The 56,880-nt window shown below is 69.1% G+C and carries 54 protein-coding genes and 1 tRNA gene (1 of these 55 only partly in view); 31 read left to right on the top strand and 24 right to left on the bottom strand.

Translation table 11 applies throughout. The features are described 5' to 3' along the window. On the top strand, window positions 1–485 hold the 3' portion of the coding sequence (locus AB0B91_RS61090; RefSeq protein ID WP_358341853.1) for a TetR family transcriptional regulator. The gene continues 184 nt to the left of window position 1, outside the view; the window shows 485 of its 669 coding nt (coding positions 185–669); the start codon falls outside the window, past its left edge; the stop codon is at window positions 483–485. Continuing rightward, window positions 485–1,324, top strand: a complete 840-nt coding sequence (locus AB0B91_RS61085) for an NAD(P)H-binding protein (RefSeq protein WP_358341851.1) — start codon at window positions 485–487, stop codon at window positions 1,322–1,324. The genes AB0B91_RS61090 and AB0B91_RS61085 overlap by 1 nt, the downstream gene beginning before the upstream one ends. A gap of 3 nt (window positions 1,325–1,327) precedes the next feature. Here AB0B91_RS61085 and AB0B91_RS61080 read toward each other — a convergent pair whose 3' ends face one another. The 3 genes from AB0B91_RS61080 to AB0B91_RS61070 are packed head-to-tail and all read right to left on the bottom strand — an operon-like array spanning window position 1,328 to window position 3,197. Further along, window positions 1,328–1,987 (bottom strand): class I SAM-dependent methyltransferase, encoded by a 660-nt coding sequence (locus AB0B91_RS61080; protein ID WP_358341849.1) that lies wholly within the window; start codon window positions 1,985–1,987, stop codon window positions 1,328–1,330. Window positions 1,988–2,013: 26 nt separating this feature from the next. Beyond that, the gene (locus AB0B91_RS61075) at window positions 2,014–2,208 is read right to left on the bottom strand and encodes a hypothetical protein (protein WP_358341846.1); all 195 of its coding nucleotides are present in this window, start codon (window positions 2,206–2,208) and stop codon (window positions 2,014–2,016) included. A 44-nt stretch (window positions 2,209–2,252) separates the two neighbouring features. Then, on the bottom strand, window positions 2,253–3,197 hold the full coding sequence (locus tag AB0B91_RS61070) for an LLM class flavin-dependent oxidoreductase (protein ID WP_358341843.1): 945 nt from the start codon (window positions 3,195–3,197) through the stop codon (window positions 2,253–2,255). A 195-nt stretch (window positions 3,198–3,392) separates the two neighbouring features. Between AB0B91_RS61070 and AB0B91_RS61065 the strand changes: the two genes are divergently transcribed. The 11 genes from AB0B91_RS61065 to AB0B91_RS61015 all read left to right on the top strand — a co-directional run bounded on the left by AB0B91_RS61065 (window position 3,393) and on the right by AB0B91_RS61015 (window position 12,970). Further along, entirely contained in the window at window positions 3,393–3,968 is a 576-nt protein-coding gene (locus AB0B91_RS61065) for a cupin domain-containing protein (RefSeq protein WP_358341841.1), read from the top strand. A 32-nt stretch (window positions 3,969–4,000) separates the two neighbouring features. Then, window positions 4,001–5,119, top strand: coding sequence for an ABC transporter substrate-binding protein (locus AB0B91_RS61060; protein ID WP_358341838.1), 1,119 nt, complete (start codon window positions 4,001–4,003; stop codon window positions 5,117–5,119). 27 nt (window positions 5,120–5,146) lie between these two features. Next, on the top strand, window positions 5,147–5,998 hold the full coding sequence (locus AB0B91_RS61055; protein ID WP_358341835.1) for an ABC transporter permease: 852 nt from the start codon (window positions 5,147–5,149) through the stop codon (window positions 5,996–5,998). Next, window positions 5,995–6,792 carry an ABC transporter permease gene (locus AB0B91_RS61050; RefSeq protein WP_358341832.1) on the top strand — a complete coding sequence of 266 codons (798 nt, stop codon included), beginning with the start codon at window positions 5,995–5,997 and terminating at the stop codon, window positions 6,790–6,792. The genes AB0B91_RS61055 and AB0B91_RS61050 overlap by 4 nt, the downstream gene beginning before the upstream one ends. Further along, window positions 6,776–7,888: an ABC transporter ATP-binding protein gene (locus tag AB0B91_RS61045; protein ID WP_358341829.1), complete on the top strand. Its 1,113-nt coding sequence runs from the start codon at window positions 6,776–6,778 to the stop codon at window positions 7,886–7,888. The genes AB0B91_RS61050 and AB0B91_RS61045 overlap by 17 nt, the downstream gene beginning before the upstream one ends. After that, window positions 7,885–9,303, top strand: a complete 1,419-nt coding sequence (locus AB0B91_RS61040) for an FAD-dependent oxidoreductase (RefSeq protein WP_358341826.1) — start codon at window positions 7,885–7,887, stop codon at window positions 9,301–9,303. The genes AB0B91_RS61045 and AB0B91_RS61040 overlap by 4 nt, the downstream gene beginning before the upstream one ends. A gap of 30 nt (window positions 9,304–9,333) precedes the next feature. Continuing rightward, entirely contained in the window at window positions 9,334–9,684 is a 351-nt protein-coding gene (locus AB0B91_RS61035) for a cupin domain-containing protein (RefSeq protein WP_358341823.1), read from the top strand. A gap of 79 nt (window positions 9,685–9,763) precedes the next feature. After that, window positions 9,764–10,606, top strand: a complete 843-nt coding sequence (locus AB0B91_RS61030) for a hypothetical protein (RefSeq protein ID WP_358341820.1) — start codon at window positions 9,764–9,766, stop codon at window positions 10,604–10,606. Window positions 10,607–10,685: 79 nt separating this feature from the next. Next, window positions 10,686–11,201, top strand: coding sequence for a SigE family RNA polymerase sigma factor (locus AB0B91_RS61025; RefSeq protein WP_358341817.1), 516 nt, complete (start codon window positions 10,686–10,688; stop codon window positions 11,199–11,201). Beyond that, window positions 11,198–12,400 carry a hypothetical protein gene (locus AB0B91_RS61020; RefSeq protein WP_358341814.1) on the top strand — a complete coding sequence of 401 codons (1,203 nt, stop codon included), beginning with the start codon at window positions 11,198–11,200 and terminating at the stop codon, window positions 12,398–12,400. Before AB0B91_RS61025 ends, AB0B91_RS61020 begins: the two co-directional genes overlap by 4 nt. Window positions 12,401–12,748: 348 nt before the next feature. Next, the gene (locus AB0B91_RS61015; RefSeq protein ID WP_358341811.1) at window positions 12,749–12,970 is read left to right on the top strand and encodes a DUF397 domain-containing protein; all 222 of its coding nucleotides are present in this window, start codon (window positions 12,749–12,751) and stop codon (window positions 12,968–12,970) included. Window positions 12,971–13,470: 500 nt separating this feature from the next. On the opposite strand, the gene AB0B91_RS61010 is transcribed toward AB0B91_RS61015, so the two are convergent. From AB0B91_RS61010 to AB0B91_RS60990, 5 genes are all read right to left on the bottom strand, one after another. After that, a tRNA-Met gene (locus tag AB0B91_RS61010) sits at window positions 13,471–13,547 on the bottom strand. Window positions 13,548–13,601: 54 nt separating this feature from the next. Further along, entirely contained in the window at window positions 13,602–16,562 is a 2,961-nt protein-coding gene (locus AB0B91_RS61005) for a UPF0182 family protein (protein ID WP_358341808.1), read from the bottom strand. A 132-nt stretch (window positions 16,563–16,694) separates the two neighbouring features. Then, window positions 16,695–17,741, bottom strand: a complete 1,047-nt coding sequence (locus AB0B91_RS61000; protein WP_358341805.1) for a PDZ domain-containing protein — start codon at window positions 17,739–17,741, stop codon at window positions 16,695–16,697. A gap of 10 nt (window positions 17,742–17,751) precedes the next feature. Then, a complete protein-coding gene (locus AB0B91_RS60995) occupies window positions 17,752–18,177 on the bottom strand; it encodes a molybdenum cofactor biosynthesis protein MoaE (RefSeq protein ID WP_358341803.1) in 426 nt (141 codons plus the stop codon). 17 nt (window positions 18,178–18,194) lie between these two features. Further along, window positions 18,195–19,268: an NAD-dependent epimerase/dehydratase family protein gene (locus AB0B91_RS60990; RefSeq protein ID WP_358341880.1), complete on the bottom strand. Its 1,074-nt coding sequence runs from the start codon at window positions 19,266–19,268 to the stop codon at window positions 18,195–18,197. 79 nt (window positions 19,269–19,347) lie between these two features. Here AB0B91_RS60990 and AB0B91_RS60985 point away from each other — a divergent pair, with 79 nt between their 5' ends. Genes AB0B91_RS60985 through AB0B91_RS60975 form a run of 3 tightly spaced genes read left to right on the top strand, consistent with a single transcriptional unit; the run spans window position 19,348 to window position 22,190 of the window. Then, on the top strand, window positions 19,348–20,601 hold the full coding sequence (locus AB0B91_RS60985; RefSeq protein WP_358341800.1) for a zinc-dependent metalloprotease: 1,254 nt from the start codon (window positions 19,348–19,350) through the stop codon (window positions 20,599–20,601). Then, a complete protein-coding gene (locus tag AB0B91_RS60980) occupies window positions 20,598–21,158 on the top strand; it encodes an NUDIX domain-containing protein (RefSeq protein WP_358341797.1) in 561 nt (186 codons plus the stop codon). The genes AB0B91_RS60985 and AB0B91_RS60980 overlap by 4 nt, the downstream gene beginning before the upstream one ends. A gap of 36 nt (window positions 21,159–21,194) precedes the next feature. Further along, window positions 21,195–22,190, top strand: a complete 996-nt coding sequence (locus AB0B91_RS60975) for an endonuclease/exonuclease/phosphatase family protein (RefSeq protein ID WP_358341794.1) — start codon at window positions 21,195–21,197, stop codon at window positions 22,188–22,190. Here AB0B91_RS60975 and AB0B91_RS60970 read toward each other — a convergent pair. From AB0B91_RS60970 to AB0B91_RS60960, 3 genes are all read right to left on the bottom strand, one after another. Next, window positions 22,177–22,761, bottom strand: coding sequence for a DUF2064 domain-containing protein (locus AB0B91_RS60970; RefSeq protein WP_358341791.1), 585 nt, complete (start codon window positions 22,759–22,761; stop codon window positions 22,177–22,179). The genes AB0B91_RS60975 and AB0B91_RS60970 overlap by 14 nt on opposite strands. Further along, entirely contained in the window at window positions 22,758–23,273 is a 516-nt protein-coding gene (locus AB0B91_RS60965; RefSeq protein ID WP_219539286.1) for a M48 family metallopeptidase, read from the bottom strand. The genes AB0B91_RS60970 and AB0B91_RS60965 overlap by 4 nt, the downstream gene beginning before the upstream one ends. A gap of 68 nt (window positions 23,274–23,341) precedes the next feature. Further along, window positions 23,342–24,121, bottom strand: a complete 780-nt coding sequence (locus AB0B91_RS60960; protein WP_358341788.1) for an enoyl-CoA hydratase-related protein — start codon at window positions 24,119–24,121, stop codon at window positions 23,342–23,344. A gap of 85 nt (window positions 24,122–24,206) precedes the next feature. Between AB0B91_RS60960 and AB0B91_RS60955 the strand changes: the two genes are divergently transcribed. Beyond that, complete coding sequence (locus tag AB0B91_RS60955) at window positions 24,207–25,409, top strand: thiamine biosynthesis protein ThiF (protein ID WP_358341785.1); 1,203 nt, start codon at window positions 24,207–24,209, stop codon at window positions 25,407–25,409. Next, window positions 25,406–26,740 carry an AarF/UbiB family protein gene (locus AB0B91_RS60950; protein WP_358341782.1) on the top strand — a complete coding sequence of 445 codons (1,335 nt, stop codon included), beginning with the start codon at window positions 25,406–25,408 and terminating at the stop codon, window positions 26,738–26,740. The genes AB0B91_RS60955 and AB0B91_RS60950 overlap by 4 nt, the downstream gene beginning before the upstream one ends. A gap of 46 nt (window positions 26,741–26,786) precedes the next feature. Here AB0B91_RS60950 and AB0B91_RS60945 read toward each other — a convergent pair whose 3' ends face one another. Genes AB0B91_RS60945 through AB0B91_RS60935 form a run of 3 tightly spaced genes read right to left on the bottom strand, consistent with a single transcriptional unit; the run spans window position 26,787 to window position 30,169 of the window. Next, window positions 26,787–27,923: a mandelate racemase/muconate lactonizing enzyme family protein gene (locus AB0B91_RS60945; protein WP_358341779.1), complete on the bottom strand. Its 1,137-nt coding sequence runs from the start codon at window positions 27,921–27,923 to the stop codon at window positions 26,787–26,789. Beyond that, on the bottom strand, window positions 27,920–28,822 hold the full coding sequence (locus AB0B91_RS60940; protein WP_358341776.1) for a dihydrodipicolinate synthase family protein: 903 nt from the start codon (window positions 28,820–28,822) through the stop codon (window positions 27,920–27,922). Before AB0B91_RS60940 ends, AB0B91_RS60945 begins: the two co-directional genes overlap by 4 nt. 3 nt (window positions 28,823–28,825) lie before the next feature. Beyond that, window positions 28,826–30,169, bottom strand: a complete 1,344-nt coding sequence (locus AB0B91_RS60935; RefSeq protein WP_358341773.1) for an MFS transporter — start codon at window positions 30,167–30,169, stop codon at window positions 28,826–28,828. Window positions 30,170–30,452: 283 nt separating this feature from the next. On the opposite strand from AB0B91_RS60935, the gene AB0B91_RS60930 reads away from it, so the two are divergent. Beyond that, the gene (locus AB0B91_RS60930) at window positions 30,453–31,118 is read left to right on the top strand and encodes a GntR family transcriptional regulator (RefSeq protein ID WP_358341770.1); all 666 of its coding nucleotides are present in this window, start codon (window positions 30,453–30,455) and stop codon (window positions 31,116–31,118) included. 184 nt (window positions 31,119–31,302) lie between these two features. Here the strand turns inward: AB0B91_RS60930 and AB0B91_RS60925 are convergent, their stop codons facing one another. Continuing rightward, window positions 31,303–31,974 carry a TetR/AcrR family transcriptional regulator gene (locus tag AB0B91_RS60925; RefSeq protein ID WP_358341767.1) on the bottom strand — a complete coding sequence of 224 codons (672 nt, stop codon included), beginning with the start codon at window positions 31,972–31,974 and terminating at the stop codon, window positions 31,303–31,305. A 69-nt stretch (window positions 31,975–32,043) separates the two neighbouring features. Here AB0B91_RS60925 and AB0B91_RS60920 point away from each other — a divergent pair, with 69 nt between their 5' ends. Next, the gene (locus tag AB0B91_RS60920; RefSeq protein ID WP_358341765.1) at window positions 32,044–32,643 is read left to right on the top strand and encodes a hypothetical protein; all 600 of its coding nucleotides are present in this window, start codon (window positions 32,044–32,046) and stop codon (window positions 32,641–32,643) included. Between the two features lie 280 nt (window positions 32,644–32,923). Continuing rightward, window positions 32,924–33,931, top strand: a complete 1,008-nt coding sequence (locus AB0B91_RS60915) for an ATP-binding cassette domain-containing protein (RefSeq protein ID WP_358341762.1) — start codon at window positions 32,924–32,926, stop codon at window positions 33,929–33,931. Between the two features lie 222 nt (window positions 33,932–34,153). On the opposite strand, the gene AB0B91_RS60910 is transcribed toward AB0B91_RS60915, so the two are convergent. The 4 genes from AB0B91_RS60910 to AB0B91_RS60895 all read right to left on the bottom strand — a co-directional run bounded on the left by AB0B91_RS60910 (window position 34,154) and on the right by AB0B91_RS60895 (window position 38,343). Then, complete coding sequence (locus AB0B91_RS60910; protein WP_358341759.1) at window positions 34,154–34,423, bottom strand: WhiB family transcriptional regulator; 270 nt, start codon at window positions 34,421–34,423, stop codon at window positions 34,154–34,156. Between the two features lie 127 nt (window positions 34,424–34,550). After that, the gene (locus tag AB0B91_RS60905; protein ID WP_358341756.1) at window positions 34,551–34,814 is read right to left on the bottom strand and encodes a hypothetical protein; all 264 of its coding nucleotides are present in this window, start codon (window positions 34,812–34,814) and stop codon (window positions 34,551–34,553) included. Window positions 34,815–34,927: 113 nt separating this feature from the next. After that, on the bottom strand, window positions 34,928–35,797 hold the full coding sequence (locus AB0B91_RS60900) for an acyl-CoA thioesterase II (protein WP_358341753.1): 870 nt from the start codon (window positions 35,795–35,797) through the stop codon (window positions 34,928–34,930). A gap of 497 nt (window positions 35,798–36,294) precedes the next feature. Then, a complete protein-coding gene (locus tag AB0B91_RS60895) occupies window positions 36,295–38,343 on the bottom strand; it encodes an ATP-dependent DNA helicase UvrD2 (RefSeq protein WP_358341877.1) in 2,049 nt (682 codons plus the stop codon). A gap of 153 nt (window positions 38,344–38,496) precedes the next feature. Here AB0B91_RS60895 and AB0B91_RS60890 point away from each other — a divergent pair, with 153 nt between their 5' ends. Further along, window positions 38,497–39,399: an alpha/beta hydrolase gene (locus tag AB0B91_RS60890; RefSeq protein ID WP_358341750.1), complete on the top strand. Its 903-nt coding sequence runs from the start codon at window positions 38,497–38,499 to the stop codon at window positions 39,397–39,399. Window positions 39,400–39,463: 64 nt separating this feature from the next. Continuing rightward, window positions 39,464–39,712 (top strand): mycoredoxin, encoded by a 249-nt coding sequence (locus tag AB0B91_RS60885; protein ID WP_219539322.1) that lies wholly within the window; start codon window positions 39,464–39,466, stop codon window positions 39,710–39,712. Between the two features lie 97 nt (window positions 39,713–39,809). Here the strand turns inward: AB0B91_RS60885 and AB0B91_RS60880 are convergent, their stop codons facing one another. Together AB0B91_RS60880 and nudC are read right to left on the bottom strand one after the other, a co-directional pair. Beyond that, on the bottom strand, window positions 39,810–40,163 hold the full coding sequence (locus AB0B91_RS60880; protein ID WP_358341747.1) for a hypothetical protein: 354 nt from the start codon (window positions 40,161–40,163) through the stop codon (window positions 39,810–39,812). 62 nt (window positions 40,164–40,225) lie between these two features. Then, entirely contained in the window at window positions 40,226–41,200 is a 975-nt protein-coding gene (gene nudC / locus AB0B91_RS60875) for an NAD(+) diphosphatase (protein WP_358341745.1), read from the bottom strand. A gap of 136 nt (window positions 41,201–41,336) precedes the next feature. Between nudC and AB0B91_RS60870 the strand changes: the two genes are divergently transcribed. The 4 genes from AB0B91_RS60870 to AB0B91_RS60855 are packed head-to-tail and all read left to right on the top strand — an operon-like array spanning window position 41,337 to window position 46,599. Beyond that, window positions 41,337–42,473 carry a siderophore biosynthesis protein gene (locus tag AB0B91_RS60870; RefSeq protein ID WP_358341742.1) on the top strand — a complete coding sequence of 379 codons (1,137 nt, stop codon included), beginning with the start codon at window positions 41,337–41,339 and terminating at the stop codon, window positions 42,471–42,473. Beyond that, entirely contained in the window at window positions 42,470–43,948 is a 1,479-nt protein-coding gene (locus AB0B91_RS60865) for an IucA/IucC family protein (protein ID WP_358341739.1), read from the top strand. Before AB0B91_RS60870 ends, AB0B91_RS60865 begins: the two co-directional genes overlap by 4 nt. Continuing rightward, on the top strand, window positions 43,949–45,496 hold the full coding sequence (locus AB0B91_RS60860; RefSeq protein WP_358341736.1) for an IucA/IucC family protein: 1,548 nt from the start codon (window positions 43,949–43,951) through the stop codon (window positions 45,494–45,496). Then, on the top strand, window positions 45,493–46,599 hold the full coding sequence (locus AB0B91_RS60855; RefSeq protein ID WP_358341733.1) for a type III PLP-dependent enzyme: 1,107 nt from the start codon (window positions 45,493–45,495) through the stop codon (window positions 46,597–46,599). Before AB0B91_RS60860 ends, AB0B91_RS60855 begins: the two co-directional genes overlap by 4 nt. Here the strand turns inward: AB0B91_RS60855 and AB0B91_RS60850 are convergent. Further along, the gene (locus AB0B91_RS60850) at window positions 46,596–49,850 is read right to left on the bottom strand and encodes an ATP-dependent DNA helicase (protein WP_358341730.1); all 3,255 of its coding nucleotides are present in this window, start codon (window positions 49,848–49,850) and stop codon (window positions 46,596–46,598) included. The two genes, AB0B91_RS60855 and AB0B91_RS60850, sit on opposite strands and share 4 nt — an antisense overlap. Beyond that, window positions 49,844–53,173 carry an ATP-dependent DNA helicase gene (locus AB0B91_RS60845; protein WP_358341874.1) on the bottom strand — a complete coding sequence of 1,110 codons (3,330 nt, stop codon included), beginning with the start codon at window positions 53,171–53,173 and terminating at the stop codon, window positions 49,844–49,846. Before AB0B91_RS60845 ends, AB0B91_RS60850 begins: the two co-directional genes overlap by 7 nt. Before the next feature lie 194 nt (window positions 53,174–53,367). Here AB0B91_RS60845 and AB0B91_RS60840 point away from each other — a divergent pair, with 194 nt between their 5' ends. Beyond that, window positions 53,368–53,589, top strand: coding sequence for a hypothetical protein (locus AB0B91_RS60840; RefSeq protein ID WP_358341727.1), 222 nt, complete (start codon window positions 53,368–53,370; stop codon window positions 53,587–53,589). Then, on the top strand, window positions 53,586–54,560 hold the full coding sequence (locus AB0B91_RS60835) for a tyrosine-type recombinase/integrase (protein ID WP_358341726.1): 975 nt from the start codon (window positions 53,586–53,588) through the stop codon (window positions 54,558–54,560). The genes AB0B91_RS60840 and AB0B91_RS60835 overlap by 4 nt, the downstream gene beginning before the upstream one ends. A 448-nt stretch (window positions 54,561–55,008) precedes the next feature. Here AB0B91_RS60835 and AB0B91_RS60830 read toward each other — a convergent pair whose 3' ends face one another. After that, window positions 55,009–55,152 carry a hypothetical protein gene (locus AB0B91_RS60830; protein WP_358341724.1) on the bottom strand — a complete coding sequence of 48 codons (144 nt, stop codon included), beginning with the start codon at window positions 55,150–55,152 and terminating at the stop codon, window positions 55,009–55,011. Between the two features lie 205 nt (window positions 55,153–55,357). On the opposite strand from AB0B91_RS60830, the gene AB0B91_RS60825 reads away from it, so the two are divergent. Together AB0B91_RS60825 and AB0B91_RS60820 are read left to right on the top strand one after the other, a co-directional pair. Beyond that, a complete protein-coding gene (locus AB0B91_RS60825) occupies window positions 55,358–56,146 on the top strand; it encodes a DNA adenine methylase (RefSeq protein ID WP_358341721.1) in 789 nt (262 codons plus the stop codon). Between the two features lie 176 nt (window positions 56,147–56,322). After that, window positions 56,323–56,610, top strand: a complete 288-nt coding sequence (locus AB0B91_RS60820; protein WP_358341718.1) for a hypothetical protein — start codon at window positions 56,323–56,325, stop codon at window positions 56,608–56,610. Window positions 56,611–56,880: the final 270 nt, after the last annotated feature.

Raw genomic sequence — 56,880 nt, 5'->3', positions numbered from 1 at the left:
GCGCCGGCGTCAACCAGCAGCTGATCTCGTACTACTTCGGTGGCAAACAGGGGCTGCTGGACGAGCTGCGCCGGCGCTGGCAGGAGCTCGAGGCCGGCCTGGTCACGCCGGACACCTCGTTCGCGGACTCGATCGGCGCGCACCTGGACGCGACGCTCGACAATCCCGACTGGGCCCGGCTGACCGTCTGGCAGGCCCTTGGAGACTGCCCGTTCACCGATGAGGCGGACGGGCGACAGTATCTGGATCGCCAACGGGCCAAGATGGCGGACTCAGTGGAGAAGATCCGCCAACGGCAGGAGAACGGCGAGGTCACCGATGAGGTGGACGCCAGGTTCGCGCTCCTGACCGCCTACGCGGTGGTCTTCGCCCCGATCACGATGCCGCACTTCGTACGGGCCCTCTTCGGCGACGATCCTTTGTCGACTGAAACCCGTACCGAACTCCGCAACCAGCTGATCAAACTTCTCGGGAGGTCCTCCTAATGGTCACTGTCGTCTTCGGTGCCCGGGGCAATGTAGGCCGCCATGTCGCCGCCGGACTGCGTGCGGCGGGCATACCGATCCGCGCGACGGGCCGGGATCCGCACGCGCCGGGGTTCCCGCCGGACACACCGGTCGTAGCAGCCGATCTCGACTCTCCCGAGACGCTGCCCGCCGCTCTGGAGGGTGCCGAGAAGGTGTTCCTGTACACCAAACCGGATGGCATCGATGGGTTTGTGAAGGCGGCGCGATCCGCCGGCGTACGACACGTGGTGCTGCTGTCATCGGCGTCCGTCGTTCTCTCCAGCGCCGAACTCAACCCGATCGCCAAGTTGCATCGCGTCGTCGAGGCGGCCCTGGAGGGCTCCGGCATCGACTGGACGTTCATCCGGCCGGGGATGTTCGCCACGAACACCCTGTGGTGGTGGGCGCAGTCGATCAGAAACGACAACACCGTCCGTACGGGGTACCCAGACGCGCAGATCTCCCCCATCCATGAGAAGGACATGGCCGCGCTCGCCGTCACCGCCCTGACCGAGCCCGGCCACGCTCAGCGGGCCTACACGCTCTACGGCCCCGAGTCGCTCACCATCAGGCAGCAGGTCGAGCAGATCGGCGAGGCCATCGGCCGCAAGATCACGCTTGATGTGACCTCCGTCGAGGAGGCCCGGTCGGATCTGGCCAAGACCATGCCCCCGATCGGGGTGGAGGGCATCATGCGCATGCTGGCAGCCAGTACCGAGCACCCCGCCCCTACCTCGACGGTCGTCGAGGAGGTCACCGGCCGTCCCGCGCACACCTTCGCCCAGTGGGCCCAGGACCACGCCGACGACTTCCGGTAAGGGTCAGCGCGCGTATGCCCTGACGGCCAGGACGTTGGGAATGGGCTGATTGCCCGGTTCGTACATCCGCTCGATGTCGAGCCGCGCGTCGATGAACGCGTTGATCAGGTCCGGGAGCGGCAGCTGGCTCATCCCCACCCGGTCCCGGACCCCGCCCTTGCGCCACCATGGTCCGCGCCGGTGCCAGCCCTTGATGCGGTACGTGGGATGGATGATCAGCGCGCCGTCCTCGCGGTTCTCGATGTGCGGGCCGTTGAAGCACGGGTGCGCCCCGTAGAACAGCAGCAGGCCGCCCGGGCGCAGCACCCGGGCGGCCTCCTTCAGCAGTCCGGGAAAGTCGCCGATGTCGGTCGACACCCAGAACGCGGCGACGGTGCCGAACACCCCTGCGGCGAACGGCAGCGTCGTAGCGTCACCCTGGAGCAGCGGCGCGTCGTCCCTGCGGCGGGCGAGGCGTAACTGGTCACCGGACCGGTCGAGCCCCACCACGGTCCTGCCGGTGGCGCGGATCGCGTCGAGGTAGAGGCCGGTGCCGCAGCCCAGGTCCAGGCACGGTCCGTCGCCCGGTCCCAGCAGCTCGGCCACGTCCGGCTGGTTCGCGGCGGCGGCGGGGGTGTTGAACTCGTCGTACCACTCGGCTTGGCCGTCATAGCGTGCGGTCATGATCCATCAATACCGCCTTTTACCAGCTACTGACCTCGTCGCTGACGTATTCCGAGGAATGCGAGCGCAACGCCGATGATGAGGACGACGGGGCCGATGATGGCCCACATGGTGACGCCGCTCATCACGCTACCGCCGACGATGCCCAGCCCCTGAAGCGTCCACAGGCCGCCGACCAGGATCAGGAGAACACCGAGTACGAGGAAGATCCATGCTTTCACTGCTTTTCTCGTTTCTTGTCCTGGAAGGGGTGGAGAAAGCGCCTTCAGGATGACATGACCGCCCGGCCGAGGGCGATCAGCTCCAACTGGTCAAGCTGCGTGTCGATGGTGGGGGCGGCGATACGGCAGACGACGTGTCGCGCGCCCGCCTCCGCGTAGCGGGCGAGCGTCTCGGCCACCTGTCCGGCCGGTCCCACGGCCATCGCCTGGATCGTCCGTACGGTCTCGGACGGCAGCCCGTACGTGGCCCGGCAGTAGGCATCGAGCTCCTGCTCTCCCCGTTCCGCGTCGTCGCTGACCAGCACGGTGACGAACAGCGCCGGCGTGATCGCGTCCGCGAGACGGCCCGCGGCCGCCGCGGCCTGGCATACGGACTTGAGGCCCGCCCGGTAGTCGGCGACGTCCGGCGGATAAGGCAGCCACCCGTCGTAGAGGCGGCCGGTGCGCTCGAGCGCCGACGGGCTGCCTCCCGCGAGCCAGACCGGCGGGCCACCTGGCCGGTAAGACGGTGTGGACTCCGGCAGGTCGTCGTGGCGCAACACCTCGCCGCGAAACGCGCGTTCCCCCGCCCATAGCGCCCGCCACAGCGAGACCGTCTCGTCCAGCCGCCGGAACCGTCGCTCCCACGGCACCTCCGAGACCGCGTACTCGATCTCGGACCGGCCGGGGAAGCCCGCGCCCACAGCCACGACGAGCCGTCCGGCTGACAGGTGGTCGATGGAGGCCAGCTCCTGCGCGGCGGTGACCGGGCGGCGGAAGGCGGGCAGCAGAGCCGCGGTGCCGAGCGTGACGCGTTCGGTGGCGGGGGCGAGGGCGGCGAGCATGGCCAGCGGCTCGATCCGCGCGCCGAGAAGGGTGTCATTGGCCCAGACGGAGTCGTACCCGAGCCGCTCGGCCCGGACGGCGAAGTCGACCAGGTGCCGGGCGTCGTTCCACTGGGTGCGGTTGGTGGGGAGCAGGACTCCCAGCCGTGCACGAGTATCGGTCACTGCTTCTCCTTGGTACGCGTTCGACCTTGAGAAGCCTGGGAGACGGGCCGCGGTCCGGCAATTCCTCGGAAGGTATGCCGCCACACTCGGTAACCCATTTGTTACATACTGCCCCTTGCTGGGATTTCTTGTGATATGTACGGTCCTTTCATTGCCACTTAACAACCTGTTCAGTGCAACCGATCAAGGGGTTCGATGACGGAGGCGGAGACCGAACACCTGGGCGTACGCATCCGGGCCTACCGGAACATGCGCCAGATGACCGTGCGCGGCCTGGCCGGCCAGGCCAAGGCGAGCGCCAGCTTCATCAGCCAGTTGGAGCGAGGGCAGACCAGCGCGAGCATCGGGATGTTGCGGCGGATCGCCGGAGCTCTCGGGATCACGGTGGCCGACCTGTTCAACGAACAGGACGAGGTCGGACACCGGGTGGTACGCCGCGCCGACCGTCCGGAATTACCCACGAAATCCGGCACCCGCAAGTACCTGATCTCCCAGCGCCCCCTGCAGAACCTGGAGATGTACGCCGGGGAATTAGACCCGGGCGCGTCCACCGGGGACGAGCCGTACACCCACGGCGACTCCCAGGAGATCTTCCTCATCCTGCGCGGCCAGGTCACGCTCTGGCTCGGGCCCGCCGATTCGGCCGCCCCGCACGTCCTCGGGCCGGGCGACAGCGTGGAATACCGCACATCGATGCCCCATCGCGTCGTCAACGACGGCGACGAGACGGCCGAGGTGCTCTGGACGATCAGCCCGCCCACGCCCGCCTGACTTACACCCACCCTTATCAAGGGGGTTCAACCATGCCGAACTATCCCAAACGACTGCCCGGTATGGCCGCTATCGCGGCTTCGCTACTGCTCTCCGCCGCATGCGGCGCCGGTTCCGCGGCGCCCGCGAGCATCGACCTCGGCTCCGGCCCCGCCAAGTCCGGCACCATCAAGAAGGACGCGCTCAGCGGCCTGAACATGACGTTCGTCTCCTATGGCGGCGCGTATCAGGAGGGCCAGCAGAAGGCGGCGGTCGATCCCTTCGCCCAGGAGTCGGGCGCGAAGATCCTCGAGGACGGCCCGACCGACTACGCCAAGATCAAGGCCCAGGTCGACTCCTCGAACGTCACCTGGGACGTGATCGACACGGACTCGATCTGGGCCCAGGCGCAGTGCGGCAAGCTGCTGCAACCGCTCGACTACACGATCATCGACAAGTCGAAGGTCCCCGAGGGCCTCACCACCGAGTGCAGCGTCCCCGCGATGCAGTACGGCATGGTGCTGGCGTACAACAAGGACAAGTTCGGCGCGAACCCGCCCAAGGGCTGGAAGGACTTCTTCGACACCGCGAAGTTCCCCGGCAAGCGCGGTATTTCCGGCAACCCCGGCGACTCGGCGCCCGGGCCGTTCGAGGGCGCGCTGATCGCCGACGGCGTCGCCCCGGACCAGCTGTATCCCCTGGACGTGGACCGCGCGACCAAGAAGCTGCAGTCGGTCCGCTCGAACCTGGTGTTCTGGAAGACCGGCGCGGAGTCGCAGCAGTTGCTGGAGTCCGGCGAGGTCGACATGGCGATGCTCTGGAGCGGCCGCGCGTACGCCGCCGTCAAGAACGGCGCGCCGTTCGACGTCTCCTTCGACCAGTGGATGCCGATCATGGACTCCCTGACCGTGCCGAAGAACGCCAAGAACCCCAAGGCGTCGATGGCGCTGATCAACTACTACCTGGGCGCGCAACAGCAGGCCAAGCTCACCGAGCTGACCTCGTACTCGCCGATCAACACCGACGCCAAGCCCAAGCTGGACGAGAAGGGGCGGTCGTTCCTGACGACCAGGCCCGAGGTGGCGGACAAGGCACTCAAGATCGACTCGAAGTGGTGGGCGGAACACCAGCCCGAGATGATCGAGAAGTGGTCGGCCTGGCTCGGCGGCTGATCCGAGATGGCCTCGACGCTCCAAGCGGTGTCCCTGCCGGCGACGGCGGGCAGGGATGACCGCGACCGCCGGCCGGCGCTGCTCATCCTGCCCGCGCTGATCGCGCTCGCCGTCTTCTTCCTCTATCCGCTGGTCTCCATGGTGGTCAGCGCGTTCACCGATCCCACCCCCGGGCTCGGGAACTTCGCCTGGTTCTTCGGTGAGCCGCAGAACCTGAGGGTGCTCGGCCGTACGTTCACCACGGGCCTGTGGGTGACGGTGATCGCGCTGGTCGTGTCATATCCGTACGCCTACGCCATGACGATCGCCGGGCCGCGGGCGCGCAACGTGCTGACGCTGCTCGTGCTCGTACCGTTCTGGACCAGCCTGATGGTGCGCACGTTCGCGTGGGTGATCCTGCTGCAGGACACCGGCGTGATCAACGGTGCGCTGCAGGCGATCGGGCTCGGGCCGTTCAACCTGATCCGCACCCAGACGGGGGTGGTCATCGGGATGGTGCAGTTGCTGATGCCGTTCATGGTGCTCCCGCTGTACGCGGTGATGAACGGGATCGACCGGCGGCTGCTGACCGCGGCGGGGAGCCTGGGGGCGCATCCGATCAAGGCGTTCGTGAAGGTGTATCTGCCGCTGTCGCTGCCGGGCGTCTCGGCGGGGTGCCTGACCGTGTTCATCAGCGCGCTCGGTTTCTACGTCACGCCCGCGTTGCTCGGTTCGCCCACCGACGCGCTGATCTCGCAGCAGATCTTCACGCAGGTCAACGGGCTGCTCAAGTGGGGACGAGGTGGCGCGATGGGCGTGGTGCTGCTCGGGCTGACGCTGGCGATGATCGCGTTGCTCGCGCTCACGCTGCGTCGTACCGGAAGGAAGGTGGCCGGATGACCGCCCGCCTCGGCCGCGCCGTGCTGTGGGCGTTCTGCGCGCTCGTGGGCGTGTGGCTGGTCGCGCCGGCGCTGATCGTGGTGCCGCTCAGCTTCACCTCGAAGGCTTCGCTGAAGTTCCCGCCCGACGGCTACTCGTTCCGCTGGTACGAGCACTTCTTCAGCGATCCGGCCTGGGTGTCGGCGCTGCTGACCTCGGTCGAGGTGGCGCTGCTCGTCACGGTCGTGGCCACGGTACTCGGCACGGCCGCCGCGATCGGGCTGACCAGGGCGCGGATGCGCGGCCTGGCGCTCGCGCAGGGGGCGATGCTGGCCCCGATGATCGTGCCCGGTGTGGTGCTGGCCGTCGGGACCTACGCCGTGTTCCTGAAGTTGCAGCTCGTGGGCACGCTGGCCGGGTTCGTCATGGCGCACACCGTACTGGCGCTGCCGTTCGTGATGATCCCGGTGGCCGCTTCGCTGCGCGGGTTCGACCGGCGGCTGGAGAGCGCGGCGGCCAGTCTGGGCGCCGGGCGGTGGGCCACCTTCCGGAGCGTGACGCTGCCCCTGGTCGCGCCCGGCGTCGCCTCCGGCGCGCTGTTCGCGTTCGTCACGAGCTTCGACGAGGTGGTCGTCTCGCTGTTCATCCAGAGCCCCTACCTGCAGACCCTGCCGGTCAAGATGTACGCGAGCGTCACCCGCGAGATCGACCCGACCATCGCCGCGGCGGCCACGATGATCCTCGTGCTGACCACGACCCTCGTGCTCGCCGCCACCTTCTTCGTCGCCAGGAGGTCCCGTGCCGCCGACCAGTAACGACCTCGCCGCCCGTGGCGGGGGCATCGAGCTCACCGGCCTGACCAAACGCTACGGGGACTTCGTCGCCGTGGACGACGTCTCGCTGTCGATCAACCCGGGCGAGTTCATCACGCTGCTCGGACCGAGCGGCTCGGGCAAGACGACCACGCTGAACGTCATCGCCGGCTTCACCAAGGCGACCTCGGGCGAGCTGACCGTGGACGGCACCGCCATCGCCGCCACCCCGGCCCACAAGCGGGACATGGGCATGGTCTTCCAGCACTACGCCCTGTTCCCGCATATGACGGTCGCCGAGAACATCGCCTTCCCGCTGAAACAACGCAAGATCCCCAAGGCACGCAGGACCGAGCTGGTCCAGGCGGCGCTGGCCACCGTCCACCTCGGCGAGTACGGCCACCGCTACCCGCGCGAGCTGTCCGGCGGGCAGCAGCAGCGGGTCGCGGTGGCCAGAGCGATCGTCTACAGCCCGCGCGTGCTGCTGATGGACGAGCCCCTCGGCGCGCTCGACAAGAAGCTGCGCGACTGGCTCCAACTGGAGATCAAGCGCATCCACGGCGAGCTCGGCATCACGTTCGTCTACGTCACGCATGACCAGGACGAGGCTCTGGTGCTGTCGGACCGCATCGCGGTCTTCAACCAGGGCCGCATCGAGCAGCTCGGCCCGGCCGACGAGCTCTACGAGCGCCCCGCCACGCTGTTCGTGGCCCGCTTCCTGGGCGAGTCGACGATCCTGCGCGGCGACGTCTCAGCTGACGGCATCGGCGTCTGCGCGCGGCTGATGCGGGCACCCGGTTCACTGCCCGACGGGCCCGGCGCGCTCGTCGTACGGCCCGAGCGGCTGGCCGTACGGCAGGCGGACCACTCCCCCGAGACCGGCTGGAACGCGCTGCCCGCCACCGTCACCAGCGAGATCTATCTCGGCTCCAGTCGCAAACTGGAACTGAGACTGCCGGACGGCTCGCCGGCGCTGGTCCGCGAACAGGCGGGCAGCCTCAGCGACGCCCGCCGCGGCGACGAGGTCACGCTCACCTGGCGCGTGTCCGACTCCGTACTCCTGGCTGATGAAAGTGATGTGGAGGCAGTTCTCACGTGAAAGGCATCCCGCTGACCACGGACTTCGCCAACGGCGGCGTCTCGTTCTGGTACCGGCAGATCGGCGTGCCGAACCGCCGGGCCGCGCTGCCCGGTCCCCGCTCGTATGACGTGGTGATCGTCGGCGGCGGCTACACGGGCCTGTGGACCGCGTACTACCTGAAGAAGGAGCAGCCCGATCTGCGGATCGCGATCCTGGAGCGGGAGTTCGCCGGGTTCGGCGCGTCCGGGCGCAACGGCGGCTGGCTGTCGGCCGAGTTCGCGGGGTCGCGGAAGCGGTACGCGGCGGCTCGGGGGCGTGAGGCGATGGTCTCCCTGCAGCATGCCATGTTCCGGTCCGTTGACGAGGTCATCCGCGTGACCCGGGAAGAGGGCATCGAGGCCGACATCCACAAGGGTGGCCTGATCCACGTCGCGACCAACCCCGCCCAGCGCCGCCGCCTGCGCGAGGAGCTGTCCGAACTGCGTACCTGGGGGTACGGGGAGGACGACCTCAGGCTGATGTCCCGGGACGAGCAGCGGGAACGCGTGCAGGTGGCCGGGACCCTGGAGGCCACGTACTCGCCGCACTGCGCGCGCATCCAGCCCGCGAAACTGGCCGTCGGGCTCGCCTCCGTGGTCGCCTCGCTGGGCGTGGACATCTTCGAGAACACCACCGTGACCGAGATCCGCCCCCGCTCTGTCGGAGGGCAGGCCTCGGCAGTCACCACGCGCGGCGTGGTCTCGGCCGAGTACGTCATCCGCGCCACCGAGGGCTTCACCGCCAGCCTCGCCGGGCAGCACCGGCAGTGGCTGCCGATGAACAGCTCCATGATCGTCACCGAGCCGCTGCCCGCCGAGGTGTGGAAGCACATCGGCTGGTCGGGCAACGAGCTGCTCGGCGACGAGGCGCACGCCTACATCTACGCCCAGCGGACCGCGGACGACCGGATCGCGATCGGCGGGCGCGGTGTGCCGTACCGGTACGGCTCACGGACCGACGACCGGGGCGCCACACAGGCACAGACGGTGGCACTGCTCTGGCGGATGCTGGTCAAGCTGTTCCCCGCCGCGGCCGACGCCCATGTCCAGCACTCGTGGTGCGGGGTGCTCGGCGTGCCGCGGGACTGGTGCTCGACCGTGCACCTCGACCACGCGACCGGGCTCGGCTGGGCTGGGGGTTACGTGGGCAGCGGCGTCACCACCACGAACCTGGCCGGCCGCACGCTGCGCGACCTGGTGCTGCGCCGCGACACCGAGCTGACGGCGCTGCCGTGGGTGGGCCGCCAGGTCAGGCAGTGGGAGCCGGAGCCGCTGCGGTGGACCGGGGTGCAGCTCATCTACGCGCTCTTCAGGACCGCCGACCGGCACGAGAACGACCGGGGCACCACCACCTCGGCCTACGCCCGCCTCGCCAACCTCATCTCCGGCCGCTGACCGCCGTTACTTCTTCTGTTAGGACGACTCTTGATCCAGCTCTCCCATCTGGCGCACGCCCCATCGGTCTCCCTGCCCGCTGCCGAGCCCAAGCCGACCAGCTTGACCGGCCAGTCGGAGTCCACCTTGGAGGTGTGGGCCGACTCTCTGGCGGAGACGGGTGTCTGGGAGTGCGGGCCCGGCTCGTTCACGGCGGTCAGGGACGGCTTTCACGAGATCTGTCAGATCCTGGCGGGGCGGGCGACGTTGACGGGTGCGGACGGGCAGACCGTTGAGCTGGCGCCGGGCTCGACGGTCGTGCTGCCGGACGGCTGGCGGGGGACCTGGGACGTGCACGAGACGATCCGCAAGACGTACGTGACCATCCGTACCACTCATTAGCCGCCTTCTATAAGAAATGCCCTCAGGGATAATTTCCCGATTTCCGCTATGGGCTCATTTCTTTAGACATGATCGGAATATGAACGCAGCGGCGCGGGCGGCGCTCGTCGGGGCGGTGGTCGGACTGGCCCAGTTCGTCATCTTCTACTGGCGGGGAGACGACCTGGGGTTCCTCGACGTCTTGGCGCTGATCCTCCTGCCCTATGGGCTGGGGTTCTTCCTGTCCTGGTGGGGCAGGTTACCGCGCTGGTGGGGGGTGGCCACGGCGGGCCCGGCCATCACCGCGGCGTTCCTCCTCGCCAACATTTTCGCCCTGCTCATGCCCAAGAGCGTGGACTTGACCGACTGGCAGACAGCACTGTGCCTCATGGCCCTGGGTGCGACCGCCTATCTGGCCGCGGGCGGCATATTCATGCCGGTGCACTCGGGACTTCGCGTCCTGCTGATCGCCGGCGTCGCCGTGGTGTACCTGGCCGTGTGGTCGGCATCGAACGTCATCGCCGACCCGACTCCGGCCAACCAGCCGGCCCGCGCCAAGGTTCCGCTCATCGCACCCACCCTGCCGGACCATCGGCTCTCGGATGTGCTCTATGTGGATGACTGGCTCGAGCTCTGGTACGAGGGTCAGGATGGTGACTCCCGCGTTGGCGTCACCGTCAGGCCAAGGAGTACGGCGAGCCCCAAGGCTGCCTGCAGAAATCCCGATCCGCGGGACGAGATCATGGAGCACACGGAGTGCCGCCAGGCGTCACCCGGCATATGGCTCCGTAGCGGTAAGCACGGGAAGATCATCTTCACAACGCACAGCACCGCCTTGGTGCGGATCGAAAGCCCAACGATGTCCGTGAAAGAGCTGATCGCCGTACTGAACACGTTCCACCCCATCGACGCCGAGGAACTGGCCAGACTCGACGAGGAGTGAAGTCCCTCAGCCTCCGATGCAACAGTTCGCCACGTAAGTCCATCTGGGAGGTGACACGGACGACGAAAGGCGAAGGCTGTTGGAAGCAGACACCCGGTTCGCCGGGTTCGCCGCCGAACGTGGCGATGCGCTGTTGCGTTATGGCTACGTCCTGGCCGGGAACCCGCACGACGCGGCCGACCTGGTGCAGGAGGCGCTGCTGAAGTTACGCGCCTCCTGGCCGAGACTACGCGCCAAGGACAATCCGGAAAGTTATGTGCGTACCACCATGGCCAGGCTGCACATAGCGGCCTGGCGGTTGCGGCGGCGCGAGCTGCTCGCCTGGGACCCACCGGAGCACGGCTACCACGACGCACTGCCCAGCGAAGACGAGCAGGCGATGTGGGAGTACCTGGCCGGGTTGCCCCGCAAGCAGCGGGTGGTGCTGGTGTTGCGCTACTACGAGGGGCTGAGCGACGAGGAGATCGCGGCGACCCTGGGGATCTCTCGTGGAACCGTGCGGAGTCAGGCGTCACGGGCGCTCGGCAAGCTCCGTTCCGCCGTGAGCGAGCACATCGAGTCAGGCGTCGGGTCGGATCGCGGGGAGCGGCGATGAGCGGTATCGAGGAGCTGTTGAGCAGGACCCTGGGACACGCGGCCGAGCAGGCGCCGCGGCTGGCCGCCCCGGCGGCGGAACGGCTGGAGACCGGCTACCGACAGCGCAGGCACAGGTCCCAGGCGTTGCTCGCGGCGGCGGCCGTGGTGGTGCTCGCCGGCGGGGTCGTCGTGGGCCTGCGGGCGGTCGGCGGCGGGAAGCCGCTGCCCGCTATCGGCCCGTCTGAAGTGCCGTCCGCGATGATCAGTGCCGCCACCACCGCGAAACCCATCGAGAAGCTGTGGCCGCAGGCTGTATGGAAGATTCCCATCGAGGACTCTCAGGGCAGGGAACTACACCCCGTCGCACTGACCGACGATGGGAAGCTGCTGGTCAAGGCATGGCGCGAGGTCGAGGAGCCCGAGGTGCTCTACCTCTACGACCTGGCCGGAGGGGATCTGCGAAAGATCGCGGACCTACCCACGTCGAAGAAGGCCGGGATCGCCGCGAACTTCAGCATGGGTGAGGGCGTGGTGGCGTGGTGGACCTCGACGAAGACCTCCGTACGCCTCTGGACCGCGCCACTGACCGGCGGCGAGGCCAGACAGGTGGCCGAGCACAAGACCAGAGGCGACATGATCGACAGCCTCGCCGTGGCGAAGGGCACGATCGTGTTCTCCTTGGGGAAGGGCGGGGTGTTCAGCGTTCCTGTGGGCGGGGGCCAGGTGACGCCGATCGACCGCGGGACCGATCTGCACCTGCTGTCCTGGCCATGGGCGGGCTCGCCGAGCTCGTGGAGCCCCAAGGACGGAGCCCCGTTCACTCATCTGGTCAACCTGGAGACCGGGCTGACCAGCGACGCGGCCCCTGCCAGCCAGGGAGCGACGTTGCTCGCCTGCGGTGTGCGGTCTTGCCTCTCGACGATGAGCAACGGCGGCAGGGCGTTCACCCGGGCGCGTGACGGCTCGGAAGAGCAGGAGGTGCCGACCGGCTACCAGATCCCGGAGCCGCCCAGCCAGAGTCGCTTCTACGTGCGCAACCTCAGAAGCGACGCTCCGGGTCTAGGGCTCTACGACCTGAAGACCGGGGCGTTGGCGGACCTGGGCATCGGAGATGAAGCCAGTCAGGGCGAGGTGCCGGTCGCCGACCGGGCCGGACGGATGATGACGTACCGGATCAAGAGCGGCAGGTATGTGATCGACCTGTCCAGGATCCCCTGACGGGGGCGGGCGCGAACGGTCCTCGCGGAAGTGAGGGGCCATGCCCTCACCGGCGGCGTCCGTCTTCTTCTCGCAGTCCTTCGGGGCATGTCCTCTTCTGCCGCCGGACTCTTACGTGGAGTGTGGTGGCGGGGATGCGGGTTCGAGGCTGCGGCTGAACCAGATGGTCTTCCCCATACCGCAGAGGGCCGGTTCGTGCCGCCATTCGTCCGTGAGAGCAGCCACGATACGGCCGAGCGTATGAGGATCGGGCCATTATCTCCGGCGTTCTGCGGCGTTACGATTGCGTCCGCTCAGAGGCCTATCCGCACCATCTATCGTTGAACATCATCAAGGACGTGATGACGCGTGGCCCGCAATGACACCCCCGACCTTCAGCACGCCGAATGGCGAAAGAGCAGCCACAGCGGCGGGGACGGCGGCAACTGCGTAGAAGTCGCTACCAACCTGCCCGGAGTGATCGCCGTCCGCAACTCCCGGCACCGCTCCGACCAACCGTTGATCTTCACCCTCTCGGAGTGGACCGCCTTCCTCGCAGGCGTCAACGACGGCGAATTCGACATCGCCTGATCGAACGCTGCAGGCGTCGGGGAACCTGGACTCCAGGTTCCCCGACCGCTGGCTCCGAGAGATCGAGGTCCGAGCGAGTGAGCATGGCAATGACTCCGCTCAACAGCGCTGCCCACTCTTGCGAAGCGCCCGTCGTGGGGGTTGCGCGCCGAAGGCGCGCCCGGGGAAGGCAGTCCGAGCGCAGCGAGGCCCTACAGGGGTCGAGCCGTTGGCTCGACTGGAAGAGCGTCTGAGCCCGAAAGCGCGAAGCGCCAATGAAGCGAAGCCCTTTGTGCCCGGGGCGGGCATCAGATGGTTAACCACCCAAATGGGTAACGGGTGGGGCCCTTAATAGGAAGAACGCCCGGAGCGAAGCGGAGGCCTTCCAGGGGTCGCGGCTCCGGCGCGACTGGAAGCAACGTCTGAGCTCCGAAAGCGCGGAGCGCACCCATAATGAAGCCCTTTTGTGCAGGAGCATGCGAAAAGGCCCTCCAGGATAATCCTGGAGGGCCTTTTCGACTTGGTAGCGGGGGCAGGATTTGAACCTGCGACCTCTGGGTTATGAGCCCAGCGAGCTACCGAACTGCTCCACCCCGCGTCGGTGTGTGTCTAAAGACTATAGGTGGCGCGGGGTGGACGCAAATCGAGGAACCTACGAGCTGGCCGTCGGTGTCGCCGTCGGAGTGCCTGATGCCGACGGCGACGCCGAGGGTGACGACGACGGTGCAGCCGACGGAGAGGCCGTTGGTGACGGCGTCGGAGTGGTGGTGGTGCTCGGCAGAGCGCCCAGCCCCTCCAGAGCCTTCAGCGCCTCTTCCAGCTGCTTCTGCGCCTTGCCGTACGCCTCCCAGTTGGGCGGGTTGGCCTGCAGGGCCTTCTGGGCCTCGGTGTAGGCGTTCTGGGCGTTGTCGATCGCCGCCTTCAGAGCCGTGGTGTTCTGGTTGGGTTTTACTTGCTCGTTGTTGGGTGGCGTCTGCTGCTGCTGGCCGTCGCCGAAGACCTGTTTCAGAGCTTCAGGAAGGGTCCGGGCAACACCGATCTTGCTGCCGAACGACACCAGGACGCGCTGCAGGATCGGGTACGGCTCCTGCCCGCCACCGGCGGCGACCTGGATGTACACCGGCTCGATGTACACCAGCCCGCCCGCATAGGGCAGAGTCAGCAGATTTCCGTAGCGGACCGAGGAGGCGCCGACGCCCAGGAGGTTCAGTTCGCCGGCGAATCGGCTCTGGAAGGCGTTCTGTGCCTGGCCGGGGCCCGGGATGGGGGTGTTGGACGGCATTCGCAGGATGCGTAGCTTGCCGTAGTTGGGGCCGGCCACCGAGTCGACCGCCATGAAGGCCGCCAGGTTGGGCCCCTGTTTCGGGACGAACGTCGTCGTCAGCGAGAACGTCGGCGCCTGGTTCTGGACGGGCATCGTGGTCGTCACGTAGTAGGGCGGCTGCTTGGTGTTCTCGCCCTGTGACGGGTCGCTCGGGATGTTCCAGAAGTCCTGGCCGCTGTAGAAGGCGGCCGGGTTGGTGATGTGGTAGCGCGACAGGGTGTAGCGCTGCACCTTGAACAGGTCTTCCGGGTAACGCACGTGGGCCTGGAGGTCGGCGCTCATCTTCGACTTCGGCTGGATGATGCCGGGGAAGGCCTTGCTCCACGTCTTGAGCACCGGGTCGTTCTCGTCCCAGCCGTACAGGGTGACCGTGCCGTCGTAGGCGTCGACGGTGGCCTTGACCGAGTTGCGGATGTAGTTGATCTTGTCTTGCGGTTGCTGGGCGACCACGCCGCTCTTGGTGGTCGTGTCGCTGGTCATGTTGCCCAGGCTCTCGCTCTGCGCGTACGGGTATTCGTTGGAGGTCGTGTAACCGTCGATGATCCAGGTGATCCGCCCGTCGACGATCGACGGATAGGCGTTGCCGTCGAGGGTCAGGAACGGTGCGACCTTCTCGACCCGTTCGCGCGGGTTGCGCACGTACAGGATCTTGGAGTTGTCGTTGACGTCACCGGAGAGCAGGATGTTCTTCTCGCCGTACTTGGCCGCGTAGACGAGCCGGTTGAGGAACGAGCCGACCGGGACGCCGCCCTTGCCGGTGTATGTGGTGTTCTTCTGGCCGGTGCCACCCGTTTCCGGGTAGTCGAGCTCCTGCGGGTTGTTCGGGTTGCCACCGGCGATGACGTACTCGGAGGACGCCGGGCTCTCGCCGAAGTAGACCCGCGACTCCTTCAGCTTGGTCGTGTTGACCAGCGGGCCCATGACCGGCATGTCCTTGGCGTCGTAGTCGGGCAGACCGCCCGAGTCGACCTCGTTGCCGGGCGCCGCCACGATGCCGTAACCGTGGGTGTAGACGAGGGCGTTGTTGATCCAGTTGTTCTGGCCCTCGGGCACCCCGAGCAGCTCGCGTACACCGACGACGTGGTCGACCGACTTGCCGTTGGCGTCGGGGTAGCGGTCGACGTCGAGCTGGCCGGAGAAGCCGTAGAAGCCGCGGATGCGCTGAGTCTGCTCGTACGTCGCGGAGACCAGCGCCGGGTCGAGCAGCCGGACGCCGGACACCGAGGCGTCGCCGTTGGTCTCGACCTTGGTCGGGTCGGCCTCCGCGGTGTAGGGCAGGATCTCCGTCTTGTCGACGTCGTACGAGGCCCGCGTCGCGTCGATGTTGCGCTGGATGTAGGCCGTCTCCTTGAGCTGCTGGTTCGGCTTGACCTGGAACTGCTCGACCAGCGCCGGGTAGACGCCGCCGATCAGGATGGCCGAGAGCACGAGCAGGCCGAAGGAGACACCGGGCAGCATGCCGCCGGGCCGTATGACACCCGCGAAGAACAGCGCGGCGCAGATCAACGCGATGATCGCCAGGATGGTCTTCGCCGGGAGCACCGCGTTGACGTCCGTGTAGGAGGCGCCGTGCACGAAGCCGCGGTCGGAGAAGACCAGCCCGAAGCGGTCGATCCAGTAGGCGATGGCCTTGAGCAGCACGAACACGCCGAGCAGCACCGACAGGTGGGCACGCGCCGCGCGCGAGGCGTGCACGCCGGGTGACTGCAGCCGGAAGCCGCCGTAGAGGTAGTGCGTGATCCCCGCCAGGATGATCGAGATGATCACGGCGGTGAACAGGAAGTTCAGGACCATCCGAATGAACGGGTAGTCGAACATGAAGAACGAGATGTCCATCCCGAACAGGGGCTCGGTCTTGCCGAAGGGCACCCCGTTGATGAACTCCAGCCAGGTCTTCCACTGCCCGGCGAACGACGAGCCCGCGAAGAGCGCGAGCAGGCCCATGCCGACGATGAAGATCAGCTTACGATGGGGGTCGAGCGCCATCCGGTAACGGTCGGCGCCACTGCCGCCGCCGAACATCGCTGGGCCGAACATCGGCCTCATCCGGAAGGCCAGCAGCATGTTGCCGCCGGCGATGCCGATCATCAGCACCGCTCCGACCAGGAACAGCACGATCTCCGTCAGCAGGACGCCCGAAAAGACGGACGTGTAGTCGACGGAAGGGTCGACCGTGTCGAACCACAAAAAATCGGTATAAATACCGGAAAATAGGAAAAATAGCGCCACAATCGCCACGAGTGCGATCGCGACCGGAAGAAGCAGTCGCGGTCGGCGGGGCAAACGCATTGCCCTGCCGCCGGCTCCTGGGGTCCGGAAGCTCAAGGCCAACCCCTCGTCGTGATGAACAAACGGTCCGTGTCTGGCAACCTACACCGCTGTGCCAGCCGTACGGCTAACGCATGGCGATCGCCAGAAGTTTCATCCAGCAGCGCAAGAGGGCACATCGCCTTTACCGGTGCGCAACGCGTCGAGCGCGCCGACCGCGGCGTGCAGCGTCTCGGCCTTGACCAGGCGGAGCCCGTCGGGGACTGCCTTCATGGCCTCGGCGCAGTTGTCGGCCGGGGTCAGGAACACCGTCGCGCCGGACTTGCGGGCGCCGACCATCTTCTGGGCGATGCCGCCGATGGGCCCGACCTCGCCCGATGGCTGGATCGTGCCGGTGCCGGCGATGTCCTTGCCCCCGGTGATCTCGCCGGGGGTCAGCTTGTCGAGGATGCCGAGCGAGAACATCAGCCCGGCGCTCGGCCCGCCGACGTCACCCACGTTGATGTCGACCTTGAACGGGAACTTGTAGCTCTCCTGCATGACCACGCCCACGACGGCCTGGCCCGAGGGACCCGCCACGGTCGGCAGGCTGATATCGGTCTTGTCCTTGCCCCTGGTGACGGTAAATGCCACGTTTTCGCCAGGTTTGTGCGCCTTGACCGCGTCGCTGATGATCTTGACGTTCGCGGCTGGTTTGCCATCGACCGTACTGATCTCGTCGCCCTTGCGCAGCTTGCCGTCGGCCGGCTTGCCCTTCTCCGTGGACGCGACCGTCACGATCATGCTGAAGGGAATCTTGAGCTCGGTCAGCGCGGCCGCCGTGGCGAAGTCCTGGGAGTTGGTCATCTCGACCGTGTTCTCCTCCTCGACCTCTTTGGGCGAGCGGGACTTGGGGAAGATGGTCTCCTCGGGGACGACCGCGACCGTCGGATCGACCCAGCCGCGCAACGCGGTCAGCAGATCGATCCTGCTGCTCGGCCCGCCCTGGTAAGCCACCGTGACCAGCCTCAGCGCACCATTCGTCGGGTAGGTCTGGTGCCCGCTGATCGTGATCACGGGCTTCTTCTCGACCTCGCCGATGGTGTTCTCGGTCGGTCCGGGACTCAGTACGACGTACGGAACGGGCAGGAAGGCCCCTGCGACACCGAGCGCTAGCACGAGGAAACCCGCAACCAGCAGGGTCAAGGCGCGTCGCGACATGAGGACGAGCTTATTGGCAGGCACCGACCCACTCGGCCGAGCCGTCGGCGAAGATCTGGTGTTTCCAGACCGGGACCTGCGATTTGAGGTCGTCGATCAGCCTGCGTGACGCCTCGAAAGCCTCGCCTCGGTGGGGGCAGGCGACCGCGACGATCACGGCGATGTCGCCGAGCTCCAGATCGCCGACCCTGTGGACGGCGGCGAGCGCGGTGACCGGGAAGTCGGCGGCCACCTTCTCCGCCACCTGGCGCAGCGCGTCGAGGGCAGAGGGGTGCGCCGAGTAGGAGAGCCTGGTCACGGGCTTGCCGTGATCCTGCTCTCGTACGGTACCGACGAAGAGGGTGGTGCCCCCTGCCGCGTGGTCCCCCACGGCGGCCAGCACCTCGTCGACGGAGAGCGAGGTCTCGCGAATCCCGAGCAACCGGATGACGTCCACGAAAAGAGCCTACATATTCAGAGTCGGCGCTTCTTGCGCACCTGGCGGACGATGGCGGCGGTGCCGATGACCGCGACCGTGGCACCGGCGGCCGTGAGTGTGGCCTCCTTGACCGGCAGTCGCCTGCCGACCACGGTGGTCCTGTTCTCGCGCAGCTCAAGGAGCTGCTCGAACGCGGCCTCGTTGGTCCAGACGGGCTTCCAGCCCGCCTCACGCAGCGCCGTGCAGTCGACGACCCACGGGTAGACGACGTAGTGCAGGTCCGTCGCGGGAGCTGGGGTGATGCCCAGCCGGTGCAGCCGCTGCGCCGTACCGAAGGTGAGGCCCGCGGGCAGCTCGAAGCGCCGCAGACCGGACAGCTCCTCGACCTGCTCCTGCTCCAGCCAGCCGTCGGAGCCGACGGCGGCCACACCGGTGACCACGCCGCGCGCGGCCAGTTCCAGCGCCGAGACCAGGTCGTCGACGTGGCAGAACTGCCAGCGCGGCGAGCAGCCCTTGACCGTGAGCAGCCTGGGTGACTCGAAATGGCGGGTGATGACCGTGTCGATGCCGGGACCGACCACGGCCGCGGGCCTCAGGACGGTCACTTCCAGGCCGGGGTGGCTCCGCGACGATCTGCGTACGAGCGCCTCGATCTCCAGATAGTCGCCCACGACCCCCGTGTCGGGCTCGGCGGCGACCGGGGCCGCCTCGGGCAGGGGCACGTCGTTCTCGGGGGCGGCGCCGTACACCATCGCGCTCGTGACGAGCACCACACGCCGGACGCGCGCGGCGGCGCTCGCGGTGAGCACCGTTTGCGCAGCTCGCAGATTGTACGCGCGCCGCTCTGCGGGGTCCGCGTCGACGGCGTAGTCACCGGCCAGGTGGACCAGGACGTCGATATCGGAAATGCGGTTCGCCAAGAGCGGATCCCGCACGTCGATCACTCTCCAGGTGGCCTCCTGGACGTCACCGCGCTCCTCGTCAATGGCCACCACCCTGCGGAAATCCGCGGAGGACACGAGCTTTGCGAGCAGCTCCCGGCCTATGCCTGAGGCGGCCCCGGTGACGGCGACGACGGGGTGGCGCGGGCGTTTCGAGGTAGGCACCAGGTCCTCACTTTGCACTGATCCGCCGTAGGACGACTAACGTGGCGGATGTGGACTCCTCCATCCTGCACGAGGTAGAGCGGTGACTGACCTGCCAGGTCGCGAAAACGACCCCAACGAGAACCCGTTCGCCATGTTCGGCAACCCTGAGCAGATGGCTCAGGCGATGCGCCAGTTCGCCGACATGCTGTCGGCGCCCCAGGGCTCCGGCCCTGTCAACTGGGACATGGCCAAGAACATCGCCCGTCACGCCGTGGTCGCCGAGAGCGATCCGAGCGTCATGGAAGGCGAGCGCCGCCAGATCGTGGAGGCGCTGCGCCTGGCCGACCTGTGGCTGAACGAGGCGACGACACTGCCCAGCGGCGTGTCCAACCCGCAGGCGTGGAGCCGGTCCGAGTGGATCGAGAACACCGTCCCCGTGTGGCGCACGCTCTGCGAGCCGATCGCCGCACGCATGGTCGAGACCATGGGCGGCGCGCTCGGCGGCGCGGGCCTGCCTCCGGAGGCCCAGCAGATGGCCGGGCCGCTGATGGGCATGCTCAAGCAGATGGGCGGCATGATGGTCGGTCAGCAGATCGGCCAGGCCCTCGGCTCGCTCGCCCGCGAGGTGATCGGCACCACCGACATCGGCCTGCCGCTGTCCGACACCGCCGCGCTGCTGCCCGGCGGCATCGCGTCGTTCAGCGAGGGCCTGGAGCATCCCGCCGACGAGATCCGGCTCTATCTGGCGCTGCGCGAGGCCGCGCACCACCGGCTGTTCCAGCACGTGCCGTGGCTGCGGGCCAACCTGCTCGGCGCCGTCGAGGAGTACGCCAGGGGCATCACGGTCGACACCTCGGCGCTCGAAGAGCAGATCCGCGGGCTCGACATCAACAACCCGGAGGCCATCCAGGAGGCGTTGAGCGGCGGCGCGCTGCTCAAGCCCGAGGAGACCGAGCGGCAGAAGGCCGCGCTGGCCCGCCTGGAGACCATGCTCGCCCTGGTCGAAGGCTGGGTGGCCACCGTGGTGGACGACGCCGCGGACGGCAAGCTGCCCTCGGCCGTCGCCCTGGCCGAGACCGTACGACGGCGCCGCGCGACCGGGGGCCCGGCCGAGTTGACCTTCGGCACGCTCGTCGGGCTGGAGCTGCGGCCCAGGCGGCTGCGCGAGGCGGCGACGCTGTGGCGGGCGCTGAAGGAGGCGCGCGGCATCGACGGGCGCGACGCGCTGTGGGGCCACCCCGACCTGCTGCCGCAGGCCGACGACCTCGACGACCCCGACGCGTTCATCCGCGGCGAGGCCGCCTGGGACATCTCCCAGCTGGACGCCAAACCCGACGAGGACGACCAGAGTTGAGCCTGCGCCACGACGCGGTGGCCGTGCTCTCCGGCTGGGCCGCGCCCACGCCCGGCGAGGAGTCACTGCGCACCGAGTTCCTCGATCACCTGCGTACGCACGACGACGCGATGCTGCGCGAGTGCGTGCCGGGGCATCTCACCGCGACGACCGCGGTGCTGTCGCACGACGGCGAGCGGGTGCTGCTGACGCTGCACCCCAAGGCAGGCATGTGGCTGCCGATGGGCGGTCACTGCGAAATTTCCGACACCTCCCTGGCGGGGGCCGCGTTGCGCGAGGCGGTGGAGGAGTCTGGCATTTCCGGCCTGGAGCTGTTGCCCGGCCCGCTGGCCGTCGACAAGCACCAGGTCTGGTGCCATCCCCCGTACAGCTGGCATCTCGACGTGGAGTACGCGGCCGTGGCGCCCGCGGACGCCGAGGCGGTGATCAGCGAGGAGTCCCTCGACCTGCGCTGGTTCCCGCTCGACGAGATCCCGGAGCTCTCCGATGAGGCGACCCGCCGGTTGGCGGCACGTGGCCGCGTGGCGCTTACGGCGAATACACGCGCGCTCGGTTAGAGTCCGCCTGGGCTTGTACCGTTCCAAGGGGGCAATGTGCACACCTCAGCCGAAGACTCGGTCGGCGGCACGATCGTTACGCCCCCTCGGAAACGGCGCAAATTCCCCACCACCACGCTGGCCTGGCTGGCCGTGACCCCGTTCGCGGCCTGGGCGGTGACCAGGGTGGCGGGCCTCGAACGCGGCTCGCTGGCCACCCAGCTCATGACCGCCACACCATACGCCGCCGCGGGCTCGGTGGTCCCCCTGATGTTCGCCGCGCTCACCCGCAAGCGCGCCGCAACCGCGGTGGCGCTGCTCACGACGACCGCTCTCGGCTTCGCGGTCCTCCCCCGGGCCCTCGGTACGGCGGACGCCACGGTGGGCCGGCCGTTCCGGGTGCTCACCATCAACATGCTGTTCGGCAGGGCCGACCCGGAGACGATCGTCGGCCTGGTGCGCCGGTTCGACCCGGACGTGCTGAGCACTCAGGAGCTCACGCCCCCCGGCGTCGAAGCGCTCGACGCGGCCGGGCTGTCCAGCCTGATGCCGCACCGGGTGCTCCAGGATGAATGGTCCGCGAGCGGCAGCGGGCTCTACTCCAAGCATCCGCTCAAGCCGCTCTACAACCTGGTGCCGCCGATCGGGCACAACATGCCCGCGGCGATGGTCTCGCTGCCCGGCGGCAAGCCGGTCGAGTTCGTGGACATCCATCCGTTTCCGCCGCTCGGCCCCCAGGTGACGAACTGGATCGAGGCCCTGGACGACCTCCCCGCCGCCTCTGGCGACACCGTGCGGATCCTGGCGGGCGACTTCAACGCCACGCTCGACCACACGCCCATGCGCCGACTGCTCTCGCGCGGCTACAAGGACGCTGCCGACCAGGTCGGGGCCGGGCTCATCCCGACCTGGCCGGCCAACAAGCGGGTGCCGCCGATCATCACGATCGACCATGTGCTGGTGGACCAGCGGGTGGGCGTGAAGGAGGTCAGCGTGCACACCGTGCCCGACACCGACCATCGGGCGGTGTTCGCGGAGCTCAGTGTGCCTTGAGCAGTGCCCTGAGGTTGTCCCAGCCCTCCAGTCCGGGATCGAGGCGGGTGACGTCTTCGGGGGTGCGCAGGCGGTGCCAGCCGGGGCCGGTGGCCACCATGCGGCGACCGGGCGCCTGGGCGCGCAGGGTCGTCACCGGGTCGGGGTCGTCGAGATCGGGATCGGCCCATCCGGGCATGGGCAGGCCGCAGGCCAGCGCCACGGCTCCGCCGTCCTCGGCCGGGCAGAGCGTGATCTGGGCCCGGCCGAGCTCGCGGAAGAGCTTGCCGACCAGCAGGGGCGGCAGGTCGGGCGCGTCGGCGCCGATCACCACGGCCTGGTCGCCGGCGAACCGGCCCATGATGGCCCTGAGCGGCTCGCCCTCGTCGATCATGATCACTTCGGTGCCCGGCCAGACGATCTCGTCGAGGCCGGGAACGCTGGTGACCAGGACGGGGGTGACGAGTTCGAGGCCGGCGACCATCTCGTAGGTGTCCTCGGCCATGGCCTCCAGGAACTCGTCCGGGTCCACGCCCTCAGGGGCCGCCTGCGCCATGCTCTGCCGTACGAGAACCGCGGCGATGCGCGTCAACACTCCTCCGGTGCCGTGTGGGCTGCGGCGGAGAATCCTTCGAGGAACCCGCGCGCCCGTTCTGCTTTGGGATACTGTTCGACCAGCGCCCAGAACCTGGCGCCGTGACTGGGAACGAGCAGATGAACGAGCTCGTGGATGATCACGTAGTTGATGACCCACTCAGGGAGACCCTTGAGGCGGGTCGAGATCCGGATCGTGCCGTTCTCCGGGGTGCATGATCCCCATCGATGCTGCTGATTGTCCACCCAGCGCACGCTGTCCGGCATGGCCCTGCCGTTGAGATACTTCGCCGACAGCTCCTTGGCCCGCTCCAGGAGGATTTCGTCGGTCGGTCTTCGCCGGCTCTCCTTGGCCGCGAGCCGATCGAGCATCCGGCTCACCCATTCATCAGCGTCTTCGCCGCTCAGCCAGGCGGGCAGGAGCACGATCGTCTTGTCGCCGTCGCGGTAGGCGGAGACCGTACGCCGGCGACGAGAACTGCGACGGACCTCGACTGTCTCGGGGGGCACATATGCACGGTAGCCGAGACTGGCGGAATTCCACAGAGGGGGAGACGTTGTTTCTGCTGGTCAGATGATTAAGACCCGGTGAATTTGGGCATGCGCCTTTCCCGATGCGCGGCCAGCCCCTCGATCATGTCGGCGGATGCCATGGTCACCGGCTGGGCGAGGGACTCCCAGCGCAGCGCGGCTTCCAGGTGTGGATGATCCTGGTTCAAGGCGACCTTGGTGAGTCTTGTGGCAATCGGGGCGTTCTGTGCGATCGCCTGGGCGAGGGCCTCTACTTCCGCCAGCAGGTCATCTTTCGGGAAAGATTGATTTACCAGACCTTTAATCGCGGCTTCCCGTCCCGTGACCGTGCGGCCGGTGAGCAGCATCTCCCTGCCGAGGGCGCCCGCCCGCTTCGGCAGCAGGTACGTGGCCGCCATCCCGGGGTGCAGACCTAGCTTCGTGAACGGGACCAGCAGCTTGGCGTCGTCGGCGGCGTACACGAGATCGCAGGCCAGCGCCACGCACAGGCCCGCCCCCACCGCCGGGCCGTTGACGGCGGCGATGGTCGGCACCTCCAACTCGGTGATGGCCAGCCAGGTGCGGTAGAAGGCGAGCATCCGGTCGCGCAGCTTCGGCACGGTCTCCGCGCCGCGTTCGCCCAGCCAGGACAGATCGCCGCCGGCGGAGAACGCGGTGCCGGCGCCCGTGACGATCACGCAGCGGACACCGGTGTCGCTGGCCAGGTCGGCCATGGTCTCGCGCCATTCGCCGGTCATGCCGTCCGTCATGGCGTTGCGCCTGTCGGGGCGGTTGAGGGTGATCAGTACGGTCCCGTCGTCTCTGCGGTCCACCAGGAGTTCGTTCATGAAGGGAGCGTAACGGCGGAGGGTTATCCACAGGCGGCTCGTAAGGTGCTCGGGATCTTGGATCGGGGTGGCAGGCTTGCGCGCCATGAGGCCACGTGTGAAACCCGCGCTCCGGCGGATCGTCCGTGACGAGCAGACCTTGCAGTTGGGGGCGCATCCCCTGCGTTCCGTCCTGGTGACGGGCTCGGAGCACCAGTGGGTGGCGGGGCTCGACGGGACGCGCGATCTGGGGCAGGTTCTGTATGACGGCGCCGCCGTGGGACTGGGCGAGGCGGCCTGCCGGGCGCTGCTGGATCGGCTCGCCGAGCGGGGGGTGCTGGATGACGCGGCGGTCCCGCCCGTCCGTCTTTCCCTCGGTGAGCGCGATCGTCTGGCTCCCGATCTGGATGTCCTCGATCTGGCCGGTGGCGGGGCCGAGGTGTTCGCGCGGCGGCGGCGGGCGCGGGTCCGGGTCCACGGGGCCGGGCGGGTGGGTGCGCAGGTGGTGGGGCTGCTGGCGGCGAGCGGGATCGGGGCGATCCGCGTCTTCGACGAGGGTCCGGTGCGGCCGTGTGATCTCGCGCCTGGTGGGCTGACGTGGTCGGAGCTGGGGATGAGCCGCCAGGACGGGGCGGTGGCGCTCGCCCGACGCCTCACCTCCGGCGGCCCGCCGCCCCAGGACACTCCGGCCGGCGACTCCGCGATTCCCGGGACGGCCTTGATGCCGGCGACGAACGCGCAGGCCGGTGGCCCTTACCTGGGCGACGGCTACGACCGTCCCGATCTGGTGGTCCTGGCACCGGTCGCCCCGCTGGACGGTGTGCTGGTCAACGAGTTGACCGCTCTGGGCATCCCCCACCTGCTCGTGTCCGCCTTCGAGGGCCACGGTTCCGTGGGGCCGCTCGTCCTTCCGGGCGAGAGCGCCTGCCTGCACTGCCTCGACCTGACCAGGCGCGATGCCGACCCCGGGTGGCCCATCGTCACCGCGCGGCTGGGCGGCTATCCGCCCGGCGAGATCGCCTGCGACACGACCATGGCCACGCTGGTGGCGGCCTCGGCCACGGGCCACGCGCTCGCTCACCTCGACGGACGCGACCCCGTTGTGACCAATGGCACATTGGACATCATGCCTGATTGGCGATGGAAAACCAGGTCATGGACACAGCATCCGCAATGTCGTTGTATGCGAAACCATCCTTATCGCCCAGAATGGTCATGTCAGTCACCAGCAATGGGCACTGACGATGGGTCTGGGGAACCTCGAAGGGGGGAAGCGGTGTCTCAGCCAGGATGCCGCGCATCAGTGTGAGCGATCTGCCGCGCCGCGCCGTAACGCGTTCCGCCAAGCTTGCCACCCTTCCACTCGGCTTCGCCGGCCGTGCCGCCCTGGGGCTCGGCAAGCGGATCGGCGGCAAGCCCGCCGAGATCGTCGCCCAGGAGATCCAGCAGCGCACGGCCGAGCAGATCTTCAAGGTCCTCGGCGAGCTCAAGGGCGGCGCGATGAAGGTCGGGCAGGCGCTGTCCATCTTCGAGGCGGCCCTTCCTCAGGAGATCGTCGGGCCCTATCGCGCCACGCTCACCAAGCTGCAGGAATCGGCCCCGCCACTGCCGGTCGCCACGGTCCACAAGGTGCTCACCGAGCAGCTCGGTGACGGCTGGCGAGACTACTTCGAGTCGTTCGACGACCGGCCGACCGCCGCCGCCTCGATCGGACAGGTGCACCGGGCGGTCTGGCACGACGGCCGCGACGTGGCGGTGAAGATCCAATATCCGGGTGCGGGCAAGGCCCTGCTCGGTGACTTCACCCAGCTGGCGCGGCTGGGCAAGCTCTTCGGCGTGATGCTGCCCGGCCTCGACATCAAGGCGGTGCTGGCCGAGCTCCGTGAGCGCATCGCCGAGGAGCTCGACTACCTGCGCGAGGCCGAGGCCCAGCACGCCTTCGCGGTAGGTTTCCAGGACGACCCCGACTTCCACGTCCCCGACGTGGTCGCCGCCAACGAGATGGTGCTGGTCACGGAGTGGATGGACGGCACTCCCCTGTCCCGCATCATCGCCGACGGCACCAAGGAGCAGCGCGACCGCGCGGGCCTGCTCTTCGTCCGCTTCCTGTTCTGCTCACCGGCCCGGGTCGGCATGCTGCACGCCGACCCGCACCCCGGCAACTTCCGCATGCTCGACAACGGCAAGCTGGGCATCCTCGACTTCGGCGCCGTCAACCGCCTGCCGGACGGCTATCCCCGGTCCTTCGGCCAGCTGACCCGCATCTTCAACCAGGGCGACATGGACAGCGTGGTCGCGGGGCTGCGTGCCGAGGGCTTCATCCGTCCCGACATCGAGGTGGACGGCGACGCCCTGCGCTCGTTCCTCTCTCCCTACGTCGAGCCGACGGCGGTCGAGGAGTTCACCTTCAGCCGCGAATGGTTCCAGGCTCAGGCGGCCAGCGTCACCGACCTTCGCCCCACGAACGTGGTCCGCCAGCTCAACCTGCCGGTCTCGTACGTGCTCATCCACCGCGTACACGCGGCGGGGGTCGGCGTCCTCTGCCAGCTGGGCACCACGGCGCGTTTCCGCGACGAGGCGATCCGCTGGGTTCCGGGCTTCGCCGACGACCCCGAGGACGAGGCACTGCCGGTGAGCTGAGCTGGGAGCGGGGCCCGCCGTCGTGATCCACGACGGCGGGCGCCGGTCACACGTAGCCGGTCGAGCCGTCGGGGCGGATGGGCAGGACGCGTCCCCAATGGACGTAGTCGTCCGCCTTCAGCGCCGACTCGTCGATCTCCACTCCCCAGCCGGGCCGATCCGGGCGCAGTTCCAGATACCCGTCCACAGGCAGGTACGGATCCGGGCACCAGGTCGTCTCGTCGGGTTTGTACTCCAGCAACTTGAGCCCGTGATGCGTGGCGGCGAAGTGCGCGTTCACCGCGGTCGCCAGCGGGCCCATCGGGTTGTGCGGGGCCACGCTCACGAAGTGCGCCTCGGCGATGGCCGCGATCCTGCGCATCTGCGCGAGGCCGCCGACCACGCAGATGTCCGGCTGGACGATGTCGGCGCCACCCGCCGTCAGCAGGGCGAGGAAGTCCTGCGGCAGGAAGAGCGACTCGCCGGTGGCCAGCGGCACGTCGAGCTGGGAGCGCAAGTGACCCCAGGCGGGGATGTACTCCGGCCGGATGGGCTCCTCGAACCACAGCGGGTCGTACGGGGCCAGCGCGTTCCCGAGCTGGATCGCCTGGCGCGGCTCGAAGATCCGGGCGTGCCCCTCGAAGGCGAACTCCCACTCGGGCGGACTGATCGAGCGGATCTCGGCGAAGTAGTCCGCCGCCTCCCGGCAGAGGTTGCCCCAGCGCCCGGCGTACAGGTCGCGGCGGTACGGGCTGAGTTTGAAGGCGGTGAACCCGTACCGCTCGTTCAGCGACTGGGTCAGGTCGCGGCAGGCCGGCGGATCGGGGGCGGTGTAGACGCCGCAGTAGACCGGGACGCGGTCGCGTACCTGCCCGCCGAGCAGCATGTACACCGGCAGCCCCGCGGCCTTGCCGGAGATGTCCCACAACGCCTGGTCGATGGCCGCGATCGCGGCCAGCCCGATCGCGCCCGGCGGGAACCGGGCCTCCTGGATCAGCCTGCGCACCACGTATTCGACCCGCCGCGGATCGACGCCCTCGATCTGCTGGAACATGTACTCCAGCACCGGGATCAGCGCGTGGTCGGGGCCGTGGTTGTACGCCTCGCCCCAGCCGGACACCCCCTCGTCGGTATCGATCTTCACGAGCAGGCGCGGGCGCTCTCCGACGCGCTGCATGTAGGTCTTCAATGCGGTGATCTTCATGTCTGCCCTCCCCAGGTCGCCAGCACCGAGGCCACTTCCTCCCGTACGGCGGGCGGCAGCAGGCGGCTCGGCGGGCGCACGTCGCGGCGGCACAGGCCGAGCTGAGCCAGCGCCTCCTTGACGACCGACACGTTGTCGGCCGAGGCGTCCGCGCCGCGCAGTTCCTCGAACCTCCTGATCAGTTCCCATACCTCCATGGCGGCCGGGAAGTCGCCCGCGCGCAGGGCGTCGCGCATCCGCAGCGTCAGCTCCGGTGCCGCGGTGACCAGGCCGGAGGTGAAACCGCGCGCGCCGACCGCCCAGTACGCCGGTGTGTACGGCTCGGCCAGCCCGCACAGCCAGGCGAACCGGTCCAGTCCGCCATCACGGGCGACCGAGGCGAAGCGCACCGGGTCGGGGACGGCGTACTTGACGCCGATCACGTTCGGGCACACCTCGCCGAGGCGCGCCACCTGCGCCCCGGCGACGCGCGGGCTGCGGATGTAGGGGACCACACCCATGTCCGGGACCGCGTTCGCGATCTCGCGGTGGTAGTCCACCCAGCCCTCCGCCGACAGGTACGGGTGGACGGGCTGGTGCACCATCACCATGCGTACGCCGTGGTCGCGAGCGTGCCGGGCGGCCTCGACGGCACTCCCGACGTCGAGGCCGACCCCGGCGAGCACGGCGGCGTCGTCCCCGGTGGCGGCCACGGTGGACTCCAGCACCCGGCGCCGCTCGTCCGGGGTGAGGGCGTAGAACTCGCCGGTGTTGCCGTTGGGCGTGATCACGTTGACGCCCGCCTCGACGATCCTCCGTATCAGCTTGGCGTTCGTGTCGAGGTCGACGGAGCCGTCCGCGTCGAAGGGCGTCACGGTGACGGCCACGACGTCGGCCAGCTTCTCGGTCAGGTCGAGCATCGATCAACCCCTGCTCTCTGCGGGCCCAACCGGAACCGCGCCCTCGTTGAGCGGCCGGATCTTCACCACGAACCCGTAGATCAGCGTGCCCAGGATCGCCATCGCGCCCGCGAAGAGCATCGGCCCGGTGTAGGAGTTGCCGCTGAAGGTCAAGAAGACGCCGATGAGGATCGGGCTGATGATGTTGCCGATCTGCGAGCCGAAGTTCTGGAAACCGGCGACCGAGCCGACCACCGTGGATGACGGGGCCACCTCGGCCGGCAGGCTGAGAATGGCCGCGCCGGCGAAGGAGTGGGCGCAGTTGCTGATGGACAGCAGGACCATGACGGCCACGTTCCCGGGGACGAACGTCGTCAGCGCGATCGTGGACGCGAGCAGCATTCCGCTGATGATCGGGATCTTGCGGGCCCGGGCGATGGGCACGCCACGCCGGACCAGCCAGTCGGAGAAGGCGCCGCCCGCGATCGTGGCGCCTATCCCGAGCACGGCCGGGATGGAGCCGAACACCCCGAGCTGGAGGATGGTGAAGCCCCGGTCCTCCACCAGGTAGCTCGGATACCAGGTGAGGAAGAACGCGCCGGTGGCCGAGCGGCAGATGTAGCCGAACACCAGCCCCCACACCGTGGGATAACGCAGCAGGGACAGCCAGCGCATCGGCGGGCCGGTCTCGGGCACGGCCGCATCGCCGGCCTCGATGTAGTCGAGCTCCGCCTGGGAGATCTTCGGGTGCTCCTGCGGCGCACGGTAGATCATCAGCCAGCCGATGACCCACACCATGCCGGTCAAACCGATCACGACGAAGGCCGCACGCCATCCGAAGGCGGCGATGAGCCCCGTGACCACCGGGACGGACAAGGCGACGCCGACCTGTTGCCCGGTGTCGAACAGGCTGGAGGCCAGCGCGCGTTCCCTGCGCGGGAACCAGGCGGAGACCACCTTGATGTTGGAGGGTTGCACCGGGGCCTCGCCCATGCCGAGGCCGAGCCGGCAGATTATCAGCGTGCCGAACCCGTGGGCCAGCGCGGTGGCGGCCGTCCAGAGCGACCACCACACAACGGCGATCGGATAGATCACCCGCGGGCCGAAACGATCGAGCAGCCAGCCGGAAGGCAGCTGGAAGATCGCGTACGTCCAGAAGAACGAGGAGAGCAGGATCCCTTTCATGGTCTGGTCGAAGCCCAGGTCTCGCTGCATGTACGTGCTGGCGACGCTGAGGCTGGACCGGTCGAGGTAGGCGATCGCGAGACCGGCGCCCGAGAGCGCGACGATGGTCCAGCGAAGTCGGGACCGTGCGGGCCGCGCTGTCGCGGGGACGGTCTGGGCGGGCATTGCCGAGTTAGACTGCATTCAAGCTCCATGCTGCAGGTCAGTGCAGTGGCCACGCCGGACCGGCCGGAATGCGTTTCCGGCCACGCCGCGCCAACGGCGTTCCCGGGGTCCGTGCGGTCCGGTGTGTGGTTCAAGGAAGCGGAGCCGTTGTGCCGGTGTGGTCCGTGTCCTCGGGCCACACCGGACGACCCCGTCACGATCTCCCTTCTCGGTACGGGGAAGTCCCTGAAGTCCTAATTCACGCGACTGTAACCTAGATTCCGGTCATATACGAGATGCGATGTAAGATATCTTTGGGGCCATGAGCGCATCACCGGTGTTCGCCGGACAGGCCAGGTCCATGTCCTCGCGGGGCACGGTCGCCCTGGAGGTGATCAAGCACGCGATACTGACCGGCGCGCTGCAACCCGGCCAAGCTCTGGTCGAGACCGAGCTGGCCCAGCAGCTCGGCGTGTCGAAGACCCCTGTGCGCGAGGCGCTCAAGACCCTCGCGGGCGCCGGGCTGGTCACCATGAGCGAGTACAAGGGCGCGTCGGTGCGTCAGGTCGACACCGCCCTGATGGAATCGGTCTACGACCTGCGCCTCCTGCTGGAGCCGGAGGCGCTGTCCCGTACGGTCCAGCGCGGAACGGATCTCACCCCCGCCGCCGAGGCGCTGCACCGCGCCGACGAGGCCGCCGACCGGGCCGATCGCAGCCTGGCCAACCGCGACTTCCACCGCGCGTTGTACGCGGGCTGCGGCAACCCCCTGCTCGTCAGCACCCTGGACGCCCTCCGCGACCAGACCGCCCTGATCTCCGCGGCGGCCTGGGTTCGGGTGCCGACCTGGGAATCGGAGGCCGAGGAACACCGTCGGATCCTCCAGGCCGCCCAGTCCGGCTCCGCCCCCGAGGCCGCCGCCCTGCTGCGCGACCACATGAGCTGCTTCGTCGACCGCGTCAAGGACAGCGGCGGCCTGGAGGGATAGAAGTCTCGACCGGCAGAGACCGGTCGAGCTCCCGGGCGGCAGACCGGCCAGGACCTTCCCGACGGCGAGTCCATCACGATCGGCTGGGCATGGGCGCTCCCGCTCAGCCGATCAGGGCCGATCGGACAGCGGCCGATCGGACAGCGGTCAATCGAGCAGCAGCCGATCGAGCCGAGACGGTCGGTCAATCCCCGTCCGGTTGGCGCATGCCTCTGAGCAGGGTGCTCACCCCGTCGGCGAGCACGCGCCCGCCCTCCTCCCGCGAGTCGATGAACCAACCGGGCAGCGGGCTGCGCAACGAGCAGGTGAGCTCGATGCTGACGAGACCGTGGATCGTGGTCCACACCAGGTATGCCATCCGGGTGGGCTCCGCGGAACCCGCCATGGCCTCCGTAAGCAGGCTGAACGTCCGCCCAAGCGCTTCCTGCCGCAGCTCGGGCGAAGGGTCGAAGTCCGGCAGCGGCCGCTCGAACATCAACGCGTAGAGCGCCGGATCAGCCAGCGCGAACTCCCGGTATCCGTAGGCCACCGCCATGATCCGCTCGAACGACCCCGCGTGATGGTCGAGCAATGTGTGACTGTCGAACGAGGCGCGACCGTCTGAGGCGTGAGCATCGATCGAGCCCAGCAGCATCTCTTGCAGGACGTCGAACCCGTACCGATAAACCGCCTCCAGCAGCCCTGCCCGCCCGCCAAAGCACGTGTAGATGCCCATCGTGGACGTCCGCGCCTCCTCAGCGACGCGCCTGAGCGTCAGGTGCGGCGCCCCTTGCTCCCGGAGAACGCGAACAGCCGCCTCCAGCAGATCGCCACGCAGCTCGCCGACTTCTTTCGAGGTGCTTACGTCTCTCGGCACCCTCTCACCCTAGCGGCTCATAACGCGCATGATAACGAGCGTTATCGCCTACCGAGAAGGGACTCCGAGATGCGTTCATCGGCTCTCTACCGGGCCACCGCCACGGCCGGGTTCGCCTGCGCTGTGCTGCTGGTGGTCAACGTCCTCCGCCGCGCCGGCCTGCTGCCGGAAACCACACTCACCCACGCCATCGCCCCCTTCGGGGCGTTGACCGGCTTACTCGCGATCACCGGCCTCTACCTGCTCATTCGCGGCACGGCCGGCACCCTCGGCCTGATCGGCTACCTGCTCAACGCCGCCGGGCTGGCCGGGGCCTACGCGATCGAGTACACCCTGCACTACGTCTTCCCGCTCCTGGGCGCCACGGCGGTGAACGGGCTGCTGGCCGGAGGCACCGGGCGGGCGTTCCTCGTCACTTCGGTCGTACTGCTGGCGGGGGTGGTGACCTTCAGCGCGGCGGCCCTGCGCGCGGGCACGCTGCCGGCCCTCGCGGTCGTGCTCTACGCGGTCGGCATGATCCCCGGGGCGCTGCGGAACATGGTCCCGGTCCCGGTCTACCTGCTCGGCCTGGTGGTGGCGGCGGTGGGAATCGCCTGGATGTCGGCCCGTCTCTGGTCGGCCCAGGAGGAACCGGCGCTCCTTCCCGCCGGACGGCGAATGACCGCTTAGTCCGCCAGTGAGCCTCGGGTCTGGTCCCCGGCCTCGGCAGAAGGCCGGGGACCGGACACCAAGGCCGTCCAGCCCAGCCTGGACTCCAGTCACGACAGCGGCTCGGCACCCTCGATGCGGTGAAGCGGGCGCTCATCCGGCTCTTGATGAGCTCATCGCCCCAGCCATGGACAGCGCGCGGACGGTAGGCCTAGCCCTACCAGCAAGATGGGAAAGTACGTCCTGCGCGGTGGGCGCACACCCATCGAGATCGGCCGGCCGAGCGGCGAGGCTGGCGACCGTGATCGAAGTCAATGAACTGACCATGAGATACGGGGACAAGGTCGCCGTCGACGACCTGACCTTCACCGTGAAACCGGGGCTGGTGACCGGCTTCCTCGGCCCGAACGGCGCCGGTAAGTCCACCACCATGCGGGTCGTCCTTGGCCTGGAGGTGCCCAGTGCGGGCAAGGCGCTGGTGAACGGCCGCCCATATGCTTCGATCCCCCGCCCCATGCGGTCGATGGGGGCGCTGCTCGACGCCGGGGCGGTGCACGGCGGCCGCAGCGCGTACGCGCACCTGGCCTGCCTGGCTCGCAGCAACGGCATCGGCCCCGCCCGCGTGAGCGCCGTCCTCGACCAGGTCGGCCTGTCGGACGTGGCCGGCAAGCGGATCAGCGGCTTCTTGCTCGGCATGCGCCAGCGCCTGGGGATCGGCGCGGCGCTTCTCGGAGACCCAGGGGTGCTGATGCTGGATGAGCCGCTGAACGGGCTGGACCCGGAGGGCATCCGCTGGCTGCGCGACCTGCTGCGTTCTCTGGCGCGCGAGGGCCGTACCGTACTGCTGTCCAGCCACCTGATGAACGAGATGGCGCTCAGCGCCGACCACGTCATTGTCATCGGCCAGGGCCGGCTGATCGCCGACACCGCCATGAACGCCCTGGCCGAGCACGTCAAGGGCGACGTGCTGGTCCGCACGCCCCACCCGGAGCAACTCACCGCCGTCATGCGCGCGCACGGGGCGACGGTGGTGGCCGAGGACGACGGCGCCCTGTCCGTCCGTGACCTGGACGCGGCCCGGATCGGCGTGCTGGCGCTGTCCGCGGGAATCGCGCTGACGGAGCTGGCTCCGCGCGGCGCGTCCCTGGAGGAGGCGTTGGTGAGTCCGGCTACGAATAACGGCCGGGCGCTGGATGCGCCCGGCCGCTCACTTACTCAGACCGTCACTCACGCGGTGCGAATCAACGGGAGATCCTGCGCCGGCGGCAGGATCTTCCGTCTCAGACCTCCTGGCTCAGAGCCCGGGTGAGGCGCTCATTCGCCCGCTCGACACTGCGGCGTGCACGCTGCACACGACGGATGCGCGTCGCGAGACGTTGCTCCTCGGCCTCGCGGTGGAGCGTTTGTATTCGGTCGTTTACCAGTTCATGGGAAAGATACGGCACTTTGAGACTCCCGGTGGAGAACGGATTCATCTGTCTGTCTGCTTTCTGCTCGTAGCGATTGGGGGTTGGGGGTTAGGGGTTAGGGGTTAGGCAGCGACCGGGTGCTTCCGCGGACGGCCGCGGGGCCGCTTGCGCGGAACGACGGTTCCCCGGAGGATCAGTTCGCCGCCCCAGACGCCCCACGGCTCCTCGCGCTCGAGCGCGCGAGCCAGGCAGGCCTTCTGGATCGGGCAGCTGCCGCAGAGCGCCTTCGCGAACTCCACGTCCTCCGGCGACTCGGCGAACCACAGGTCCGGGTCGGTACGACAGGGGATCTTGGCTTCGTCGATCAGGTCCATGATCGTCTTCGCCCCCATCACGTTCTCCTTTTGATCGATCTTTTTGATCTTGGTCGGGCACCTCGTGGGTGGTTGGGGGATCACGGACAAACAAAGAGGCCGCGGATCCTGTTTGCGGATCCGCGGCCTGGAGGTTATGTACCGGTCAGGTTGTGACCGGTATATCCCTCCAGGGATGCGGACCGCGCAGTCCACCCTTGGGGTTCTGCTGGGTCGGCAATTCACTGCCTGCGACGTAGACAGGAGCGATCGGTGCGGCCACGCCATAGTGGGCGTGCGTGAACGCGGCGGGCTCCTGGCGACGGGCAGACTTCTGGTGCCGTAGCTTGGCCGGCCCATCGACGAGCCTCACCAGGTCACGGCATGCGAAGGCGAGCCACTGCGTGGCCGACATCTTGATGCTGATCACTGGGACTCACCTCCACTCATGAGATCGTCAGACAGGACCTGTCCGACTCGCTTGACCATGACCCTAAACCGGGAACCGAAGAACCGGCAACATATTTTCTACCTGCGATGTTGTTACTTTTTCACACGGATCATGGCCTCCTGAACGACCGACACGACGAGGTCACCGGACGCAGTGAACATCTCACCGCGCGCTAGCCCCCTCGCGCCCCCGGACCAGGGTGACTCATGTGCGTAGAGCAACCAGTCGTCCGCCCTGAACGGCCGGTGGAACCACATCGCGTGATCCAGCGAGGCTCCCACGACATCGGAGGCGCCCCACGCCATGCCGTGCGCGAGCAGGATCGTGTCGACCAGCGTGAAGTCGGACGCGTAGGCGGCCAGCACCACGTGCAGCAGCGGATCGTCGCCGAGCTCCGCGTCGTAGCGGAACCACACGTTGGTCTCGGCGCTGCGCAGCTCGGGGTTCTGGAACGCCTCCCACGTCAGGGGCGAGGCGTAACGCGCGTCGACCGGTCGCGGCCGGCTCAGCCACTCCTTGTATTCGGAGTTGACGCCGACGATCTCCGTCATCCGCTCCTGGAAGGTGGGAAGCGTCTCGGGATCGGGCACGGCCGGCTTCACGGACGCCTGGTGCTCGACGCCCTCCTCGAAGATGTGGAACGACGCGGACATGGTGAAAATGGCCTTGCCATGCTGGATCGCCTGGACCCTGCGCGTGGTGAACGACCGCCCGTCACGCAGCCGCTCGACGTTGTAGACGATCGGGATGGACGGGTCGCCGGGGCGGATGAAGTAGGCGTGCAGCGAGTGCACGTTCCGGTCGGGCGGCACGGTACGCCCGGCGGCGACGAGTGCCTGCGCGGCCACCTGGCCACCGAAGACCCGCTGGATCCGCTCCTCCGGGCTACGCCCGCGAAAGATGTCGAGCTCGATCTGCTCCAGGTCCAGCAGATCGAGCAGCTCCTTCAACGCCTCGTTCACAATCCCCCCAAACAGCAACCATTGGCCCCAAGTCTGGCGTGCTCCCCAACCTCCCACCAACCCGGTACCTATCCCAAAGGCTGAGCAGGAGTAAGTCCTGTTGCCAGGACTCATACTCAGCCGCCCGCCCGCCCGAACGGTCGTGGGCGCGCTGGTGCCCATGTTCTGGCCGCGTCCGGGCTGCAAGGATCGAGCCCGTGATCCGTGGTCCGTGGTCCGGGTCCAGGGTCCCGGCACGCGGAGACGGGGTCCCTCGCGCCCAATCGTCTCCGATTCGGCCTGGATGCTCCGATTCCCGCGACGATCACTCTGGTCGTCGTGAGGCGGTGTCGTCGGGGCAACGGACGAAGTATCCGGGCAGAGAACCCACGGACCTGGCCGATCGACGCGACGTGACGGCGGCCGACCGAGGAAGCGGGTAACCGTATCCCTGGAAGGTCCTCGGCCATGGACGGTGGTTGGCGCCCTCCCGGGCTTGCCGTACAAAAGAGCAGGTTTCAGGAGCGGCACAGCGCGAGGACGGCATCCCCGTAGCGGTCGAGTTTGACGCGGCCGATGCCCGTGATGGACAGGAGGTCCTGCTCGGTGACCGGCGCGCGCTCGGCGATGGCCTGCAGCGTCACGTCGGTGAAGACCACGTACGGCGGCAGCTTGGCCTCCTTGGCCGTCGCGGCGCGCCAGGCCTTGAGCCGCTCCAGCAGCGCCTCGTCATAATCGGCCGGACAGGTGGCGCACCGCCCCAGCTTCTGTTCCGTGGCCGCGACCAGCGTCTTGGCGCAGACCCGGCAACTGACCGGAACGGCGACCGAGCGACGCTCCCGTGTAGGAGACCCGGAGACAGCGCCGGGAACGGCGCCGACACGCGTGGGACGGCCGGTGAGGCCGTCGAGGAAGCGCGACGGGCGGCGCCCCTTGCGGCCGCCTGGCGCGCGCGCCAGGGCCCACGAGACCGACAGATGCTCGCGCGCCCGCGTCACCCCTACATAGAGCAGCCGCCGCTCCTCCTCGATCTGCTCGGGCGTCTCCGCGTACACGATGGGCAGCATCCCGTCCGTGACCCCGACGAGGAAGACCGCGTCCCACTCCAGGCCCTTGGCGGCGTGCAGGGAGGCCAGGGTCACCCCTTCGACGGGCGGGGCGTGCTGCTCGGAGGCGCGCCGCTCCAGCTCCGCGACGTAGGCGGCGAGGTCGGCGCCGTCGGCGGCCATGTCCTCGGCGAGGTCGGCGAGCGCCTTGAGCGACTCCCACTTCTCGCGTGCCTTGCCGCCGCCCGGCACCGTGGGCGTCAGGCCGATGCCCGCCAGGATGTGGTGGACCTCCGTGGCCAGCGGCTCTTCGGAGGCGGACCTGGCCGCGCCGCGCATCAGCACGACCGCGTGGCGTACTTCGGGACGTTCGAAGAAGCGCTCGGCGCCGCGCAGGACGTAGGGGATCTCGGCCTTGGACAGGGCCTCCTCGTAGGCCGCCGACTGGGAGTTGACGCGGAACAGCACGGCGATCTCGCGGGACTGGACGCCCTGGTCGAGCAGCTTCCTGATCGCCCTGGCGACGCCGGCGGCCTCGGCGGGCTCGTCGTCGTAGTCGACGAAGGCCGGCCGGGGGCCGTCGGGCCGCTGGGCGACGAGGTCGAGGCGGTGCGCGGAGCGGCCCTTGGCGATGAGCAGGTTGGCCAGGTTGACCACCTGGGGGGTGGAACGGTAGTCGCGGACCAGCTTGATGACGGCGGCCTTCGGGTGTTCGACGGCGAAGCCCGTGAGGTAGCGCGGAGAGGCGCCGGTGAAGGAGTAGATGGTCTGGTTGGGGTCGCCGACCACGCACAGGTCGTCGCGCCCGCCGAGCCAGGTGTCGAGCAGGAGCTTCTGCAGCGGGTTGACGTCCTGGTATTCGTCGACGACGAAGTAGCGGTATTGCTGCCGGATCTGCGCGGCGACCTCCTGGTGCTCGGTCATCACCGCGGCCGTCAGCTCCAGGATCGTCTCGAAGTCGACCAGGTGCCGCTCGCGCCTGATCCGCTCGTACGCCTCATAGAGCCGGGACACCTCCTCGGCGGGCACCGGGGGCGTCCTTGCGGACTTGGCGGCGGCTGCTGCGTAGTCCTCGGGACCGACCTGGGTGACCTTGGCCCACTCGACCTCCGCCGCGATGTCCCGCAACTCGGACCGATCCGGATTTTTCCGGATCTGGCGGCAGGCTTCGATCAGGATCGGCAGCTTGGATTCGATCACCGCAGGCGCCTCGCCGCCGATGACCCGTGGCCAGAAGTAGGTGAGCTGCCGCAACGCCGCGGCGTGGAACGTACGCGCCTGCACCCCCGGCGCCCCCAGCGCCCGCAGCCGCTGTCTGAGCTCTCCCGCCGCCCGTGTGGTGAATGTCACCGCCAGCACGCTCGGCGCGTCGACGACCCCGCTGCGCACGGCGTGGGCGATCCGGTGGGTGATCGCCCGGGTCTTACCCGTGCCCGCACCTGCGAGAACGCACACGGGACCACGCACGGCCTCGGCCACCTCGCGCTGCTCCGGGTCGAGGCCGGACAGGACATCGTCCACGTTGGTCACCGGTCAATCCTCCCAGCCAGTGGCGGTGAAGGGCTCCATTCTGGCAACATGCCGCCCGTCGTCCGAATCATCGCCGAGATGCGAAGAACGGGTCTCTTCCCCCACAATGGGGCCCGACTAACTGCATGGGGGAAAGGGCAGGCCGTGCGAACAGCGGTTTTCGTGAGCGTTTGCGCGCTCGCCGCCGTCGTGTTGACGCCGATGACGGCGCAGGCGACGAAGGACCCCACCCCGGGCCCCGTGTCGACCACATCTCCCGACCCGTACGGGCTGAGCGGTTTATCAACCGAGACCATCTCGTACGGCGCGCGCCGCCGCCAGGACATGGACATCTGGTGGACCTCGGACGGCACCAAGCGCCCCGGCGTCTTCCTGATCCACGGCGGCTGGTGGTCCAGCGGCGACAAGAAGCAGATGACCGAGATCGCCCGTAGCTACGCCGACCTCGGCTACACGGTCTTCAACATCAACTACCGGCTCTCCGGCGAGGCGGCGTGGCCCGCGCAGCGGGTGGACGCGCTGGCCTCGATCGCCCTGGCGCGCAAGCACGCCGAGCGCTGGTCGTTCGACCCGAACAAGTACGTCGTGGTGGGCTTCTCGGCGGGCGGGCACATCGCCGCGTCGATCGGCACGTACGGCGACGGGCAGCGGGGGCTCAAGGGAGTGGTCGGGCTCTCGCCGATCATCTCGCCGCTGCGCGCCTACGCCGACGGCGCCAATTCCCCGGACCCGTACAAGCGCAAACTGCGTAACTCGGCGATCCAGCTCGCCGGCGGCTGCCTGCCCAGGGGCAAGTGTTCGCGCGTCTGGGCCAGCATGGAAGTGGCCTGGCACGCCAGCCACAACGACGCGCCGGTGCTGACCGTTCACTCCACGGACGAGTTCGTGCCGCCGTCGCAGAGCCAGCTGCTCAAGGAGATGCTGGGCCAGGTGGGGGTGCCGGTGACGATCTTCACCTCGCCGGGTGTCGCGCACAGCGCGCCCCTGTATCGCGAGATGGGCATCGCCGAGCGCGTGCAGCAGTGGATCGCCGAGCGCATCGGCTAGGGATTACCGGAGCCTTCCAGGTTGTTGCAACGACCGCCTGCTTTCGCCTCGAAGGGATGTCCACATGGCGCTCACGGTTTACAGCACAACCTGGTGCGGTCCCTGCAAGCGACTCAAGTCGCAGCTCACCCGCGAAGGGATCAGCTTCGACGAGATCGACATCGAGCGGAATCCCGATGCCGCCGAGTTCGTGATGAGCGTCAACAACGGCAACCAAGTGGTGCCCACCGTGGTGATCGAGACGCCCGCGGGGCGGGTCGTCCGTACCAACCCGTCGGCGCGTGAGGTGAAGGCGCTCCTCCAGGCGGCCTGAGGCTTTAACGAACTCGGGCTCCAGCCAGAGACTGGAGCCCGAGAAAGTGGTTAACATGGCCACGAGGACCTGGGTGCTAGTTTCACCCAGGTCCCCTTTAGTTCAGGTGGTTGTCGAGCTTGTGCTCCAGGCGCACGATCTCAGCCTTGAGCTCGGTCCGGACGTCATGGATCTCGGCCTTGAGCTCCGTCCGCACCTCATGGAGCTCGGTCCGGACATCATGGATCTCAGCCTTGAGCTCGGCGCGTGTCCCCCTGAGCTCGGATCGCACGTCCATGATGTCGCTCTTGAGCTCCACCACCGCGTTGGTGATGGCGCCCGTGACCGCTGCGATGATGCGGCCCTCCGAGGCCTTGACCTTGTCGTCTATCCACACCTCCGTGGCGGCGATTTGGATGGCCAGCTTCTGCCGTTCGAGATCCAGGAGTTGCTGGATGTGGGTCTCTTCCATGGGCATGAGCATAGCCTTTCGCTACCGAAGGTGTCTTCGAATTTACGCTACGTGACCGTGGCTTACCAGTCCCCCGAAAGTGGTCCCCCGTACCAGGTCTCGATGAGGCGGCGGGCGATCGAGACCGGTGGGGGGAGGCGGAGGTCGCCTGATCGCAGGGCTTTCACCAGTTGGTCGCGGGAGAACCAGTGGGCCTCGGCGATCTCTTCGGCGTCGGGGGTGAGGGTGGTCGTGGTGGCGCGGGCGAAGAAGCCGAGCATCAGGCTGCGCGGGAAGGGCCACGGCTGGCTGCCGAGGTAGCGCGGTTCGACGACGGTGACGCCCACCTCCTCGGCCACCTCGCGGATGACGGCGTGCTCCAGCGACTCCCCCGGCTCCACGAACCCGGCCAGGATCGACAGCCGGCCCTCCGGCCACTGCGGGCCGCGGGCCAGCAGGCAGCGGTCGTCCTCGTCGCGGATGAGCATGATCACCGCGGGGTCGACGCGTGGGAAGTGCTGGCTGGCGTCGCGCGGGCAGACCCGGATGTGGCCGCCCGCCTGCACGTCCGTACGGCTGCCGCAGCGCGGGCAGAACTCGTGTGTCGAGTGCCAGGCCTCCAGCGCCACCGCGTAGACCAGCAGGCCCGCGTCGCGGTCGCCCAGCAGGCCGCCCACCTGGCGCAGGCCCGCGACGACGAGTTCGCCCTCGCCCGCGTCGCGCAGGCTCATCGGCATCGTGACGCGGCCGTTGGCGTCGCCGGCCCGCGAGCCGGGCAGCGGCGCGGCGACCGCGAAATAGGCGACTCCGTCCTCGACGCCCAGCAGGTAACGTTCGCCCGGTGGTGCCTCAGATGTGGCGTAAAGGACCGCGTGCACCTCGTCGCCGACGCGCTTGACCAGAGTCTGGCCGTCGTCGATCACCAGCACTCTGGTCGCCGGATCGGTCCAAGCGCGCTCCAGCCAACCGGCGTTCGCCCGCAGCGCGGACGATCTGTCGATGGTGCCGCGTGCGAGGAGCAGCGGTCCGATGAGTTGCTCTTCCGCTCGCGTCTCCACGGGCCCCACCCTTCCCAAATCCCATGTCATCCTATGACCGCCACCGAATGCGGGGTCTGGTATCCGAGATGATCGCCCACGGGCTAGGATCGGCGGGTTAGGTTAGCCTTACCTGATACTCGGGGGTGCCTTCGCGTTGCGGCTCTACCTGACCGCGCTCAAACCGACCGATTCGGTGACTTACGGGTTCCTGCCCGCTGCCGAGGCTCTGGGCTGTCGTGTGACGATTCTCACTGACCGGCCGGAGCGGCATCCGGGCGCCGTCGCGTGCGACGTGCGCGACCCGCGGGCGGTGATCGACGCGATCGAGCAGCTCGGCCGGCCGGACGCGATCTTCTCCAACTCCGACCACCTACAGGTGGAAACCGCGCTGGCGGCGGCCTACTTCGGGCTGCCGGGCAAGGACTGGCGGGCCTGCCTGGCGGCCAAGAACAAGTTCCTGATGCGCCGCCGGCTCGCCGAGGCCGGGGTCGAACAGGTCTCGTCGCTACGCCTGACGCCCGGCGACCCCGTGCCCGACGGCCTGCCGTACCCGCTGGTCGTCAAGCCGCGTGAGGGAGTCGCGAGCGAGGACGTGCTGCTGGTCGAGCGGGACCTGGCCGGCGCGGTGGCGACGGTCAGGAAGCGGCGGCCCGGCGAGGCGCTGGTCGTGGAGGAGTACCTCGAGGGGCCGCTGCGCACGCTGGAGACGCTCGGGGACGCCGAGAAGGTGCGGGTGCTGGGCGGGTTCGGGACGACGCTGGGGCCGTTGCCGTACTTCGTCGAGGAGCGGCTGGACTGGGCGCCGGACGGGCCTCGTGAGCATGTTCTGGCCGCGTTGGCGGCGCTCGGGGTGGGGTTCGGCGCGTGCCACACGGAGTACGTCGTCACTCCGGCCGGGCCGCGCATCGTCGAGGTGAACTATCGGGTGATCGGCGACCACTGCGACTTCCTGCTGGCCGATGTGCTCGGGGTGCCGGTGTTCGAGTGGATCTTGCGGGTGCACCTGGGTGAGACGGTGCCTGCCGTGCCGGATACCTCCAGGTTTGGCAGCGCGGTCAGCCTGGTCGCCGACCGGTCGGGGACCATCACGTCGGCGCCCGGCGCGGAGGAGCTGGTCTCCCAAGGCGTCAGGCTGTGGCACCGGCCGCTGCGGGCGATCGGTGACGTCGTCGAACAGACCCATACGAACCGCGACTACCTCGGCGTCATCAGGGCCGTCGGCCCGGACCGGGCGCGGGTGGACGCGGCCATCGAGGGCTTCCGGGCTGCCAGGCCGTGGGTCGTGGGATGAGCTCGCGGGAGGCGTACCTGGCCTCGCGGGTGCTGGACGCGCTGCTGCGCGAGGACTACGGCGGGCTGTCCGCGCGGGTGGCCAGGAGTCGTGACGGCGTGGAGTTGGAGCTGGCCGGCGGGCGCCGGGTGCGGCTGGTGCCGGGGCTGCTGTTCCAGGACTTCGTGGTCGGTCCCGGCGAGCGGCTGGGGCTGGCGGAGGTGCTCGGCACGCTGGCCGAGGTGGCCGATCCGGCCGACGCGCAGGGGGTGGCGGCGTTCGCCGAGGAGTGCGCGCAGGCGCTGGCCGCGCTGGAGCTGCACGACGCGCACAGAGCCGAGGTACTCGGCAGGGGGCCGTCCTACGAGTCGCTGGCGGCTTTCGTCGACCATCCGGTGTATCCGACCTCACGAGCGCGGCTGGGAGTGCCCGCCGCCGCGCTGCCCGCGTACGCGCCCGAGTTCGCGCCGTCGTTCGAGCTGCGCTGGGCGGCGGTGCCGCGCGGGCTGCTCGCGCCGGGCTCCGCGGTGCGTCCGCCGCACGCGGCCCATGAGGTGGAGCCGGACGAAGCGCTGTTTCCGGTCCATCCGCTCGCCGTCGACGAGGTGCGGAAGATCGACGGGGTACGGCTGTTCGACGAGCCCTGGCTGACCGTACGGCCCACGCTGTCGATGCGGACCGTGGAGCTCGACGCCCGCACCCACCTCAAGCTGCCGCTGCCCACCAGCACGCTGGGGGCGCGGAACCGGCGGTCGATCAAGCCCGGCACCCTCCACGACGGCGCCCTGGCCGAGCTGCTGCTGCGCCGCCTGGCCGATCCCGATGTGCTGATCGCCGACGAGCAGACCTACGCGCACGCCGGGCACGAGTATCTCGCCTGGATGGTCAGGAGGCTGCCGGAGGGACGGGTGGTGCCGGTCGCCGCGCTCAACGCCCCCGGGGTGCTCCAGGAGGTGGGCGACGTGCTGCCCGGCTATCTGCGCCTGCTGCTGCGCTGGAACGTACGGCTCTTCGTCCGGTACGGCGTCGCGCTGGAGGCCCATCAGCAGAACCTGTCGCTGGTGTTCCGGGACGGGCGGATGAAGCTGCTGGTCAAGGACAACGACGGGCTGCTGGCCTCTCCTTCGAGGCTGGCCGCGGCGGGCGTCGAGGTGCCCGCGTTCCACGACGAGCGGATGCTCACCGACGATCCACACGCCCTGGCCGACGTGTTCGTGACCATCACGCTGCACCTGGCGGCGGCCGCGATCGTGTTCGGGGCCCTGCCGCCCGCCCAGGCGTCCGCGCTGCTGCGCGACACGCTGGCCGAGGCGCTCGACGAGTACGGCGACGACCCCATGGCCAGGCTGCTGCGGGCCAGGACGCTCGACGCGGCCAGGCTCACCGGCAAGTCGATGATCACCGCGGGGACCCTCGTGGCCAAGGAACGTTCCGGGGCGCGGGACATCAACAAGTTCTACGGCACCAGCGGGCCCAACTATCTGAGGAGAGCTTGAATGCACGGTCTGGTCCTCGACTCGCCGGCCTCGCTGGCGGAGGAGGCGACGCTGGGCGCCCTGCTGCGGTGCTGCGTGCGGGAGGTGGCCGGGCCGCGCGGCCTGGTCTGGCCCGCGCCGCCGTACCTGCTGCTGCGGGTCGGGGGCGCGCTGCTGCGGGTCCGTACGCACGGCGGGGCCGCGCTGCGCTTCGCCGGGCCGCCCGAGCGGCTGGACTGCGGCACCTGGCAGCCCCTCACGACCGACGAGCTGGTACGGCTGGCGGAGACCGACCTGACCGGGAAGGGTGCCCCCGAGCCCAACGGCGAGTTCGCCGGGCAGGTGGCCGCGAGCAGGGACGCGGTCGCCGCGATCCTGGCGGCCCGGGCCGAGGCCGTGGCGCCCGCCGATCCGTGGCTGGCCTCCGAGCAGGCGCTGGTTCACGGGCATCCCTTCCACCCGAGCCCCAAGTCGCGCGGCGGCGCCGATTGGCTGCGCTATGCGCCCGAGGCGCACGCCGAGTTCCCCCTCCGGCTGCTCGGCGTCCGCGCGGACGCGGTCGCGGAGGAAGGCGACGCGTCGGCCCTCGACCTGCTGGGCGAGGCGCCGCCCGGCTACCGGCTGCTGCCCGCCCACCCGTGGCAGCTCGACCTGCTGCACCCGGCCTTCGGCGGGGAGCTGATCGATCTGGGTCCCGGCCCGGTGGTCGTGCCCACCTCGTCGGTGCGGACCGTCTACGCGCCCGCGGCGGAGTCGTGCCTGAAGTTCAGCCTCGATGTCCGCATCACCAACTGCGTGCGCAAGAACGCCTGGTACGAGCTGGCCGGCGCGGTGGAGCTGACCTCGCGCCTGGCGCCGGTATTCGACGCGGTCTCGGCCGCGCATCCGGGCACCCGCTGGCTGCCCGAGCCGGGCTACCGCTCCGCCGCGCTCGGCACCCGCCTGCTCGAAGGGCTCGGCGTGATCGTCCGGGCCAGCCCGTGGTCCGTGTGCTCCCCCGGCGTCACCCCGGTCCTGTCCGGCGCCCTCGCGCTCCAGGCGCCCGCGGGCGATCCGCTCGCCTGGTGGACCGCCTACGTCTCGGTGGTGGCGCCACCGGTGCTGGAGCTGTACTTCACGCACGGCGTGATACTCGAACCGCACCTGCAGAACGTCCTCGTCGGCCTGGACGCCTCAGGGCTGCCCGTGGAAGCGGTCTTCCGTGACCTGGAAGGTACCAAGCTCGTCTCCGGCCGCCACTCGCTCGACGGTGTGCCCGCGAAGGTGGCGCAGGCTCTGAGCTACGACGCGGAGCGCGGCTGGGCCCGCGTCGTCTACTGCCTGCTGGTCAACCACCTCACCGAGATCGCCGCCACGCTGGCGGGCGACGACGACGAGCTGCTGCGCGAACTGTGGCGGATCGCCCGGGACGTGCTCTCCCACCACGCCGGGGCGCTCGGCCGGCCGCTCCCGCTGTCCGATCTGCTGGCCGGCGCGCCGCTCCCGGCCAAGGCGAACCTGACGGTCCGCTGGGCCAGGGCCGCCGACCGGACCGCCGGATACGTCCCGATCGCGAACCCGCTCGCATGATCACCCCGAGAGATCGCCAACCCGCTCACGAGCTCGCCCCGAGAATCCGCGAGGCCGCCCTGCGGCTCGGTGACGTGCCCGCCTACGTCTACGACCTGCCCGCGCTGCACGAGCACGCCTCAGGGGTACGTCAGGCGCTGCCCGGCGTGGAGCTGTACTACGCCGTCAAGGCCAATCCGGCCGCCGAGCTGCTCCAGACGCTGGCCGCGCACGTGGACGGCTTCGAGGTGTCCTCCGGCGGCGAGCACGCCCACGTGGCGGCCCTCCTCCCCGGCAAGCCGCTGGCCCTCGGCGGCCCCGGCAAGACCGACGCCGAGCTACGCCTGCCCTGCCACCGCCTGCACGTCGAGTCGCCCAACGAGCTGCGCCGCCTGCTCGCTACCGGCCGCGAGGCCGACGTCCTGCTCCGGCTCAACCCGGACCTGCCGGTCGAGGGCGCGGCGCTGACGATGAGCGGGCCGTTCGGCATGGACGAGGCGGGCGTACGCGAGTGCCTGCCGCTCTTCACCGACCGCGTCCGGCTGCGCGGCCTGCACAGCCACCTGGCCAGCGGCCTGGACGCGCCCGAGCTGCTGCGGCTGGCCGGGACGCTGCTGGACACCGAGCACGACGAGGTCAACCTGGGCGGCGGCATGGCCGTCTCCTACGCCTCGCCGGAGTCCCGGTTCGACTGGCGGGCCTACGGCGCCGGTCTGGCGGCGGTGCGCCGGGACGGGCAGCGGGTGCGGGTCGAGCCGGGCCGGGCGCTGACCGCGTACTGCGGCTACTACGTCACGAAGGTCGTGGACGTGAAGCGGGTCCGCGGCGAGGCGTACGCGATCGTGCTGGGTGGCACGCATCACCTGCGCACTCCTGTCACCAAGGGCCACGACCAGCCGTTCACCGTGCTGCCCACCGGCGACGGCCCCGTCCTGACGGACGAGCCGGTGACCGTGGTCGGCCAACTGTGCACCCCGAAAGACGTTTTCGCCCGAAAAATCGTGACTTCGGTGCGAGTGGGGGACACGGTGGTGTTCGAGATGGCCGGGGCCTATGCCTGGAACATCTCCCACCACGACTTCCTGATGCACCCCAAACCGGGCTTCCACTACGTGCGGGACTAGACGACGGGTACGGCCTCGATCAGCGCGACCAGGCCGTCGGCGTCGAGCAGGTCCACCGGGCGTACTGTCTGGTTCGCCCGGACATAGTGGAAGGCCGCCCCCACCCGCTCCAGCGGCACCGCCGCCAGGTGCGACCAGGCCAGCCGGTAGGCGGCCAGCTGCACCGAGGCGGCGCGGGCGGCCTTGCCGCGCGGCGGCGCGCCGGTCTTCCAGTCGACGACCTCGTAACGCCCGTCGGACAGCTCGAACACGGCGTCCATCCGGCCGCGTACCAGCCGGTCGGCGATCATGGTCTCGAACGGCACCTCCAGGTCGAGCGGCCGGCGCCCGGCCCATTCGCTCTCCTCGAAGCGTTCCTGCAGCTCCGCCAACCGTACATCGGCCTCTTCCGGCTCGGCCACCAGGTCGAGGTCGAAGTCGTCGAGCAGGCGCTGCTGGTCCCAGCGCGTCTCCAGCCACTTGTGGAACGACGTGCCGCGGCGGGCCAGCGGCGCGGGCTTGACCGGGACCGGACGGCGGATCCTGCGGGCCAGCTCGCGGGCGTCGGCCGCCAGCGTGACCAGCGACGACACGGTCAGCTTCGAGGGCAGCTCGACGGTGGTGGAGCCGCGCCTGCGGTGCAGCTCGCGTTCGCGGAGCAGCAGGTCGGTGTCGCGCTCCCAGGCGCGGACGCGTTCCTCCTCGAAGGCGCGCAGCGTCTCGTCCTCGGCGGGGGCGAGGGTGCCCGCCAGGGCGTCCTCGACCAGGCGCGCGCCGTCCAGCACCGACTCGTAGCGCAGGCCCTCCGGCGTGACCGGCCACACGGCCTCGGCGGGCTCGGCCAGCAGCGGGTTGGTCACCCCGGCCGCCAGCTCCGGCGCCCAGAACGCGACCCGGTCGCTGGTGTCGCGGATCTCCAGCAGGAAGTCCGACGGCTCCAGCGGCTTGGAGGCGCTCCCCCAGCGGTAGCCGGAGGCGATCAGGTGGTAGTGGGCCCGGGTGACGGCCACATAGGCCAGCCGCCGCTCCTCCATCAGGTCGCGGTCGCGGCAGCTCTCGTCGAACGCGGCCAGCTCCTCCTTGGTGAGCCCGGTCAGGCGCGGCAGGTCGGCGGCGTCGCCGCGGAGCGGGAAGGGGAGCTTGCGCGGGTTGTCGGTCCAGCGGCTGTTCATGACCGGCGTCGCCGGGAACATGCTGCCGGTCGCGATCGTCCCCTTCGAGCTGAGCAGCTGCGACAGCCCGGGCACGACCACGATCGGCCACTCCAGGCCCTTGGAGGCGTGCACGGTCATCAGCTTGACGCTGTTGCTCTCGCCGACCCGCCCGGCCTCCAGCCCGAACTCCTCACTCTCGGCCGCCTGCAGATAGGCCAGGAACGCGCCGAGCGTCGGATCCTCGGCGTCGCCGGCGAACCGGGAGGCCGCGTCCTGGAACGCGTCGAGATCGGCCCGGGCGGCGAAGGCGCTGACCGTGCCGCCCCGGGCCGCCACCTCGATGTCGAGACCCAGCCGCCGTTCGACCTCGGTGATCAGATCCGGGAGCGGCTGCGCGGTGTGCGCTCTGAGCTGCCGCAGCTCGTAGGCCAGCGCGACGAGCCTGGTCCTGGCCAGCGGCGAGAACGACTCCAGCCACGCCTCCCGATCGGGCAGCTCGTCGAGCGCGTCGATCAGGCTGCCGCGCTCCTCCGCCAGGTCGGCGACCACCTGGTCGAGCGGGTCCTGCTCGCGGCGTGTCTCGCGGGCCTCGCGGGTCAGCTCCCTGGCGTACTCGCCGAGCACCCGCAGGTCGGCGGGCCCGATCCGCCAGCGCGGCCCGGCCAGCAGCCTGGCCAGCGCGTCACCGGCGGTCGGATCGTAGAGGGCCCGGAGCGTGGCGACGATGTCGTTGACCTCGGGCACGGTCAGCAGCCCGCCGAGACCGACTACTTCGACCGGGATGTCGCGCTCTTCGAGCGCTCTGCGCAGCGCGGGGAACTGCGACCGCTTACGCGCGAGAATCGCCACATCCTGGGGTTGTACGGCGAGCGTCTTCTTGCGTTCCTTCTCGCCCCAGGGCAGCCCGTCGGGTGCGACCTCCTGGCCGAGAATCTTGTGGATGCCGTCGGCGATCCACTTCGCCTCGTCCTCCGCGGTCTCGTGGAAGGCGCAGGTGACGCGTCCCCGGTCGACGCGGTTGGCGCCGGGGACGAGGACCGGCACCTCGCGGGCCTCCATGCGGAGGGGCAACTGGACGCGGGCGGCGACGTCGAGGACCCGGTCTCCGTTGCGGAAGCTGACGCTGAGCTGGCGTACCGGGGCCAGGTCGCCGGAGCTGGTCCGGAAGTCCTGGGCGAACCGTCGCAGGTTGCCCGCCGAGGCGCCGCGCCAGCCGTAGATGGACTGGCAGGGGTCGCCCACGGCGGTGACCGGGTGGCCGCCCGCGTACAGGGATCTGAGCAGCACGAGTTGGGCGTGGCTGGTGTCCTGGTACTCGTCGAGCAGCACCACGGAGAAGCGGGACCGCTCGATCTCGCCGACCTCCTTGTGGCGGGCGGCGATCCTGGCGGCCAGCGACATCTGGTCGCCGTAGTCGATGACCTCCCGGGCGCGCTTGAGCCGCTCGTACGCCTCGACCAGGGGCAGCAGTTGCCTCCTCGCGGCCTGGACGTTGATCGGCTTGCGCTGGGCCAGCGTCGTCCGGCCGCTCAGCCCGGCGTACCTCTCATCGAGCCACTCGCCCACCCGCCGCACGTCGGAGGCGGTGCGCAGGTGCTCGGACAGCTCGCCCGCGAGCTCCAGGACGGCGGCCGTGACGGACGGCGGGCCGAGCTCGATCTTGTCCATCGGCCCGTCGTACATCGCCACCACCCTGGACGCGAGCTGCCACGAGACGGCGGGCGTGACCAGGCGCATGGTGGGTTCGAGGGCCTCGCGCAGGGCGTGGTCGGTGACCAGGCGCGCGGCGTAGGCGTGGTAGGTGGAGACGGTCGGCTCGTTGTCGAGCAGCCCGGGTTCGACCAGGCCCGCCTCGGCCAGGCCGTTGAGCCGTTCGCGGACCCGGGTGGCCAGCTCGGCGGCGGCCTTGCGGGTGAACGTCAGGCCGAGCACGTTCTCGGGCTTGACCAGGCCGTTGGCCACCAGCCAGACCACCCGGCCGGCCATGGTCTCGCTCTTGCCCGAGCCCGCTCCGGCCATGACGACCATGGGTTCGAGCGAGGCCTCGATGACGCGGGACTGTTCGGGGGTGGGGGGCAGGATGCCGAGCTTCTCGGCCAGCTCGACCGGGTTCAGCACACCTGTCCCCCGTTGTCGTTGACGGGGCAGCTGGATCTGGCCGCGCAGGTGCGGCAGCCGTCGTTCACCTTGGCCTGGAAGAACGGGCCCGACATGCCGATCGCCACGGTGTCGACCAGATCTTTGGCCCAGCCGGGGTTCCTGTCCTCGGCCAGCGCGCCCTGCTGCTGCTCCAGCGCGTCGTGCTTGCCCGCCGCCTTGCCGACCTGGACCAGCGCGGCGCCGCCCGGCTCCGTCATGCCGTGCCTGGCGAACGCGCCGAGCAGCGCGGCGAGCTGGTAGACGCCGAGCTGCGGGTGACGGTCGAGCTCGCCCGCCTTGGGCTTCGCGCTGCCGGTCTTGAGGTCGATGATCACCGCGCGGTTCTCCGAGTCACGCTCGACGCGGTCCACCCGGCCCTTGATCTGCACGCCGTCGGAGACCGTGGCGGTGAACGCCTCTTCGAGGGCGACGAGCTCACGTGGGTTCTCCTGGTGCCAGCGCCAGAACTTGGTGATCATCTGTTCGGCCACCTGGCGCTGCTTGCGATTGAACCAGACGCCGCCGAAGTCGAGCTCGTTCCAGATCTCGTCCAGGCGTTTGCCGAGCAGGTCCTCGTTGGGCAGGTCGGTGGCGGCGAGCACGGCCAGCGCGTGGATGACGGTGCCGAGGCCCTGGGCCGAACTGGTGCCCGCGGCGCCGACGGCCGTCTCCAGCAGCCATCTCAGGCCGCACTTGGTGAAGCTCTCGACCGCCGAGGGCGAGATCCTGACGATGTCGTCGGGCCAGCTCAGGGGGCGGTCGTCGGTCATGGGGGTGAGGGCGTACCAGTCGTTGGGGTGGGCGCCCTGGACTCCGGCCGCGGCCAGGCGGGCGAGGTGGTGGGCGGCCTTGCCCCGGATTTTTGCCGATTTAGTGGGATCGGTCACTGCGCTGCGGAGGTCCGCCACGAGCGCGGACATGTTCAGCCACCGCGCCCTGTCGTCCACCGTGGCGGCCTCGACGGCGCCCGGCATGAGCTCGCTGAGGAACCTGGACGGCCGCTCGTCGGTGTCCTCCCCGCCGACGGCCGTGACGACCAGCCGGCGGCGGGCGCGGGTGGCGGCCACGTAGAACAGCCGCCGTTCCTCGGCCAGCAGCTTGGAGGCCAGCGACGCCGCGTTCGGCCGGCCGCCCTCGACCAGCTCGACGAGGTCCTCCACGCCCAGCATCGAGCCACGCAGCCGCAGATCGGGCCACACGCCCTCCTGCACGCCCGCGACCACCACCACGTCCCACTCCAGGCCCTTGGACCGGTGGGCGGTCAGCACCCGGACGGCGTCGCCGTCGGGCGCCCGCTCGGCCAGCGTGTCACCGGGGATCTCCTGCGCGGCCAGGTCGTCCAGGAACACCTCGGGGCCCGCCTTGGGCATCCGGTCCACGAACCTGGCGGCATGGTCGAACAGGGCGACCACGGCGTCGAGGTCCCGGTCGGCCTGCGCCCCCCTGGCCCCGCCCGACAGGCTGAGCTCGGTCCACTTCTCGGCCAAGCCGCTCTCGTGCCAGACGGCCCACAGGACCTCCTCGGCGCCAGCATGGTCGCGTACGGCCTGGCGGGCCGCGGCTAGCAGCCTGGCGACGCGTTCGGCGGGGAGGGCGACGTGGGGCTCTATCCGGGTCAGCTCCCGCGGGTCCTTCACGGCTGCGACCAGCAGCTCTCCGGAGGTGCGCGCTTGGAGGGAAGAGTACGGCGGCGGCGGTGCGGCGTCGGCCGTCGCCTCCGTGCCCGCGGCAGTCGCCTCTGCGTCCGCGGCAGTCGTCTCCGCGTCCGCGGCCGTCGTCTCGTCTCCCAATGCGGCCATCGCCTCGTTTTCGGCGATCTTCAGTGCCCGCCGCAGGCGTCGTACGCCGATCATGTCGGTGCCGCCGAGGGGGCCGGTCAGTAGTTCCTCGGCCACCCCCTCGTCGAGTTCGGCCGCGTCGATGGCGACCCTGAGGATCGTCAGCAGCGGGCGTACCCCGGGCTCCTGCGCGATCGGCACCTCGTCACCGGCCACCATCGTCGGCACGCCCGCGCCGACCAGGGCGCGCCGCAACAACGGCACCTGACGGGTCGCCGAACGGACGAGCACCGCCATCCGATGCCAGGGCACGCCGTCGATCAGGTGGGCGCGGCGCAGCGTGTCGGCGACGACGGCCGCCTCCTGGCTGGTGCTGTCGGCCAGGAGCACCCGCACCTCGCCGGCCTCCATCTCGGGCAGCGACAGCAACTCCCGATGCCCGTGCGAGCGCCGCTCCCTGGGCTGAGCAGCGTCGGGGCCCGGCGCCGCGGGCGTGACGGTGTCGAGGGTCGGCGCCGCGGGCGTGACGGCGTCGGGGGTCGGCGCCGCGGGCGTGACGGCGTCGGGGGTCGGGGCCGCGGGCAGTCGGTCGGCCACGCGTCTGGACGCCGTCAGGAGATCGGCCCCGCTCCGGCGACACACCCGCAGCGCCATCACCGGCGCGTCCCGCCCGTCACGGGTCGGAAACCGCTGCGGGAACCCCAGGATCCCCCGCACATCGGCCCCCCGGAAGCCGTAGATCGACTGGTCCGGGTCGCCCACCGCGATCAGGTCGCGCCCGTCACCGGCAAGCTGGCGCAGCAGGAACTCCTGCGCCGGATCGGTGTCCTGGTATTCGTCCACGAAGATCACGTCGTGCGCCGCACGTTCCCTCCGGCGCACCTCCGGGTCGGCGAGCACGCCCGCCGCCGCCCTGATCAACTCGGCGTAGTCGAGCGCCGGCTCGGGATCGAGGTCGAACCGCACCTCGTACCGCTCCAGGAACCGGCCGACCGCCACCCAGTCCGCCCTGCCGTACTGCCTGCCGAGCTCCTGCAGCCGTTCGCCGCCGAGCCCGCGCTCGCCCGCGCGGGACAGAAAGTCGCGGAGTTCCTCGGCGAACCCGCGCGTCTTGAGCGGCTCGCGCAACGCGACGGGCCACTCCCGGGCGCCGTCCTCCAGCTCGCCGTGCAGCAGCCGCCGGATCTCCAGCAACTGCTCGGGCCCGGTGAGCAGCCGCGGCGGCGCCTCGCCGGCCAGCACCGCCTCCCGCCGCAGCAGCGCGTAGGCGTAGCTGTGGAAGGTGAGTGCCAGCGGAGTCCTGGTCGTGCGGCGCAACCGCCCGGTGACCCGTTCGCGCAGCTCACCGGCCGCCTTGCGGCTGTATGTCAGGATGAGCACGCGTTCGGGATCCATCCCGCGTCGCTCGATCCGGTCGACCACGCTCTCGACGATCGTGGTGGTCTTCCCGGTGCCGGGACCGGCCAGGACGAGCAGCGGTCCGTGTCTGTGCTGAACCACGGCACGCTGGTGCTCATCGAGCACAGGGGCCGCCACGGGTCCCCCGCGCCCACGCCGCACCAACCGCCAGGTCTGAGCACTCACAACACTAGATTCCACCAGACCACAGGGGTAGATCGTGCCGAGTTGACCTCTCTACCACGCGATCGGCCAACGCTATCGGGGGAAACGTAGCGGCACCCACCGACACGCCGCAGCCTCGCCGACAGTGGCGCCTGATGCGTGATGGCAACGTCCCAAACATCATGCGCGTGTTCGACCGGCTGGGCCTGGACATCAAACCTCAGGACCGGCGGCGGCTTAACACGCTGGCCGGGATGGATCCGCAGGACGTGCGCATGGTCGTCGGTCTGGTGCTGAAGGCGTTCGAGGCGGGACACTCCGCTGGCGAGGCGTCGGCCCGCGCCGAAGAGTACGCCGACGCGGAGTCACGGACGTGACCGCTGAGCTGGTCCGCGAGCCGAGCGGAGGAGGCGGGATCGCGTTCCCGCCGACCCTGCTCGGCTACGCCCAGGACCTGACGATGGCGTGGCTGCTGTCGTACGAGTCGCGCAACACCCGCGACGCCTATCAGCGCGAAATCGAGCGGTGGTTCGCCGTCTGCACGGAGACCGGACTCGACCCGCTCCAGGCCCGCAAGCCGCACGGCGACGTGTACAAGCGGTGGCTTGAACTTCAGGCCGGGAAGCCGATCCCCGCCAAGACGATGGCGCGCAGGATCTCGGCGGTGTCGTCGTGGTACGACTACCTGGTCGACGAGGACCTCGTCGAGGCCAACCGGTTCAAGGCGACGCGGCGGCCGAAGGTGCGGCGCAACCACTCGGAGACGACCGCGCTTTCCCGCGACGAAGCTCGCCGCCTGGTGGCCGCGGCCGACGCCGACCACGGGCCGGCCCGGCTGCGGACCTCGGCGTTCATCCGGGTCCTGGTGCACACCGGCATCCGGGTGGAGGAGGGAATCGCCGCCGAGCTCGGCGCGCTCGGTTGGGCGCGCGGGGTGCGGACGCTGCGGATCGTCGGTAAGGGCGGCAAGCCGAAGACGCGTCGTCTGCCGTTGGAGACCGCGTACGCGCTCGACCGCTACCTGGAGGATCGGGCCCGCCGAGCCGGCGTCGAGGTGGCCGAGCTGGAGGGGCGGATCTTCGTCACGGACACGGGCGGCCGGTTCCACCGATCGTCGGCGTCGGAGCTAGTGGAGCGGATCGGTCGTCAGGCGAGGATCGAGTCGAAGGTGACGCCGCACGTGCTGCGGCACACCTGGGCGTCGATCGCGAAGGACTTGGGCGCGAACCCGATGGACATCAAGGAAGCTCTCGACCACGAGGACCTGAACACGACGATGATCTACCTGCACACGGCCAACCAGTTGGAGCGGGACCCGTCTCAGCTGGTGGCTTCCGCGGTGGAGTGATCAGTGGACGGCCTATCAGATTCATCTGGTAATACCTATTTCCCGAATTGAAGCATTTTTTTTATTCAAATTGAGGCTGGCTGGCATCACAGCCCACCCTGTCGCCATAACGGCGAGGGCTAAGGCGATGATCTGGGCGGGGTTCGGGGCTTCGCCCCAGCCGCTGACGCCCGCAGCGCCCACTCCTGCGCAGGCTGTCACGACCGCAAGTGCGGTGGTGCACCGTGTGGTGGGCTCGGGCACGTGTCCTCCTGGCCGCATGTCCTGAGCACCAGGCTACGTCCGATCTGTGCCATCTGTGCTTTTCTTGGACCAAGACGTGCAAGCTAGGTATGTCAGGATCAAGGCTGACTGTCTTTCTCGCGCGTTCGCATGTAAGGCATAGGTCCACGCTGGGACGTCTCAGAATCGACCAGAGCGCGTTTTCCCTGGTCGGATGCATGCAGATTCACTGCTTGAAGCGAGGAACCTTGCCGTAGCGCTTCCGCAGCGCCTCAGCCCGGGCCTGGTGCAGCTCGTGGCCGGGCACCCACTCGACGAACTTGGTGTGCATCTCCACGGCCTCTGACCGCGTAGTGACCACCCACGTCACCAAGCCCTCCTACCCCTTCGGGCCAACCTGTCGCCACGCGAGCAGGAAGGCACCTCGATCGTGGAACTCACCGGACAGTGCGTACGTGAGCAGCGGCGGAATCGGGACGGGGTAAGCGTCCTTGTCGTACGGGTTCTGCCTGCTCGCGCGATCGTACACCTGATCGAATCGTCCACTCCGTCACCATAGCGAGGAGAGTCCGCCCGTGGCTGCTCTGCGCCCTCCGTTCCAGTACTACGGAGCCAAGGGAAGGCTCGCGCCCTTTCTGGCTGGTCTGCTCGGGCCACACGAGGTGTACGTCGAGCCGTTCGCCGGGAGCGCCGCTGTCTTCTTCGCCAAGGACTCCGTCCCCATCGAAACGATCAACGACATCAACGGCGACCTCATCGCCTTCATGCGCGTGCTGCGCGACCGCCCGCGTGCTCTGATCCGCGCCGTCGAGCTCACCCCGTACGCCCGCGCCGAGCACGCCGCGGCGAAGCTCGGCGACCAGTCCGCATCCGACCTGGAGCGGGCCCGCCGCTGGTGGATCCAATGCACCCAGTCGCGATCCGGTGAGGCAGGCGCCTCCTGGAGAAGGCCGACATCGAGAACGCGGGTGAACAACCCGGCCGGCGCGAAGCGGGCGTCGGCGGCGCTGCGCTGGCACGCAGCGCGGCTGCGGAAGGCGTTCATTGAGCAGGTGGACGCGTTCGAGTTGATCGAGCGCATGGATTCGGCGAAGACTGCGATGTACGTGGACCCGCCCTACCTGCGGAGCACGAGGAACGTGTTCGGGAGCGGCCACTACGTGAAAGAGATGGATCGCGAGCCCGAACACCGCCGCCTCCTGGAAGTGCTCGTCGCGTGCAAGTCCGCGATCGTGCTGTCCGGCTACCGGTCGCAGCTGTACGACGAGCTGCTCGCCGACTGGCGCCGCATCGACTACCGTGTCCGCAACTCCGCCTCCGATGAGCGACGGCATGCGATCGAGTCAGTGTGGATCAATCGCTGATCGACTAGCGATTGGATCACCAGTCCTCCGGTGGAGGAATATCACAAGCCTCAGTCATCGCAGTTGCGGCCTCGCCAAATCGTTGGAGGCTCTCCAGTACGACGGCCAAGCATGCCAGTGACACGACTAACAGACCACCTCAAAATAAGCGCTGTGTACCGAAGGGAATGTTGACCATGGACATCAAGGAGTACCAGCCGACACCGGACCTCGTCGAGGCCGTGCAGGTCCTCGGCGGCCAGGTCGAGGACGTCGTGTCATGGATCAACGCCTACTCGAACCTGCGCGGAATCGTCGGGCAGACCGCGCTCCGAGGCCGCAGCGCCGAGTACATCGATGTGCAGACCCCGGAGGGCATGCGGCGCGCGGCCCTGGGCGACTACATCGTTCACGACGGCAACGGCGCGTTCTGGCCGACGCCACGGCCGATCTTCGAGCGCGGTTACGTCGCGGTGGCCGAGTAGTGCGCATCCAGGTGCTTCGCCTTCCGCTGCTGGAGTTGCCGGGTCTATGACCCGGCAACTCGAGTCGCTGAGGCCGGACGCAATGTAGCTCTGCGTAGTATCGACGACCGTACGTGTTCTCAGAAATGGTCGGACGCGGGCCTCTACTTTGTTGGTCACCGTGGTCACCAACAAGGAACCCATTTCAGGCTCCCCGGCGAGCGCCCTGGTCACAGCGTGATCGCGATGCCGGTGTTCGGTCGGTAACGTAAAGAAGCTCCTGGTAGACGG

The organism is Nonomuraea sp. NPDC049141 (assembly GCF_040648415.1).
GTDB lineage: Bacteria > Actinomycetota > Actinomycetes > Streptosporangiales > Streptosporangiaceae > Nonomuraea.
The sequence above is the reverse complement of the archived record's forward strand: the minus strand, read 5'-3'. Positions and strand labels throughout refer to the sequence as shown.

What these genes read in the sequence shown, in the direction of transcription:
- AB0B91_RS61085 (WP_358341851.1), top strand. Translation starts at nt 485, where the DNA reads ATGGTCACTGTCGTCTTCGGTGCCCGGGGCAATGTAGGCCGCCATGTC.
- AB0B91_RS61080 (WP_358341849.1), bottom strand. Translation starts at nt 1,987, where the DNA reads ATGACCGCACGCTATGACGGCCAAGCCGAGTGGTACGACGAGTTCAAC.
- AB0B91_RS61065 (WP_358341841.1), top strand. Translation starts at nt 3,393, where the DNA reads ATGACGGAGGCGGAGACCGAACACCTGGGCGTACGCATCCGGGCCTAC.
- AB0B91_RS61060 (WP_358341838.1), top strand. Translation starts at nt 4,001, where the DNA reads ATGCCGAACTATCCCAAACGACTGCCCGGTATGGCCGCTATCGCGGCT.
- AB0B91_RS61050 (WP_358341832.1), top strand. Translation starts at nt 5,995, where the DNA reads ATGACCGCCCGCCTCGGCCGCGCCGTGCTGTGGGCGTTCTGCGCGCTC.
- AB0B91_RS61030 (WP_358341820.1), top strand. Translation starts at nt 9,764, where the DNA reads ATGAACGCAGCGGCGCGGGCGGCGCTCGTCGGGGCGGTGGTCGGACTG.
- AB0B91_RS61020 (WP_358341814.1), top strand. Translation starts at nt 11,198, where the DNA reads ATGAGCGGTATCGAGGAGCTGTTGAGCAGGACCCTGGGACACGCGGCC.
- AB0B91_RS61005 (WP_358341808.1), bottom strand. Translation starts at nt 16,562, where the DNA reads ATGCGTTTGCCCCGCCGACCGCGACTGCTTCTTCCGGTCGCGATCGCA.
- AB0B91_RS61000 (WP_358341805.1), bottom strand. Translation starts at nt 17,741, where the DNA reads ATGTCGCGACGCGCCTTGACCCTGCTGGTTGCGGGTTTCCTCGTGCTA.
- AB0B91_RS60960 (WP_358341788.1), bottom strand. Translation starts at nt 24,121, where the DNA reads ATGAACGAACTCCTGGTGGACCGCAGAGACGACGGGACCGTACTGATC.
- AB0B91_RS60955 (WP_358341785.1), top strand. Translation starts at nt 24,207, where the DNA reads ATGAGGCCACGTGTGAAACCCGCGCTCCGGCGGATCGTCCGTGACGAG.
- AB0B91_RS60945 (WP_358341779.1), bottom strand. Translation starts at nt 27,923, where the DNA reads ATGAAGATCACCGCATTGAAGACCTACATGCAGCGCGTCGGAGAGCGC.
- AB0B91_RS60940 (WP_358341776.1), bottom strand. Translation starts at nt 28,822, where the DNA reads ATGCTCGACCTGACCGAGAAGCTGGCCGACGTCGTGGCCGTCACCGTG.
- AB0B91_RS60935 (WP_358341773.1), bottom strand. Translation starts at nt 30,169, where the DNA reads ATGCAGTCTAACTCGGCAATGCCCGCCCAGACCGTCCCCGCGACAGCG.
- AB0B91_RS60930 (WP_358341770.1), top strand. Translation starts at nt 30,453, where the DNA reads ATGAGCGCATCACCGGTGTTCGCCGGACAGGCCAGGTCCATGTCCTCG.
- AB0B91_RS60920 (WP_358341765.1), top strand. Translation starts at nt 32,044, where the DNA reads ATGCGTTCATCGGCTCTCTACCGGGCCACCGCCACGGCCGGGTTCGCC.
- AB0B91_RS60910 (WP_358341759.1), bottom strand. Translation starts at nt 34,423, where the DNA reads ATGGGGGCGAAGACGATCATGGACCTGATCGACGAAGCCAAGATCCCC.
- AB0B91_RS60885 (WP_219539322.1), top strand. Translation starts at nt 39,464, where the DNA reads ATGGCGCTCACGGTTTACAGCACAACCTGGTGCGGTCCCTGCAAGCGA.
- AB0B91_RS60880 (WP_358341747.1), bottom strand. Translation starts at nt 40,163, where the DNA reads ATGGAAGAGACCCACATCCAGCAACTCCTGGATCTCGAACGGCAGAAG.
- AB0B91_RS60865 (WP_358341739.1), top strand. Translation starts at nt 42,470, where the DNA reads ATGAGCTCGCGGGAGGCGTACCTGGCCTCGCGGGTGCTGGACGCGCTG.
- AB0B91_RS60860 (WP_358341736.1), top strand. Translation starts at nt 43,949, where the DNA reads ATGCACGGTCTGGTCCTCGACTCGCCGGCCTCGCTGGCGGAGGAGGCG.
- AB0B91_RS60855 (WP_358341733.1), top strand. Translation starts at nt 45,493, where the DNA reads ATGATCACCCCGAGAGATCGCCAACCCGCTCACGAGCTCGCCCCGAGA.
- AB0B91_RS60840 (WP_358341727.1), top strand. Translation starts at nt 53,368, where the DNA reads ATGCGTGATGGCAACGTCCCAAACATCATGCGCGTGTTCGACCGGCTG.
- AB0B91_RS60820 (WP_358341718.1), top strand. Translation starts at nt 56,323, where the DNA reads ATGGACATCAAGGAGTACCAGCCGACACCGGACCTCGTCGAGGCCGTG.